At 73.2% G+C, this 56,305-nt stretch carries 47 protein-coding genes and 1 pseudogene (1 of these 48 running past the window's edge); 28 read left to right on the forward strand and 20 right to left on the reverse strand.

What is annotated here, in order from left to right:
• Window positions 1-117: 117 nt before the first annotated feature.
• From fxsBH to fxsT, 4 genes are read left to right on the forward strand one after another with little or no spacing between them, the layout of a single operon-like run.
• A complete protein-coding gene (gene fxsBH / locus ACGF3I_RS16280; protein WP_393132393.1) occupies window positions 118-2,298 on the forward strand; it encodes a radical SAM/SPASM protein FxsBH, inactivated beta-hydroxylase extension form in 2,181 nt (726 codons plus the stop codon).
• Window positions 2,279-3,193, forward strand: coding sequence for an aminoglycoside N(3)-acetyltransferase (locus ACGF3I_RS16285; RefSeq protein ID WP_393132395.1), 915 nt, complete (start codon window positions 2,279-2,281; stop codon window positions 3,191-3,193). Before fxsBH ends, ACGF3I_RS16285 begins: the two co-directional genes overlap by 20 nt.
• A 30-nt stretch (window positions 3,194-3,223) precedes the next feature.
• Entirely contained in the window at window positions 3,224-4,537 is a 1,314-nt protein-coding gene (locus ACGF3I_RS16290; RefSeq protein ID WP_393132396.1) for a TIR-like protein FxsC, read from the forward strand.
• Window positions 4,521-8,444 (forward strand): FxSxx-COOH system tetratricopeptide repeat protein, encoded by a 3,924-nt coding sequence (gene fxsT, locus ACGF3I_RS16295; RefSeq protein ID WP_393132398.1) that lies wholly within the window; start codon window positions 4,521-4,523, stop codon window positions 8,442-8,444. Before ACGF3I_RS16290 ends, fxsT begins: the two co-directional genes overlap by 17 nt.
• Window positions 8,445-8,537: 93 nt before the next feature.
• Here fxsT and ACGF3I_RS16300 read toward each other — a convergent pair whose 3' ends face one another.
• The gene (locus ACGF3I_RS16300; RefSeq protein WP_393132400.1) at window positions 8,538-9,404 is read right to left on the reverse strand and encodes an alpha/beta fold hydrolase; all 867 of its coding nucleotides are present in this window, start codon (window positions 9,402-9,404) and stop codon (window positions 8,538-8,540) included.
• 159 nt (window positions 9,405-9,563) lie between these two features.
• Here ACGF3I_RS16300 and ACGF3I_RS16305 point away from each other — a divergent pair, with 159 nt between their 5' ends.
• Together ACGF3I_RS16305 and adhE are read left to right on the forward strand one after the other, a co-directional pair.
• Window positions 9,564-10,436: a slipin family protein gene (locus ACGF3I_RS16305; protein ID WP_393132402.1), complete on the forward strand. Its 873-nt coding sequence runs from the start codon at window positions 9,564-9,566 to the stop codon at window positions 10,434-10,436.
• Between the two features lie 215 nt (window positions 10,437-10,651).
• The gene (adhE, locus tag ACGF3I_RS16310) at window positions 10,652-13,255 is read left to right on the forward strand and encodes a bifunctional acetaldehyde-CoA/alcohol dehydrogenase (protein WP_393132404.1); all 2,604 of its coding nucleotides are present in this window, start codon (window positions 10,652-10,654) and stop codon (window positions 13,253-13,255) included.
• Between the two features lie 54 nt (window positions 13,256-13,309).
• Here adhE and ACGF3I_RS16315 read toward each other — a convergent pair whose 3' ends face one another.
• Window positions 13,310-14,338: a DUF3533 domain-containing protein gene (locus ACGF3I_RS16315; RefSeq protein WP_393132406.1), complete on the reverse strand. Its 1,029-nt coding sequence runs from the start codon at window positions 14,336-14,338 to the stop codon at window positions 13,310-13,312.
• A gap of 160 nt (window positions 14,339-14,498) precedes the next feature.
• On the opposite strand from ACGF3I_RS16315, the gene ACGF3I_RS16320 reads away from it, so the two are divergent.
• The 3 genes from ACGF3I_RS16320 (at window position 14,499) to ACGF3I_RS16330 (ending at window position 19,871) form a co-directional block, all read left to right on the forward strand.
• Entirely contained in the window at window positions 14,499-15,287 is a 789-nt protein-coding gene (locus tag ACGF3I_RS16320) for a VOC family protein (RefSeq protein WP_393132408.1), read from the forward strand.
• 121 nt (window positions 15,288-15,408) lie between these two features.
• Window positions 15,409-18,906, forward strand: a complete 3,498-nt coding sequence (locus ACGF3I_RS16325; RefSeq protein ID WP_393132410.1) for a DNA polymerase III subunit alpha — start codon at window positions 15,409-15,411, stop codon at window positions 18,904-18,906.
• Window positions 18,903-19,871 (forward strand): hypothetical protein, encoded by a 969-nt coding sequence (locus ACGF3I_RS16330; RefSeq protein ID WP_393132412.1) that lies wholly within the window; start codon window positions 18,903-18,905, stop codon window positions 19,869-19,871. Before ACGF3I_RS16325 ends, ACGF3I_RS16330 begins: the two co-directional genes overlap by 4 nt.
• A gap of 22 nt (window positions 19,872-19,893) precedes the next feature.
• Here ACGF3I_RS16330 and ACGF3I_RS16335 read toward each other — a convergent pair whose 3' ends face one another.
• Entirely contained in the window at window positions 19,894-20,559 is a 666-nt protein-coding gene (locus ACGF3I_RS16335) for a hypothetical protein (protein WP_393132413.1), read from the reverse strand.
• A gap of 288 nt (window positions 20,560-20,847) precedes the next feature.
• Between ACGF3I_RS16335 and ACGF3I_RS16340 the strand changes: the two genes are divergently transcribed.
• Window positions 20,848-21,708: an esterase/lipase family protein gene (locus ACGF3I_RS16340; protein ID WP_393132415.1), complete on the forward strand. Its 861-nt coding sequence runs from the start codon at window positions 20,848-20,850 to the stop codon at window positions 21,706-21,708.
• A 76-nt stretch (window positions 21,709-21,784) separates the two neighbouring features.
• On the opposite strand, the gene ACGF3I_RS16345 is transcribed toward ACGF3I_RS16340, so the two are convergent.
• Window positions 21,785-22,840, reverse strand: a complete 1,056-nt coding sequence (locus ACGF3I_RS16345) for a lytic polysaccharide monooxygenase (RefSeq protein ID WP_393132417.1) — start codon at window positions 22,838-22,840, stop codon at window positions 21,785-21,787.
• A 202-nt stretch (window positions 22,841-23,042) separates the two neighbouring features.
• Here ACGF3I_RS16345 and ACGF3I_RS16350 point away from each other — a divergent pair, with 202 nt between their 5' ends.
• Both ACGF3I_RS16350 and ACGF3I_RS16355 read left to right on the forward strand, forming a co-directional pair.
• Entirely contained in the window at window positions 23,043-23,519 is a 477-nt protein-coding gene (locus tag ACGF3I_RS16350) for a GNAT family N-acetyltransferase (protein ID WP_393132419.1), read from the forward strand.
• 77 nt (window positions 23,520-23,596) lie between these two features.
• Window positions 23,597-24,175, forward strand: a pseudogene (locus ACGF3I_RS16355) (class I SAM-dependent methyltransferase); the annotation flags it as partial.
• A 17-nt stretch (window positions 24,176-24,192) separates the two neighbouring features.
• Here the strand turns inward: ACGF3I_RS16355 and ACGF3I_RS16360 are convergent.
• Window positions 24,193-24,693, reverse strand: coding sequence for a DUF402 domain-containing protein (locus ACGF3I_RS16360; protein WP_393132421.1), 501 nt, complete (start codon window positions 24,691-24,693; stop codon window positions 24,193-24,195).
• Window positions 24,694-24,864: 171 nt separating this feature from the next.
• Between ACGF3I_RS16360 and ACGF3I_RS16365 the strand changes: the two genes are divergently transcribed.
• Window positions 24,865-25,239 carry a GntR family transcriptional regulator gene (locus tag ACGF3I_RS16365; protein WP_393132423.1) on the forward strand — a complete coding sequence of 125 codons (375 nt, stop codon included), beginning with the start codon at window positions 24,865-24,867 and terminating at the stop codon, window positions 25,237-25,239.
• A 9-nt stretch (window positions 25,240-25,248) separates the two neighbouring features.
• Here the strand turns inward: ACGF3I_RS16365 and ACGF3I_RS16370 are convergent, their stop codons facing one another.
• Entirely contained in the window at window positions 25,249-26,343 is a 1,095-nt protein-coding gene (locus ACGF3I_RS16370; protein ID WP_393132425.1) for a DUF5925 domain-containing protein, read from the reverse strand.
• Window positions 26,344-26,471: 128 nt separating this feature from the next.
• Here ACGF3I_RS16370 and ACGF3I_RS16375 point away from each other — a divergent pair, with 128 nt between their 5' ends.
• Window positions 26,472-27,860, forward strand: a complete 1,389-nt coding sequence (locus ACGF3I_RS16375; RefSeq protein WP_393132427.1) for a xylan 1,4-beta-xylosidase — start codon at window positions 26,472-26,474, stop codon at window positions 27,858-27,860.
• A 60-nt stretch (window positions 27,861-27,920) separates the two neighbouring features.
• On the opposite strand, the gene ACGF3I_RS16380 is transcribed toward ACGF3I_RS16375, so the two are convergent.
• The 4 genes from ACGF3I_RS16380 to ACGF3I_RS16395 form a co-directional block, all read right to left on the reverse strand.
• Window positions 27,921-28,730, reverse strand: a complete 810-nt coding sequence (locus tag ACGF3I_RS16380) for a polysaccharide deacetylase family protein (protein ID WP_393132429.1) — start codon at window positions 28,728-28,730, stop codon at window positions 27,921-27,923.
• A complete protein-coding gene (locus ACGF3I_RS16385) occupies window positions 28,727-29,887 on the reverse strand; it encodes a glycosyltransferase (RefSeq protein WP_393132431.1) in 1,161 nt (386 codons plus the stop codon). Before ACGF3I_RS16385 ends, ACGF3I_RS16380 begins: the two co-directional genes overlap by 4 nt.
• On the reverse strand, window positions 29,884-30,702 hold the full coding sequence (locus ACGF3I_RS16390; RefSeq protein WP_393132433.1) for a glycosyltransferase family 2 protein: 819 nt from the start codon (window positions 30,700-30,702) through the stop codon (window positions 29,884-29,886). The genes ACGF3I_RS16385 and ACGF3I_RS16390 overlap by 4 nt, the downstream gene beginning before the upstream one ends.
• 372 nt (window positions 30,703-31,074) lie before the next feature.
• Entirely contained in the window at window positions 31,075-31,491 is a 417-nt protein-coding gene (locus tag ACGF3I_RS16395; RefSeq protein ID WP_393132435.1) for a hypothetical protein, read from the reverse strand.
• Window positions 31,492-31,761: 270 nt separating this feature from the next.
• Here ACGF3I_RS16395 and ACGF3I_RS16400 point away from each other — a divergent pair, with 270 nt between their 5' ends.
• Window positions 31,762-32,571 carry an SGNH/GDSL hydrolase family protein gene (locus ACGF3I_RS16400; protein ID WP_393132437.1) on the forward strand — a complete coding sequence of 270 codons (810 nt, stop codon included), beginning with the start codon at window positions 31,762-31,764 and terminating at the stop codon, window positions 32,569-32,571.
• Between the two features lie 319 nt (window positions 32,572-32,890).
• Complete coding sequence (locus ACGF3I_RS16405; RefSeq protein ID WP_393132439.1) at window positions 32,891-33,154, forward strand: hypothetical protein; 264 nt, start codon at window positions 32,891-32,893, stop codon at window positions 33,152-33,154.
• A gap of 28 nt (window positions 33,155-33,182) precedes the next feature.
• On the opposite strand, the gene ACGF3I_RS16410 is transcribed toward ACGF3I_RS16405, so the two are convergent.
• The 3 genes from ACGF3I_RS16410 to ACGF3I_RS16420 form a co-directional block, all read right to left on the reverse strand.
• On the reverse strand, window positions 33,183-33,350 hold the full coding sequence (locus ACGF3I_RS16410) for a hypothetical protein (RefSeq protein ID WP_393132441.1): 168 nt from the start codon (window positions 33,348-33,350) through the stop codon (window positions 33,183-33,185).
• 142 nt (window positions 33,351-33,492) lie between these two features.
• Window positions 33,493-34,275 (reverse strand): ABC transporter permease, encoded by a 783-nt coding sequence (locus tag ACGF3I_RS16415; protein WP_393132443.1) that lies wholly within the window; start codon window positions 34,273-34,275, stop codon window positions 33,493-33,495.
• Window positions 34,272-35,243 (reverse strand): ATP-binding cassette domain-containing protein, encoded by a 972-nt coding sequence (locus ACGF3I_RS16420; protein WP_393132445.1) that lies wholly within the window; start codon window positions 35,241-35,243, stop codon window positions 34,272-34,274. The genes ACGF3I_RS16415 and ACGF3I_RS16420 overlap by 4 nt, the downstream gene beginning before the upstream one ends.
• 64 nt (window positions 35,244-35,307) lie before the next feature.
• Between ACGF3I_RS16420 and ACGF3I_RS16425 the strand changes: the two genes are divergently transcribed.
• Entirely contained in the window at window positions 35,308-36,015 is a 708-nt protein-coding gene (locus ACGF3I_RS16425) for a TetR/AcrR family transcriptional regulator (protein ID WP_393132447.1), read from the forward strand.
• A gap of 126 nt (window positions 36,016-36,141) precedes the next feature.
• Window positions 36,142-36,675, forward strand: a complete 534-nt coding sequence (locus ACGF3I_RS16430; RefSeq protein WP_393132449.1) for a GNAT family N-acetyltransferase — start codon at window positions 36,142-36,144, stop codon at window positions 36,673-36,675.
• Window positions 36,676-36,697: 22 nt separating this feature from the next.
• Here ACGF3I_RS16430 and ACGF3I_RS16435 read toward each other — a convergent pair whose 3' ends face one another.
• From ACGF3I_RS16435 to hmgA, 3 genes are all read right to left on the reverse strand, one after another.
• Window positions 36,698-37,942, reverse strand: coding sequence for a type ISP restriction/modification enzyme (locus tag ACGF3I_RS16435; RefSeq protein WP_393132451.1), 1,245 nt, complete (start codon window positions 37,940-37,942; stop codon window positions 36,698-36,700).
• A gap of 90 nt (window positions 37,943-38,032) precedes the next feature.
• Window positions 38,033-38,785 carry a GntR family transcriptional regulator gene (locus ACGF3I_RS16440; protein ID WP_393132453.1) on the reverse strand — a complete coding sequence of 251 codons (753 nt, stop codon included), beginning with the start codon at window positions 38,783-38,785 and terminating at the stop codon, window positions 38,033-38,035.
• A 23-nt stretch (window positions 38,786-38,808) separates the two neighbouring features.
• Window positions 38,809-40,134, reverse strand: a complete 1,326-nt coding sequence (gene hmgA / locus ACGF3I_RS16445; protein WP_393132455.1) for a homogentisate 1,2-dioxygenase — start codon at window positions 40,132-40,134, stop codon at window positions 38,809-38,811.
• Between the two features lie 102 nt (window positions 40,135-40,236).
• Here hmgA and ACGF3I_RS16450 point away from each other — a divergent pair, with 102 nt between their 5' ends.
• The 5 genes from ACGF3I_RS16450 (at window position 40,237) to ACGF3I_RS16470 (ending at window position 47,334) form a co-directional block, all read left to right on the forward strand.
• Complete coding sequence (locus tag ACGF3I_RS16450) at window positions 40,237-40,857, forward strand: TetR family transcriptional regulator (protein ID WP_393132457.1); 621 nt, start codon at window positions 40,237-40,239, stop codon at window positions 40,855-40,857.
• Between the two features lie 78 nt (window positions 40,858-40,935).
• On the forward strand, window positions 40,936-43,161 hold the full coding sequence (locus ACGF3I_RS16455; RefSeq protein WP_393132459.1) for a molybdopterin oxidoreductase family protein: 2,226 nt from the start codon (window positions 40,936-40,938) through the stop codon (window positions 43,159-43,161).
• A gap of 122 nt (window positions 43,162-43,283) precedes the next feature.
• Window positions 43,284-44,696 (forward strand): CitMHS family transporter, encoded by a 1,413-nt coding sequence (locus ACGF3I_RS16460; protein ID WP_393132461.1) that lies wholly within the window; start codon window positions 43,284-43,286, stop codon window positions 44,694-44,696.
• Between the two features lie 88 nt (window positions 44,697-44,784).
• Window positions 44,785-46,179, forward strand: a complete 1,395-nt coding sequence (locus ACGF3I_RS16465) for an aldehyde dehydrogenase family protein (RefSeq protein ID WP_393132463.1) — start codon at window positions 44,785-44,787, stop codon at window positions 46,177-46,179.
• 75 nt (window positions 46,180-46,254) lie between these two features.
• The gene (locus ACGF3I_RS16470; RefSeq protein WP_393132465.1) at window positions 46,255-47,334 is read left to right on the forward strand and encodes a Zn-dependent alcohol dehydrogenase; all 1,080 of its coding nucleotides are present in this window, start codon (window positions 46,255-46,257) and stop codon (window positions 47,332-47,334) included.
• An 84-nt stretch (window positions 47,335-47,418) separates the two neighbouring features.
• Here the strand turns inward: ACGF3I_RS16470 and ACGF3I_RS16475 are convergent, their stop codons facing one another.
• Window positions 47,419-48,390 (reverse strand): DMT family transporter, encoded by a 972-nt coding sequence (locus tag ACGF3I_RS16475; protein ID WP_393132467.1) that lies wholly within the window; start codon window positions 48,388-48,390, stop codon window positions 47,419-47,421.
• 104 nt (window positions 48,391-48,494) lie between these two features.
• A complete protein-coding gene (locus ACGF3I_RS16480) occupies window positions 48,495-49,145 on the reverse strand; it encodes a TetR/AcrR family transcriptional regulator (protein WP_393132770.1) in 651 nt (216 codons plus the stop codon).
• Between the two features lie 57 nt (window positions 49,146-49,202).
• Between ACGF3I_RS16480 and ACGF3I_RS16485 the strand changes: the two genes are divergently transcribed.
• The 3 genes from ACGF3I_RS16485 to ACGF3I_RS16495 all read left to right on the forward strand — a co-directional run bounded on the left by ACGF3I_RS16485 (window position 49,203) and on the right by ACGF3I_RS16495 (window position 51,439).
• Complete coding sequence (locus ACGF3I_RS16485; protein WP_393132469.1) at window positions 49,203-50,354, forward strand: acyl-CoA dehydrogenase family protein; 1,152 nt, start codon at window positions 49,203-49,205, stop codon at window positions 50,352-50,354.
• An 87-nt stretch (window positions 50,355-50,441) separates the two neighbouring features.
• Entirely contained in the window at window positions 50,442-50,729 is a 288-nt protein-coding gene (locus ACGF3I_RS16490; protein WP_393132471.1) for a YiaA/YiaB family inner membrane protein, read from the forward strand.
• A 71-nt stretch (window positions 50,730-50,800) separates the two neighbouring features.
• Window positions 50,801-51,439 (forward strand): TetR/AcrR family transcriptional regulator, encoded by a 639-nt coding sequence (locus tag ACGF3I_RS16495; RefSeq protein WP_393132473.1) that lies wholly within the window; start codon window positions 50,801-50,803, stop codon window positions 51,437-51,439.
• A 99-nt stretch (window positions 51,440-51,538) separates the two neighbouring features.
• Here ACGF3I_RS16495 and ACGF3I_RS16500 read toward each other — a convergent pair whose 3' ends face one another.
• A complete protein-coding gene (locus tag ACGF3I_RS16500; RefSeq protein WP_393132475.1) occupies window positions 51,539-52,000 on the reverse strand; it encodes a MaoC family dehydratase in 462 nt (153 codons plus the stop codon).
• Window positions 52,001-52,176: 176 nt separating this feature from the next.
• Here ACGF3I_RS16500 and soxR point away from each other — a divergent pair, with 176 nt between their 5' ends.
• Complete coding sequence (gene soxR / locus ACGF3I_RS16505) at window positions 52,177-52,638, forward strand: redox-sensitive transcriptional activator SoxR (RefSeq protein WP_393132477.1); 462 nt, start codon at window positions 52,177-52,179, stop codon at window positions 52,636-52,638.
• 109 nt (window positions 52,639-52,747) lie between these two features.
• Here soxR and ACGF3I_RS16510 read toward each other — a convergent pair whose 3' ends face one another.
• Window positions 52,748-53,359, reverse strand: coding sequence for a hypothetical protein (locus ACGF3I_RS16510; protein ID WP_393132479.1), 612 nt, complete (start codon window positions 53,357-53,359; stop codon window positions 52,748-52,750).
• Between the two features lie 466 nt (window positions 53,360-53,825).
• Here ACGF3I_RS16510 and ACGF3I_RS16515 point away from each other — a divergent pair, with 466 nt between their 5' ends.
• Window positions 53,826-56,305, forward strand: partial view of a penicillin acylase family protein gene (locus ACGF3I_RS16515; protein ID WP_393132481.1) — the 5' portion only. 355 nt of this gene lie beyond the right edge of the window; 2,480 of the gene's 2,835 nt are visible here — the first part of the coding sequence; its start codon is at window positions 53,826-53,828; its stop codon lies off the right edge, out of view.

Raw genomic sequence — 56,305 nt, forward strand, 5'->3', positions numbered from 1 at the left:
CGCCGGGTGCGCCCGGCGGGGCACGGGTGAGGGGTGGGCCGCGCGGGGCCCTTCGGGCAGGCGTGGCAGAACTCCCGTTCCGGGCGCCCCCATTCCCGTTCTCGCTAAACTGGAGGAATGACAGGACCCCTGGTCCCATTCCGCGAGATCGTCCTGAAAGTGCACAGCAGATGCGATCTCGCCTGTGATCACTGCTATGTGTACGAAGCCGCAGACCAGACCTGGCGCGACCAGCCCCGGGCGATCTCGGACCAGGTCATTTCCCGTACCGCGCGGCGGCTTGCCGAGCACGCCGGAAAACACCGGCTCCCCTCGGTGACGGTGATCCTGCACGGCGGCGAGCCCCTGCTGGCCGGCCCCGCCCGGCTGCGCCGGGTCTGCGAAGAGCTGACCGCCGCGCTCGCCCCGGTCACCGATCTCGATCTGCGCGTCCACACCAACGGGGTGCTCCTCGGACCGCGCTACCTCGACCTGTTCGAGGAGTTCGGTGTGCGGGTCGGCATCTCGCTCGACGGCGACCGCGCCGCCAACGACCGCCACCGGCGCTTCGCGGACGGCCGCAGCAGCCACCCCCAGGTCCTGGCCGCCGTCGCCCTGCTCCAACAGCCGCGCTACCGGCCGCTGTTCCTCGGTCTGCTGTGCACCGTCGACCTCGCCAACGACCCGGTCGCCGTGCACGACGCCCTCACCGCCCTCGACCCGCCGCGCATCGACTACCTGCTGCCGCACGCCACCTGGCAGACCCCGCCCCCGCGGCCCGGCGGCGCGGCCACGCCCTACGCCGACTGGCTGCTCGCCGTCTTCGACCGCTGGGACGCGCAGGGCCGTACCGTCCCCGTGCGGCTCTTCGAGTCGGTGCTCTCCACCCTCGGCGGCGGACCGAGCCTCACCGAGTCCCTCGGCCTGGCGCCCGCCGACATCGTGGTGGTGGAGACCGACGGTTCCCTGGAACAGGTCGACTCCCTGAAGTCGGCCTACGAGGGCGCGGCCGGCACCGGATTCTCCGTGTTCCGGGACGACTTCGACGCGGTCGCCGCCCACCCCGGCGTACGGGCCCGCCAGAGCGGCCTCGACGGCGTGGGCGACCAGTGCCGCGGCTGCCCCGTCGTCCGCTCCTGCGGAGGCGGCCACTACACCCACCGCTACCGGGCGGGCCACGGCTTCGCCAACCCGTCGGTCTACTGCCCCGACCTGCTGGCCCTGATCCACGGCATCGAAGCCCGCACCCCGGCCCCCGACCTTCCCGACCTCGCCCAACTCAGCAGCTCCGCAAGGGACTTGAACCGCCTGCTGCTCGTCCGGCTGCACACCGCGCTCGGCGGCCGGGCCGGCCCGCGCTGGGCGCGGATCTGGGAGCTCACCACCGCTCTGGACGGCGCCGGGCTCGACACGGCCCTGTCCGGCCCGTACGCCCGCACCTGGCTGCTCGACACCCTGGAGGCGCTGGAGGCGGGCCGGCCGGACGCGGTGGCGCGGGCCGCGCGCCTCGCCGCGTACACCGTCACCGCCGCCGTGCGCGACGGGGCCGAGCTGACCCTGCCCGTCCCCTGGTCGGACGGCAGGCTCCAGCTGCCGGCCCTGGGCGAGCTGCGACTGCCGGGCCCCCGCGCCGCGGGCGTGGCCGAAGTAGCCGTCGCCGAGGGGGCGTTCACCGTGCGGGCCGCCGGCGCCGAGCACCGCGTCGCCCACCCCGCCCTGCCCGGGCCCACCTGGCGCCCCCTCGGCCGGGCGGGCGGCCTCGCCCTGGACGACCTCGACCCGTACCGCGACTGCTTCGGCGTTCCGCTCGCGCCCGCGCTCGGTGCCCACGAGGCGGCCCGGTGGGGGAGCCGGGTGGCGGCGGCGCTGGCCCGCCTCGGCCCCGCCCTCGTGCCCGGCGCCCTCACCACCGTGACCCCGCTGGCGGGCGACGGCCCCGCGGTGGTCGGGCGGCACGGGTTCGGCGCGCTCGGCCTGCCGCTGGGCCTGGTCGGCGACGCGCTGGAGGCGGCCCTGGTGCGCGGCGGGCGCGCGGCCCGACTGCGCGCCCTCCTCGACGTCGAGGACCTGTACGCCATGGACGGCGCCTGGCAACATCCTTCGCCCTGGGGGCCGTTGCCGGTCTCCCGGCTGCTCTCCGAGACCTGCGAGGGCATCGCGCTCGCCTCCTTCGACCGGGATCCGGGGGCGCTGCCGGGGCTCGGCCGGGCCCTGGACGCCCTGGAGCGGGCGCCCGAACTCACCGTCACGGGACGGCGTCTGGTCCAGAGCCTGCGCCAGGAGTGGGAAGAGGTACCGCGTGCCGGAGCACATCGCTGAGCCGCACATCGTGCCGGGGCACATCGCCGAGCCGCACCGCGTGCCCGAGCACACCGCCGAGCCGCCGGGCGAACCGGCCGGGGCGACGCCCGCCGAGGAGGGAGCGGCCGAGGAGACACCCGCCGGGGGAGAGCCGGGCCGGGCGGAGGTGGCCGCCCAGTTGCGCGCCCTCGGGGTGCGCGAGGGCGGGGCCCTGCTCGTGCATGCCTCGCTGCGCGGCAGCGGGCCGCGCAGCGCCGTGCTCCTCGACGCCCTGCGCACCGCGCTCGGGCCCGCGGGGACCCTGGTGGTCCCCGCGTTCACCCCGGAGAACTCCGACACCTCACCGGCCCATCTGGCCCTGCTGCGCGAGGCCCCCGACCCGGCGGCGTTCCTGGCCGCCATGCCGCCCTTCGACCCGGCGCACACCCCCTCGCCGGGCACCGGCCGCCTCGCCGAACGCGTCAGGACCGCGCCCGGCGCCGTCCGCAGCGACCACCCCCAGACCTCCTTCGCGGCGCTCGGCGCGCGGGCCGCCGAGTTCATGGCGGGCCACGCCCGCGACTGCCACTTCGGACCCGAGTCCCCGGTGGCCAAACTCGTCGCGGCCGACGCACAGGTCCTGCTCGTCAACGTCGGCTTCGCGGTCTGCTCCGCCTTCCACCACGCCGAGTACCTGGTGCCCGGCCACCCCAGGCGGCGCTACCGGGCGGTGGTCAGGGACGAGGGGGGCGCGGCACGCTGGTTCACGTACGAGGACGCCGTGCTCGACGACGGCGACTTCGCCCGCCTCGGCGCCGACTTCCCGCCGGAGCACCTGCGCGCCGGCCCCCTCGGCCGCGGTGCGGCCCTGCTGTTCCCGATCCGCGCGGCCGTCGGGCACGCGGTCGACTGGATGGTCCGCAACCGGCCCTGACCGGTCGCCCGCGAAAGGCGGTGAGCGCGTGTGAACGACGGGCCGTACTTCTTCCTCAGCCACGCCCCCGCAGTCCGCGGCGCGGGCGGCGGACCCGACCCGGACATGTGGGTGGCCCGGCTCTTCGACGACCTGTGCCACGACGTGGCCGCGCTGACCGCGCTGCCCGCGGGCGCGCGCTGCGGCTTCATGGACCGCGGGCCGCGCCCCGGCGCCGGCTGGTCCGACGAGCTGCGCGACAGCCTCGCCTCCTGCCAGGTGTTCGTGCCGCTGTTCTCGCCCCGCTACTTCGCGAGCGAGCTGTGCGGCAAGCAGTGGTACGCCTTCGCCCAGCGCGCCATCCACCACCGCGCGGCCACCGGCCGGCCCGCCGAGGCCATCGTGCCCGCCCTGTGGGTCCCCGTACCGGAACGCCAACTGCCGCACGCGGCGGCGCAGTTGGCGCTCGGCGCGGACGGGCCGGGGGAGCGGTACGCCACGGACGGACTCTACGGCCTCATCAAACTCCGGCTGCTCGCCGACGAGTACCGCCGGGCCGTCCACCACCTCGCCCGGCACATCGTCGGCGCCGCCCGCGCCACCCGCCTGGGCCCCGGACGCCCGCCCGACCACCGCACCCTGCCCAGCGCGTTCGGCGCCGCCCCCGGCCCCCGGCCGCTGCGGGTCACCGTCGCCGCCCCCACCCGCGACGCGCTGCCCGAGGGCCGCGACGGCGCCTACTACGGCGCGAGCCCGCTCGACTGGAACCCCTACCACCCGGACACCCGGCGCCCGCTGGCCCTGGTCGCCGAGGACATCGCCGGTTCGCTCAACTACCGGCCCACCCTCGCCTCCTTCGACGAGGAGCACCCCCCGGGCGGCCCGGCGGATTCCGTGCCGCGCCCCGAGATCCTGCTCGTCGACCGCTGGGCGCTCCAGGACGAGGACCGCCGCGCCCGCCTCGCGGCCCTGGACGCCGCCGACCGGCCCTGGATCAGCGTGGTCGTGCCGTGGAACCGCGACGATCCGCAGAGCAGTGCCGCGACCCGGGAGCTCACCGCCCGCGCGGAGGCTACGCTGCCGTTCAGAACGAGCCACGGACGGCCCGCCTGCCGGGCCGCGGCCCAGGGCGTGGAATCCCTCGACGCCTTCGAGGAACTGCTGCCGCAGGTGGTCGAGGCGGCAGCCCAGCAATATCTGAGACACGCTCCGGCCCATCCCCCAACGGGCCGCGCGACCGGCGGCCGGCCGCGTCTGACCGGCCCGATGGGCCCGACACCCGGCCCGTACCACCGCACCGCACCACCGCGCCCCGCGCCCGACGGGGCACCCGATGGGGAGGACACGGATGACAGCCAGCCGTGACGGACGTGTCGTCACGTTCTACTCGTACAAGGGCGGCACCGGGCGGACCATGGCCCTGGCCAACACCGCCCTCATCCTCGCCGCGAACGGCAAGCGGGTCCTCGCGGTGGACTGGGACCTGGAGGCTCCCGGACTGCACCGCTTCTTCCACCCCTTCCTCGACCCCGCGACCCTCGGCGCCACCACCGGCGTCATCGACCTGATCACCGACTTCGCCTGGGCCGCCACCAGCCCCGAGGAGCGCGACGCGGACTGGCACGTGGGCTATGCCCGCCTCCAGCCGCACGCCGTCTCCCTCATGCCGGAGAACCTCGGCTGGCGCTTCCCCGACGGCGGCACCCTCGACTTCGTGTCGGCGGGCCTGCAGAACCGCGACTACTCCGCGACGGTCTCCGGCTTCGACTGGGACAACTTCTACGACCGGCTCGGCGGCGGCCTCTTCTTCGACGCCCTCAAGGCCGACATGAAGGCGCACTACGACTACGTCCTGATCGACAGCCGCACGGGCCTGAGCGACGTCGCCGACATCTGCACCGTCCACCTCCCCGACGTCCTGGTCGACTGCTTCACCCTCAGCGACCAGTCCATCGACGGCGCGGCCTCCGTCGCCCGCCAGATCACCGAGCGCTACGGCACCCGCAACATCCGGGTACTGCCGGTGCCGATGCGGATCGACGAGGGCGAGAAGGAGAAGGCGGACGCCGGACGGGCCCTGGCCCGGCTCAAGTTCGACGGCTTCCCCGCCGGGCTCGCGGGCGACCGGCTCGCCCAGTACTGGGGCTCGGTGGAGATCCCCTACCGCCCGTACTACGCCTACGAGGAGTCGCTCGCCGCCTTCGGCGACGAGGCCGGGCTCTCCAACTCGCTGCTCTCCGCCTTCGAACGGCTCACCTCGGTGATCACCGCGGGCGAGGTCACCTCGATGCCGGGCGTCGGCGACGAGGCCAGGCTGCGCATCAAGGAGGCATTCACCCGCCGCCGCCCCACCCTGCCCGTCGACGTGCACCTCTCGTACGCCGCCGAGAACCGCATGTGGGCCGACTGGATCGAGGCGGTGCTCGGCCGGGCCGGCTTCCGGGTGCTGCCGCGCGACGTCCTGGACCCGGCGCCCGCCCGCCCCGAGCCCGCCGCCGACAGCAGCCGCACCGTGGTGCTGCTGTCGGCCGCCTACCTCAAGTCGGCCCGGGCGATGGACATCTGGCAGCGCGCCGCCGCCGCCGACCCGAGCGGGCTGCGCCGCACCATGCTCTCGGTCCGGGTCGACGACGTCCGCCTGCCGGGCGCCTACCTGGACCGCAACCCGGTGGACCTGTTCCGGCTCGACGAGGCGCACGCCGCGGACGCCCTGCTGCGCGCCCTCGACCGGCCGGGCCAGGGCGGCGGCCAGAGCGAGGGCCCGCGCTTCCCCGGCACCGTGCCGCGGATCTGGAACGCGCCGCCGCGCAACCCCGAGTTCACCGGACGCTCGCAGGCCCTTGAGCGGATGCGCGACCAGCTCGGCAGCGGGCTCGCCGTCGTCCTGCCGCAGCCCCAGACCCTCTACGGGCTCGGGGGCGTCGGCAAGACCCAGGTCGCGCTCGAATACGCGCACCGCTTCATGGCGGACTACGACCTGGTCTGGTGGATCAACTGCGCCCGCACCAGCGACGTGGCCGCGGGCCTCGCCGAACTCGGCGGCCTGCTCGGCGGCCAGGGCGGCGACGACATCGGGCTCGCCTGCCGCGAGGCCATCGACCTGCTGCGGCGCGGCGTGCCCACCGACCGCTGGCTGCTCGTCTTCGACAACGCCGACGACCCCGAGCAGCTGAGACGGTTCATCCCGTCCGGCGGCCCCGGCCACACCCTGGTGACCTCGCGCAACCAGGCCTGGTCGCAGTACGGGGGCGCGCTGGCCGTCGACGTGTTCCGGCGCGACGAGTCCGTCGAGCACCTCAGGCGCCGGGCGCCCGGCCTGTCCGCCGACGAGGCCGACCAGGTCGCGGGCGCGCTCGGCGACCTGCCGCTGGCCGTCGAACAGGCCGCCGCCTGGATCGCCGAGACCGCGACCCCGGTCGCCGACTACCTGGACCAACTGGCGGGCCAGACCGCCCGGGTGCTCTCGCTCAACCAGCCCGTCGGCTACCCCGAACCGGTCGCCGCCACCTGGAACGTCTCCATCGAACTCCTCAAGCGGCGGTCACCGGCGGCGGTGCGCCTGCTCCAGCTGTGCGCCTTCTTCGCACCCGAGCCGATCTGGGCGGGCCTGCTCTACGGCAAGGAGATGATCGACGCGCTCAAGGCGTACGACCCCTCCCTCCAGGAGAAGCTGGTGCTCGGCCGGATCATCCGCGAGATCGGCCGGTTCGCGCTCGCCAAGGTGGACCCGGTCGAGGGCACCATCCAGGTGCACCGCCTCGTCCAGGCCGTGGTCCGCTCGCAGCTGACCGAACAGGAGCGCCACGAGGCGCAGCACACCGTCCACCGGATCCTGGCCGGCGCCCGCCCCGACGCCGAGGAGCCGATCGACGACCCGGACACCTGGCCGCGGTTCGCCGGCATCTGGCCGCACCTCGGCCCCTCCGAGGCGCCGCTGTGCACCGAGCCCGAGCCGCGCCGGCTGCTCATCGACCGGATGCGCTACCTGTGGAAGCGCGGTGAGTTCGGCGCGGCCGCGGCGCTCGGCGAGGAGCTGCGCGTGCTGTGGCGCGAGCAGCTGGGCTGCGACGACATCCAGTACCTGTACCTGCGCTTCCACATCTCCAACGTCCACCGCTCGCAAGGGCGTTACCTGGAGGCGCTCGAACTGGACGAGGAGACCCTCGCCCGCCAGCGCGAGACGCTCGGCGCCACGCATCCGCACACCTACATGACCACCAGCGCGCTGGCGATGGACCTGGGGGAGCTCGGCCGGTACGCGCAGGCCGTCGAGCTGGCGACCGAGGCCTACGAGGGGTTCCGGACGATCTTCGACGAGTCCCACCCCAGGACGCTCGCCGCGGCCAACAACCTGGCGCTCGCCCGCCGCATGACGGGCTGGTACGCCGGGGCCAGGGAGCTCGACCAGGACGTGTACGACCGGCGCACCGAGGTGCTCGGACCGGAACACCCCTACACCCTGTCCTCGGCGATGTGCCTGGCCCGCGACCTGCGCGAGATCGGCCGCTACGAGGACTCGGTGGCCCTGCTCTCCCGCACGTACGCGATCTTCAAGGACCGGCTCGGGGTCTCCTTCCCGGGCACGCTCGTCGCCGCCAAGAGCCTGTCGGTGGCGCTGCGCAGGAGCGGCCGCTTCGAGGACGCCCGGCGCCTGACCCTGTCGGCCCGCGCCCGCTACCGGGCCAAGTACACCTCGGTCAACCCGGACTCGCTGGCCTGCGAACTCAACGTGGCCGCCGACCTGTTCGCGGCGGGCGAGCACACGGCGGCCCGCGACACCGCCCAGGACGCCGTCGCGGAGTACGGCAAGAACCCCGGCCCCGGCCATCCCTACACCCTGGCCGCGCTGAACAACCTCGGCGTCTACCAGTGGGGCTGCGGGGAGTTCGAGGCCGCCGAGGCGGTGCTGGCCGGCGTGATCCCGGCCATGGGCGAGGCCCTGGGCCCCGGGCATCCGCACAGCCTGTTCGCCGCGGTCAACCTCGGCAATGTGAAGGCGGCCCGGGGCGAGCTGCACGACGCCCTGGACCTGGAGCGGGCGGCGGTCGCGGGCCTGGCCAAGGCGCTGGGCCGCCACCACCCCGAACGCCTCGCGTGCTCGGCGAACCTGGCCCTGACGCTGGACGCCCTCGGGCGCCGCGAGGAGGCGTACCGGCTGCGCTCGGAGGCGGTCCTGGAACTGTCCCGGCTGCTCGGCGAGGACCATGTCCTGGTCCGTTCGGTGCGTGAACTGCGGCGCGTGCACCGGGACTTGGAGCCGCTCGCGGTCTGAGGCGGCCCGGTCCGGGCGGCGTGGTGCGAGGTGGCGCGGTGCGGGGTGGCGCAGGGGCGGCGGTGCGGGCCCCGGCCCGCGCCGCCGCGGCCCTCACTCCTCGACGAGCCAGCGCAGCACCCCGGGCAGCGCGTGCAGGGCGTCGAAGTGCGCGGCGGCCGGTTCCAGGACGGCCCGCACGCCCGGGATGCGCCCGGCGAGCCAGTGGTAGTGGCCGACGGGCGAGAACACGTCCTGCTCGCCGTGCCACAGCAGTACGTCACCGGTGATGGCGGCCGGGTCGAAGTCCCACGGGTGGCAGAAGGCGAGCGCGTCGTCGATCCAGCCGTACGCCGAAGTCCGCAGCGCCTCCTGGTAGTTGCGCAGCAGCATCGAGCGGACCCCGGCGTCCTTGACCACCAGACGGTCGGCCTCGGTGAGCTCCTTGCGCAGGTCGTCCAGGAGCCGCACCGGGTTCTCGCGGATGCGCGCCGAGCGCGCGACGAAGCGTGCGGCCAGCTCCTCCGGGTCGGCCACCCCCGTGGTGTAGGCGAGCACGTTGGAGGCGGCCATGCCCTCGAACCAGTCGAGGCCCTCGGCGTCCGGGGGCGCGAGCGTGACCAGGGCGGCGGCCCGGGTGACCCGGCCGGGCAGCAGCGCGGCACAGGCCAGGGCGTGCGGGGCGCCGCCGGAGCGGCCCACGACCGCGAAGCGCCCGAAGCCGTAGTGGTCCGCTATCGCCTCCACGTCCCGCGCGGCATCGGCGACCCGCCGGCCCGCCAGGCGGTCGGATCCGCCGTAGCCGGGCCGGTCGTAGGCGATGACCTGGATCCTGCGGTGGTAGAGCACCATGGCGCGCGGCGCGGGGCCGAGCCGGCTGCCGGGGGTGCCGTGCAGCAGGAACACCGGGCTGCCCGACGGGTCGCCGAACTGTTCCACCGCGAGCATCCGGCCGTCGGCCGCGCGCACCCTGTCCCGCACCGTGGCCCCCTCACCGGTCAGGGAACTGACCGCGCTCCAGCCCGTCCGTCCGGCCGCAGCCTACTCGCGGCCCGACGAGTGGCGGCGGGGGTCTCCCTCTGGAGGGGCCGCGGAGTTACCGTCGAGGTACACGTCCGATCCGGACCCTTGGGGGCCGTCATGGTCGAGGCACTGGTGGCGGCGGGGATCGCCGCCGGATCCGCCGGCGTCGTCTACGTTCTGGCGGCGGCGCGGGTGGTCAAGCAGTACGAGCGCGGGGTGGTGTTCCGGCTCGGCCGCCTGAGGGACTCGGTGCGCGAGCCGGGCCTGACGATGATCCTTCCCTTCGTCGACCGGCTGCGGAAGGTGAACATGCAGATCGTGACGATGCCGGTGCCCGCGCAGGACGGCATCACGCGGGACAACGTCACGGTCCGGGTGGACGCGGTGATCTACTTCAAGGTGATCGACCCGGCGGACGCGGTCATCCAGGTCGAGGACTACCAGTTCGCGGTCTCGCAGATGGCGCAGACCTCACTGCGCTCGATCATCGGCAAGAGCGATCTGGACGACCTGCTGTCGAACCGCGAGAAGCTCAACCAGGGCCTTGAGCTGATGATCGACAGTCCGGCCATCGGGTGGGGCGTGCAGATCGACCGCGTCGAGATCAAGGACGTGTCACTGCCGGAGACGATGAAGCGCTCGATGGCCCGCCAGGCCGAGGCCGACCGCGAGCGCCGGGCCCGGGTCATCAACGCCGACGCCGAGCTCCAGGCGTCCCGCAAGCTGGCCGAGGCGGCGGGGGTGATGTCCGAGCAGCCGGCCGCGCTCCAGCTGAGGCTGCTCCAGACGGTGGTGGCGGTGGCCGCCGAGAAGAACTCGACGCTGGTCCTGCCGTTCCCGGTGGAACTCCTGCGCTTCCTGGAGCGTGCGCAGCCCTCGCCGGGGGCGGCGGAGGCCCCTCCCGCGCAGGTCACTCCTGCGCAGACCCCTCCCGCATCGGCCCCGGCCGCACAGACCCCGGATGCGCAGCTCCCTCCGGAAAACTTGTGAAAGTTTTCACAAGTGCGCAGGGGTATTAAGTCCTCCTGGGTTCATGCAGGTCAGAGGCGCTATTCAGAGTGACGCCCGGTCACCTGTCGGGACGTTCGGCCTGCGGGAAAGGGGCTTTGTCGGGTCCACGGGCGCGATGCGCGGATGTCGAATGGAGACATCGGAACGGCATCGCGAAACGCGCAGTGCCCGTGCTCGACGGAAGGAGTTCCGCCATGGAGGCCACAAACGCCGAGGCCATGGTCGACACCCTCGTACGGGGCGCCCTGGAGGCGCTCGACCGGTTCGGGTCGTTCACCCAGGAGCAGGTCGACCACATCGTCCGGAAGGCCTCCCTCGCGGCCCTGGGCGAGCACGGGGAACTGGCCCGGCTCGCCGTCGAGGAGACCGGGCGCGGCCTGTTCGAGGACAAGGCCGTCAAGAACCTCTTCGCCTGCGAACACGTCGTCAACTCCCTGCGCGGCCTGAAGACCGCGGGCGTCATCGCCCGCGACGAGCTGAACGGCATCACCGAGATCGCCGAGCCGGTCGGCGTCGTCTGCGCGATGACCCCGGTCACCAACCCGACCTCGACGACGGTCTTCAAGGCGCTGATCGCCCTGAAGACCCGCAACCCGATCGTCTTCGCCTTCCACCCCTCGGCGCAGAACTGCTCGGCCGCCGCCGCCCGGGTGGTGCGCGACGCCGCGATCGAGGCCGGGGCGCCCGAGGGCTGTGTGCAGTGGATCGAGAGCCCGTCGATGGAGGCCACCCGCCTCCTGATGCACCACGAGGGCGTCTCCACCATCCTCGCCACCGGCGGCAACGCGATGGTCAGGGCCGCCTACTCGTGCGGCAAGCCCGCCCTCGGCGTCGGCGCGGGCAACGTCCCCGCCTATGTCACCCGCAGCGCCCGGCTCGGCCGTGCCGTGCACGACATCGTGCTCTCCAAGTCCTTCGACCACGGCATGATCTGCGCCTCCGAGCAGGCCGTCGTCCTCGACGACGCGGTGTACGAGCGGGGCCTCGCCGAGTTCGAGCGGCTCGGCGCGTACGTCCTGAGCGCGGCCGAGAAGACCAAGCTGGAGGAGTTCGTCTTCGGCACCACCGCCTTCGCGAGCACCTGCGCGGGCGCCCGGCTGAACGCCGACGTGGTCGGCCGGTCCGCGCGGTGGATCGCCGAACAGGCCGGCTTCGAGGTGCCCGAGGACACCTCGGTGCTGATCGCCGAGTGCGCGGAGGTCGGCGAGGGCGAGCCGCTCACCCGCGAGAAGCTGTCCCCGGTGCTCGCCGCGCTCAGGGCCCGCTCCACCGAAAACGGGCTCCAACTCTGCGCCGCCATGGTCGAGTTCGACGGCCTCGGCCACAGCGCGGCCATCCACACCGAGGACGAGGAGCTCGCCGAGGAGTTCGGCCGGCGCGTCAAGGCGGTCCGCGTGATCGTGAACGCGCCGTCCACCTTCGGCGGCATCGGCGACGTCTACAACGCCTTCCTGCCCTCCCTGACCCTCGGCTGCGGCTCCTACGGACACAACTCGGTGTCCGGCAACGTCTCGGCGGTCAACCTGCTCAACATCAAGCGGATCGGACGGCGCAACACCAACATGCAGTGGTTCAAGGTCCCGCCGAAGATCTACTTCGAGCGCAACTCCCTGCGCCACCTGGGGGAGATGGACGGCCTGGAGCGGGTCAGCCTCGTCACCGACAGGACGATGGGCAGGCTCGGCTTCGTCCAGAAGGTCACCGCCATCCTCCAGGCCCGCTCCCACCCGGTCGCCCTCCAGGTCATCGACGACGTCGAGCCCAACCCGGAGCTGGCCACGGTCAGGGCCGGAGCCGCGCTGATGCGCGACTTCCGGCCGGACACGATCATCGCGCTCGGCGGCGGCTCGGCCATGGACGCGGCCAAGATCATGTGGCTGATGTACGAGCACCCCGAGGTCGAGTTCGCGGACACGAAGGAGAAGTTCTTCGACATCCGCAAGCGCGCCTACACCTTCCCCGCGCTCGGCGGGAAGGCCCGGCTGGTCGCGGTCCCGACCACCTCGGGAACGGGCAGCGAGGTGACCCCGTTCGCGGTCATCTCCGATCCGGAGGCCGCCCGGAAGTACGCGCTCGCCGACTACGCGCTGACCCCGCACGTCGCGATCGTCGACCCGGTGCTCCCGCTGCACCTGCCGCCCACCGTGACCGCCGACTCCGGCTTCGACGCCCTGACCCACGCCACCGAGGCGTACGTCTCGGTCTACGCCAACGACTACACCGACGGGCTCTGCCTCCAGGCCATCCGGCTGATCTTCGAGAACCTGGAGAGCTGTGTGGTGAACGGGGCGGCCGACCCGGAGGCCCGCGAGAAGATGCACAACGCCTCCACGGTGGCGGGCATGGCCTTCGCCAACGCCTTCCTCGGCCTGGTGCACGCCATGGCCCACACCCTCGGCAACACCTTCCACGTGGCCCACGGGCGCGCCAACGCGCTGCTCCTGCCGCATGTGATCCGGCACAACGGCACGGTCACCGGCAAGGCGACCCCGTGGCCGAAGGCCGAGGTCTACCGGGCCCCTGAGCGCTTCCAGGAGATCGCGAGGACGCTGGGCCTGCCGGCCGCCACCCCCGAGGAGGGCGTCGAGTCCTACGCGCGGGCCGTCGAGGACCTGCGCGCCCGGTGCGGCATCCCGGCCTCCTTCCAGGAGGAGGGCGTGGACGAGGCCGCCTTCACCGAGGCGCTGCCCGTCCAGGCGATGAACGCCTACGCCGACCAGTGCGCCCCCGCCAACCCGCGGATGCCGATGATCGACGACCTGAAGGCGCTCATGACGCGGGCGTACTACGGCGGGTAGCCCGCCGGGCCCCGGGCCGCCCCGTTCGGGCCGGCCCGCGGCGGCGGGCAACGCTCACACGCCGACCGGCCGCTCGGCGCGGTCGCGGTCGTGGTCGCGCTTGAGCCCGGCCAGGACGAGCGTGATGACGGCGCCGGCCACCGCCCAGACCGAGAGCACCAGGAGCGGACCGGTGACCGCCTCGCCCCTGAAGTACGCGATGGACCGGGCCGTCCACGTGCCGGCGCCGGGCGGCAGACCGGGGCCGATGGTCCGCCAGAACGGCGGCAGCAGCGGATACGGGTAGGCGCCGCCCGCGCTCGGGTTGCCGAGCACGACGATGACCAGGATCGCCAGGCCGATGCCGACGACACCGGCCAGCCCCTGGAAGGCCAGGGTGGTGGCCCCGACCGCGAACACCACCAGCGCCCCGAGCCCGGCGAGGCCGAGGTAGCTGCCGGGCAGCGCGTCGAGCACCGGCCCGATGATGAGCGAGCCGAGCAGCCCCGCCGCGACGGAGTACACCGCGAGCACCGCGAGCCGGATCAGCGCGCGATGGGTGTTGGCGGGCCGGGCGCCCGCGCTGATCGCCAGGATCGCGGCACAGAGATAGCCGCCCACGCACCAGCCGACGACGAGGTAGAACGCGGACAGCGTGCGGGAGTCGCCCGCGGCCGCGGGGGCGACGTCGACCACCTGCACGGTGCGCTGCTGCGCCTTCTCGGCCGCGGTCGCGATCTCCTCCACCGCCTGCGCGAGCGAGGCGCCGCCGCCGCTCGCCACGAGCAGCCGGTCGGTGGTGCCGCGCGGGTCGACGATCAGCGCCCCGTCGATGCTGCGGTCGCGCAGCTGCCGGGTGGCGTCGGCCGCGTCCTTGGCCGTCGTCACGTCCAGCGGATCGCCGGGCAGTGAGCCGAGGCGCTGGGTGAGCTCTCCGCTGATCTGCGCGGGCGCGACCACGGCGAAGGAGATGTCCTTCGGCTTCGGGTGGTGGAAGGCGCCGGCGTAGGACGCGATGAAGGCGACCATCAGCCCCAGTACGCCGATGACCAGCAGGGCGGCCCGCACGGTGACGGCGTTCTTCACCTCGTCGACGAAAGTCATGCCCCCACGCTCTGCCGGGCGGTCCCTTCACGCAGTCGGTGCGGGGCCGAATGGCGGACATGACGTGTCCGGCTGTCGGGGCGGGGCGCGCGCTGCCACGCTGGGAGCAGGCCCGGCGGCGTCGCCCCGGGCGGCAGACGCACGCGACGGGAGCACCTCCATGCTGACCTCCACACAGGTACCGGGCGGCCTGACCTGGCTCGACCTCGGCACCCCCGACATCGACGCGGCCGCCGCCTTCTACGGCGGCCTGTTCGGCTGGCACTTCCGGTCGGCGGGGCCCGAGGCCGGGGGCTACGGCTTCTTCCAGCAGGACGGCAGGACCGTGGCCGCCGCCGGCCCGCTGACCGAGGAGGGCGCGCGCTCGGCCTGGACGGTGTACTTCCGCACGGTGGACGCCGACGCCACCGCCAAGGCGGTCGAGCAGGCGGGCGGCACCGTGCGCGTCCCGCCGTCGGACGTCTTCACCGCGGGCCGGATGGCCGGCTTCACCGACCCGGCGGGCGCCGAGTTCGCGGTGTGGCAGCCCCGGGACACCGATGGGCTCGAACGCGTCAACGACCCCGGCAGCGTCAGCTGGATCGAGCTGTACACCACCGACGCCGAGGCGGCGAAGGCGTTCTACCGGACCGTTCTGTCGTGGGAGACCCGTGACATGCCCATGGGAGGCGGCGTCGAGTACACCATCGCCGGGCCCGCCGGCGGCGGCGAGCGGACCATGCACGGCGGCATCATGCAGCTGCCGCAGGGGCACCAGGACGCGGGCTCCACCTCCGAATGGCACCCCTACATCGAGGTCGAGGACTGCGACGCCGCTGCCGCCACCGCCCAGGGGCTCGGCGCGACCCTGATCATCGCGCCCATGGACACCCCGGGAGCGGGCCGGATCGCGATGCTGCTCGACCCGTTCGGCGCCCCGTTCGCGGTGATCACCAGCGATCCGTCCTGAGCCCTCGCACCTCTGCCGGGGACCGTCCGACAGGTATTCGAACAGGTGTGTCGCACGTGCGTTCGAACTGGTCTATGGTGGAAGGGAGGGGGAGGTGAGAACGGATCGGTAGGAGGTGCGGATGCCCGGGTTCACGCATCTGCACACCGTTTCGGGCCACTCCCTGCGCTACGGGGCCTCCCACCCGGAACGGCTGGCCGAGCGCGCCGCCGACCGCGGCATGGACGCCCTCGCCCTGACCGACCGGGACACCCTCGCGGGCACGGTCCGCTTCGCCAAGGCCTGCGCCAAGGCGGGGATCCGCCCGCTGTTCGGAGCCGAACTCGCGGTGCCCGAACACCTCGTGGGCACCCGCGCCGCCCGCACCCACACCCCGCGCACCCCCGTGCGCGGCGGCGCCTTCGTCGACGAGTCCGCGCCCCGGGTCACCTTCCTGGCCCGCGACGGTGCCGCCGGCTGGGCCGAGCTCTGCCGCCTGGTCGGCGCCGCGCACACCGCCGCCGGCCGCCCGCTCCTGTCCCAGGGCGACCTGCCCGCCCAGGGGCTCACCGTGCTGCTCGGCCCGGCTTCCGAGATCGGCCGCGCGCTGAGCGCGGGCCGCCCCGACCGGGCCGCCCGCCTGCTCGCGCCCTGGCGGGAGATCTACGGTGACGCGCTGCGCCTCGAAGCCGTCCACCACGGGCTCCGGGGGACCGGGCCCGGATCGCTGCGGCTCGCCGCGCGCACCGTCGGCTTCGCCGCCGAACAGGGCGTCCGCGCGGTCCTCACCAACGCCGCGCGCTACGCCGACCCCGGACAGGGGCCGGTCGCCGACGTGCTGGACGCCGCGCGGCGCCTGGAGCCGGTGCGTCCGCCGTTCGACAGCGGCGAGCGCTGGCTCAAGGACGCGGACGCCATGTTCAAGATCGCCGAACGGGTCGCCGAGGCGGCCGGCTGGCGGCGCGACGTCGCCCACCGCCTCCTGGCCATGACCGAGGAGACCGCCGCCGAGTGCCTCGTCGACCCCCAGGACGACCTCGGCATCAAGACCTTCGCCCACTTCCCCGAGCCGCACCTGGTCGGCGCGGCCGACCGCACCCCGCAGCGCGTCCTCGCCTCGCGGGCCGCCGCCGGCATGGTGCTGCGCGGCTACGGCGGCCGGCGCGCGTACTGGGAGCGGATGCACCACGAGCTGGACATCATCGCGCACTGGGGATTCGCCTCGTACTTCCTCACCGTCGCCCAAGTCGTGGACGACGTACGGGAGATGGGCATCCGGGTCGCGGCGCGCGGCTCCGGCGCGGGCTCGCTCGTCAACCACCTCCTCGGCATCGCCCACGCCGACCCCGTCGAGAACGGGCTCCTGATGGAGCGCTTCCTGTCCAAGCAGCGGCCGGTGCTGCCCGACATCGACATCGACGTGGAGTCCGCCCGCCGGCTCGACGTCTACCGCGCGATCATCGACCGCTTCGGCACCGAGCGGGTGGCCGCCGTGGCCATGCCCGAGACCTACCGGGTGCGGCACGCCATCCGGGACGTGGGCGCCGCCCTGTCCATGGACCCGGCGGTGATCGACAAGATCGCCAAGTCCTTCCCCCACATCCGGGCCCGCGACGCCCGCACCGCCCTGAAGGAACTGCCCGAACTGCGGTCCCTGGCAGGGGAGATGGACAAGTACGGCAAGCTCTGGGAACTCGTCGAGGCGCTGGACGCCCTGCCGCGCGGCATCGCCATGCACCCCTGCGGCGTGCTCCTCTCGGACGCCTCACTGCTGCGCCGCACCCCCGTGGTGCCCACCAGCGGCGAGATCCCGCTGGGCCCCGGGGAGCGGGGGAGCGCCCCCTTCCCCATGTCCCAGTTCGACAAGGAGGACGTGGAGGACCTCGGCCTGCTCAAGCTGGACGTCCTCGGCGTGCGGATGCAGTCCGCGATGGCCCACGCGGTCGCCGAGATCGGCCGGGCCACCGGCGAGGAACTCGACCTCGACGACCCGGCGCAGGTCCCGCCGGGCGACCCGAAGACCTACCGGCTCATCAAGTCCACCGAGACGCTGGGCTGCTTCCAGATCGAGTCGCCGGGCCAGCGCGATCTGGTCGGACGGCTCCAGCCGTCGACCTTCCACGACCTGGTCGTCGACATCTCGCTGTTCCGGCCGGGCCCGGTCGCGGCCGACATGGTGCGCCCCTTCATCGAGGCCCGGCACGGCCGGGCCCCGGCCCGCTTCCCGCACCCCGACCTGGCCGACGCGCTGCGCGACACCTACGGGGTGGTCGTCTTCCACGAGCAGATCATCGAGATGGTGAACGTCATGACCGGCTGCGGCCGGGGCGAGGCCGACCGGGTGCGCCGCGGGCTCTCCGACCCGCAGGTGCAGGCCCGCATCAAGGTCTGGTTCGCCCAGCGCGCCGAGGAGCGCGGCTACGCGCCCGAGGTGGTCGCCCGCACCTGGGAGATCGTCGAGGCCTTCGGGTCGTACGGCTTCTGCAAGGCGCACGCCGTCGCGTTCGCCGTGCCCACCTACCAGTCGGCCTGGCTCAAGGCGCACCACCCGGCCGCCTTCTACGCCGGGCTGCTCACCCACGATCCCGGGATGTACCCCAAGCGCCTGCTGCTCGCGGACGCCCGCCGGCGCGGGGTGCCGATCCTGCCGGTGGACGTGAACCGGTCCTCGGCCGCCCATGCAATCGAACTGGTGTCCGGTACCTGGGGGGTGCGGCTCGCGCTCTGCGACGTCCACGGCATCAGCGAGGCCGAGAGCGCCCGCATCGAGGCCGGCCGGCCCTATGCGTCCCTGCGCGACTTCTGGCAACGGGCCAGGCCCAGCCGCCCGGTCGCCGAACGCCTCGCCCGGATCGGCGCGCTCGACGCGTTCGGCGCCAACCGGCGCGACCTGCTGCTCCACCTGTCCGAACTCCACGGCGCCCGCCGCGCTCCGGGCGGTCAACTCCCGCTGGACGGCGGCGCGTTGACGGCCGGCGCCGGGCTGCCCGACCTGGACGAGGCGGAGCGGCTCAGCGCCGAGCTCGGCGTCCTCGGCATGGACACCTCCCGCCATCTGATGCAGGACCACACCGCCTTCCTGAACGAGCTCGGCGTCGTCTCCGCCAAGCGGCTGCGCGACGCCGAGCACGGGCAGACCGTCCTGGTGGCGGGCGCCAAGGCCGCCACCCAGACCCCGCCGATCCGCTCCGGCAGGCGGGTCGTCTTCAGCACCCTGGACGACGGCACCGGCCTGGTCGACCTGGCCTTCTTCGACGACAGCCACGACGCCTGCGCCTACACCGTCTTCCACTCCTGGCTCCTGCTCGTACGGGGCGTGGTGCAGCGGCGCGGCCCCCGCAGCCTCAGCGTGGTGGGAGCCCGCGCCTGGGACCTCGCCGAACTCGTCGAGCTGCGCCGCGCCGGCGGCCTCGACGCGGTCTCGGCCCGCCTCGCGGCGCCGCCCGAGCCCCCCGCCCCCGCCGACGCGGAGCGGGCCACCCCCGACGCGCCCGCACCGCCCGGCCCCGCCGGCGCCGAGCGTCGCATCCACCTGTCCACCGGCTACGAACTGAACCCCTGGGCCGACCTGCGACCGGCAGGTGAACAGGCCGCCACCGGGCGGAAGTTGTGGCATTCGAGCCCGGGGAGCGCCGGATGATCCTCTGCGCACGCTTCGACCTCACGGACGCGGGTGCCGCGCTTCCCGCGCTGACCGCCCTGGCCGAAGGGCTCACCCCGGTCGTCCAGGCGCTGCCGCCCGACGGCCTCCTCGCCGACCTCGGCGGCGCCGAGAAGTACTTCGGCCAGGACGCCGGTCAGCTCGCCGCCGTCCTGCGCGTCCGCGCCCTCGCCCACCTCGGCCTGGACTGCGCCATCGGGCTCGCCCCCAACCCGATGCTGGCCAGGATGGCCGCGCGGGACGCCCGGGCCGGCACGACCCGCACGGTGCGCCCCGAGGAGGTGGACCGCTTCCTCGCCGCGCTGCCGGTCCGCGCCCTCGACGGCGTCGGCCGCACCACCGCCCGCGGCCTGTGCGCGTACGGACTCGACACCGCGGGCCGCCTCGCCGCGGCTCCCTCCGGCACCGTCCAGCGGATCCTCGGCGCCCGGCAGGGCCGCGAACTCCAGGAGCGGGCCCGCGGCATCGACCGCACCCCGGTGGTCCCGAACGCCTCCGCCCGCTCCCTCGGGGCCGAACGCTCCTTCCCCCGCGACGAGTTGGACCCGGTGCACCACCGCAGGGCCCTGCTGTCCCTGGCCGAGGAGCTGGGCGTCCGGCTGCGCGGCGCCGACCAGGTGTGCCGCTCCCTCGCCCTCACCGTCCGCTATGCCGACCGGTCCACCACCACCCGTACCCGCACCCTGCGCGAGCCCTCGGCCCACTCGCCCGCCCTCACGGACCTGGCCTACGCCCTGCACGCCGCGCTCGGCCTGCAACGGGCCAGGGTCCGCGGCATCTCGCTGCGGGCCGAGGGGCTCATGGACGCCGAACACGCCGCCCACCAGCTGACGTTCGCCCCCGAGGACGAACGGGCCCGCCGCATCGAGGCGGTGGCCGACCGGGCCCGCGCCAAGTTCGGCCCCCGGGCCGTCGTCCCCGGCTCCCTGTCGGACGCGGCCTGACCGCGGGGCCCCGGGGCCGGCGTCAGGAGGCCAGCCGCTTCCTGACGTCCGCCGCCCCGGGGCCGGCGTCACCGGCCGGAACCTTCCACCGGGTCTCCTCGCCGGTGGCGTCCGTGTATACGAGCGTGCCGCCCGCCCCGGCCTGCGCCGGTGTCAGGTCGAAGACCTCGGAGCGCAGCTGGGACGTCCCGGGCTCGATCCGGCCGGCCCCGTCGTACCCGGCCACCGAGACCTGGTGCGCGGCGCCGTTGCCCTCGGCGACGCTCTGCCCGTCGGGGCAGAGCCAACGCCAGCCCCCCTTGGCCCCGTTGGCGCCGGCGGGCTCCTCGTCGGCCGCGTTCGACGTCAGCGAGGCGTCCTTGGTGGTGATGACGGCGAAGGTGCCGAACCGCGACACCGTTGACTTCGCCGTGCGGGCGTGGACGACGGTGGTCGGGGTGATCTCCAGGATGCCGACGAGCCCGGCCCCGACGGTGCGCGACGGCGTGCCGAGCGGCTGCGCGGCCGGTCCGGCCCCGCTCCCCGGGGCGGCCGAGCCGCTCCCCGGCGTGGCGGTGGAGGCGGGCGCCGTGGCGGACGGTCGGGCGGTGCCGCCCCCGCCCGGGCCGCAGGCGGTCAGGGCGAGGCAGGCGGTGGCGGCGACGGCGACGGCGACGGCGACGGCGGAGCTGAGCGGATTCTTGCGCATGGTTCCCCCCAAGGCGATGGCACTCGCCGTGAACGTACCGCGACGAAGGGGGCACTCGGCGTGAAGTGACAGGACTGGGACGAACGGCCGCCGTGCCGGGGCACCGTGCGCACTCCCGTGCTTGCTCCAGGAGTTTTTACTGACGCGTAACTTCACTCCTCGGCTACCCGTGCGTAATTTGGCGTGAGCACGCCCCGTACACACCCAGTACGGCACCCCTCACTTGTGGTCCGGGCCGCAGGGCGAATCCCCCATCGCAACTCCCTTGAGCCGCAAGGAGATCACCCGATGCTGCCCTGGAAACGTGTGCTCAGACCCCTGTCCGCGCTGCTGCTCGCCGCGGCGGCCGCGCTCGCCCCGGCCACCGCCGCGCACGCCCGGTCCGCGCCGAGCAGCGGCTGGAACGACTACACCTGCAAGCCCTCCGCCGCCCACCCCCGCCCCGTCGTCCTGGTGCACGGCACCTTCGGCAACGGCACCGACAACTGGCTGGCCCTCGCGCCGTACCTGGCCGACCGCGGGTACTGCGTCTTCTCCCTCGACTACGGCCAACTCCCCGGCGTCCCCCTCTTCGACGGCCTCGGCCCCATCGACAAGTCGGCGGCCCAGCTCGCCGCCTTCACCGACAAGGTCCTCGCCGCGACCGGCGCCTCCAAGGCCGACCTGGTCGGACACTCGCAGGGCGGCATGATGCCGCGCTGGTACCTGAAGTTCCTCGGCGGCGCCGCCAAGGTCAACGCGCTCGTCGGCATCGCCCCCGACAACCACGGCACCACCCTCGACGGGCTGACCCGGCTCCTGCCGTACTTCCCCGGCGCCCAGGACCTGCTCACGCTCGCCACCCCCGGCCTCGCCGACCAGATCGCCGGATCGCCCTTCATCACCAGGCTGAACCAGGGCGGCGACACCGTCCCCGGCGTGCACTACACCGTCATCGCGTCCCAGTACGACGAGGTGGTCACCCCCTACCGCTCGCAGTTCCTCGACGGCCCCGACGTGCACAACGTCCTCATCCAGGACAAGTGCGCGCTCGACCTCTCCGAGCACGTGGCGATCGGTCTCACCGACCGCGTCGCCTACCACGAGGTGGCCAACGCGCTGGACCCGGCGCACGCCACCCCCACCACCTGCGCCTCCGTCATCGGCTGACCCGGCCGAGGCGGCCCATGAGCAAGTGCCCCCTCCCGGCAGCCGGGAGGGGGCACTTTGCTCGTGCGGCGTACGGTCAGCGGCCGTGCCGTCCGGCCGTCGCGGCCTTGCGGCGCAGGGTGGAGAACAGCGCCACCGCGCCGAGGGCGATCGCCCCGGCGCCGCCGATCGCGAGGTACGGGGTGGTGCTGTCGCCCCCGGTCTCCGCGAGGTTCTGCGTGCCGCCCGCGGCGCCGCTCGTGCCGACCGGGGTGGCCGCCGCGTCGCCGTTCGGGCGCGGTTCGTTGCCGGCGGGCTCGTCCTGCGCCGCCGGGGCGGCGTCCGGCCGGGTGCCCGGGGTCGCGGCGCCGCCGTGGTGGTGCTGGACCGTCGACTTGGCGGCGCCGTCCGCGATCTCCTGCTCGGTGGGCGCGGACGCCGCCGGCGCGGGCGCGCCGCCCGCCGAGCCGCTGCCACTGTCCTTGCCGAACACCACGTCGGAGCAGGTGTAGAACGCCTCGGGGCTGTCCGAGCGCTGCCAGATCGAGTAGATGAGGTGGCGCCCCGAGCGGGCCGGGATCTTCCCCTCGAAGACGTAGTCGCCGCCCTGCATCGGCGGGTCGGTCACCTTGAGGAACGGCGTCGCCTCCAGGTCGGACCACTTGAGCGGCTTCGACGGGTCGTAGCCGTCCTTGGTGACGTACAGCTCGAACGAGCCCTTGTGCGGAGCCGTCCCCTTGTAGCGGAAGGTGTGGGAGCCCGCGGTGAGCCGGGTGGCCGGCCAGTCCGCGCGCGGCAGGTCGAGGCCCTTGTACTTGGCGTTGCCGCCGCTGCACAGCTCGCCGTCCGGGATGATCTCCTTCGACCTGCCCGCCGCGTTCGCCATGTTCACCGCGTTCCAGTCGTAGAAGGCCTGCGCGCCGCTCGCCGCGACGGCCGCCTTGCACGCCGCGGACTTCGGGCTCTCGGGACCCTCCGCGTAACAGGCCGAGACCCGGCTCACCGGATCCGTCATGGAACCGTGGGCCGCGGCCGGCCCGGCCGCGAGACCCGTCAGGGCCAGCGGCACGAAGCCGACGGCGGCCACGACGGCGGCCCTGCGCCGACGGGGTCCCCGGTGCTCGAACGCGGTGGAGAGCGGGGGGAAGGTCATCGTGGGGTACTCCTTCGGTGGTGCACGGGCGTGGGGCGTGGGGGTTCATGACCGCCGGATATCCCGTCCGGCGCTCCTGACGCTAGCCCCCGAAAACCGTGAAATCCCCTGCTGGGAGCGGGTGATGGCGATCTTTATGGTGCGGTTAAGGACGTACTCAGAAGCGATTAAGAACGGCCCCCGCGCGACGTACCGTGTCCCCATGAACGAGGAGATCCGGCTCGCGGACGCCGACGACGTACCGCGCGTGCGCGAGGTGACCGACGCCGCCTACCGGCCCTACATCGAGCGCATCGGCGTGGTGCCCGTCCCGATGGAGGCCGACCACGCGGCCGATGTCGCGGCGGGGCACGTCTTCGTCGCCGGTGACCCCGTCGTCGGGGTGCTCGTCCTCGTCGCCGGGAGCGACCACCTCTTCCTCGACTCCATCGCCGTTCACCCGGACGTCCGGGGCACGGGCCTCGGCGGACGCCTGCTGCGTTTCGTGGACGAGCACGCCCGCTCGCTCGGCCTGCCCGAAGTGCGGCTCTACACCAACGCGTTGATGTGGGAGAACCAGCGGATCTATCCGCGGTACGGATACGAGCTGGTCGAACGGCGCGTGGACGGCCCCTACGACCGCCTGCACTACCGCAAGGTGCTCGCGCCGCCCGCCGGGCGAGCCCCGGGCCTGACCTGAGCGCCGGGCCTGACCTGGGCCCCGGGCCTGACCTGAGCGCCGGGCCGGTTGTCAGTGCTGCCTGGCACGATCGGGGCATGGACGACGACACCACCATCGACTGGGACGCCCAGGCCGACACCTTCGACCAGGACGCCGACCACGGGCTGCTCGACCCGGTGGTGCGCGCGGCCTGGGACGAGTACCTCGCGCGCTGGCTTCCCGCGCGGGCCGGCGATGTGCTCGACCTGGGCTGCGGCACCGGAAGCCTCTCGCTGCTCGCCGCCGGGCGGGGCCACCGCGTCACGGCGGTCGACCTGTCGCCCCGGATGGCCGAGCGCGCCCGCGCCAAGCTGGCCGGCACCGGCGCCGAGGTGCTGCTGGGGGACGCGGCGCGCCCGCCCGTCGGGGGCCGCGCCTTCGACGTGATCCTGGCCCGCCATGTGGTGTGGGCCCTGCCCGACCCCGAGTCGGCGCTGCGCCACTGGTGGTCGCTGCTGCGCCCCGGCGGCCGGCTGGTCCTGGTCGAGGGGGTGTGGGGCGAGGCCGGCATACCGGCGGCCCGCCTCGCCGCGGCCCTCGCCGCGCTGCCCGCCGAGCCGCGCTACCAGCGGCTGTCGGGGGACGCCCGGTTGTGGGGGCGCGAGGTGGACGACGAGCGGTACGTGATCGTCGCCACGGGTGCCACGGGTGCCTAGTCGGTCAAGGCGGTGAACCGGCCGGTCTTCGCGCGGAGTTCGAGCTCGTCCAGTGCCGCCACGGCGCGGGCGGCCGCCCCGGGGTCGCTCTCGATGAGCCCGCTCTGCGCGAACTCGTCCTCGTCCAGGCGCAGTACGGCGGCGCCGTCCGCCGACACCCAGAGGTCGAGGTCCAGGTCCTCGGAGATCAGCTCGCCCTGTCCGAGGACCGCGGGCCGGGCGATGTCGCAGTACCAGCCCTTGAGCGCCCCGTCCCCGGCGCGGACCTCCTTCACCGCGTACCAGCGGTCGCGCCAGTAGTGCTCGGTGAACACGTCGCCGGGCTCGAACCGCACGAAGCCGAAGTCACGCACGCCCTCGCCCGCCCAAGGGGCGCGCACGGTCAGCCGGACCCCGTCGTCCGACACCACCGACGCCGGGTACCGCAGCTTCGTACGCCCGGCCTTGACCAGGACGATCTCGATAAGGGTGCCGGCCCCGGCCGAGCTCGCGGGCATGACGTACCTCCGTGGTCCTCGTGGCGGGCCGCGCCCGGGCCGCCGCGATCATGGGCATCGGACGCGCACGCTACGCGGGGCCCCGGGGGCGCCGCCTCCCGATTTCGGGGCGCGCACCCGGACGCCTCCCCGGTGTTCCCGGTGGGCGGCGGCGCGGGGGAGAATCGGCGGGTGACCCTCAAGATCGTGATCGACCAGGGCGCGGCCACCGCGCCGTACGAGCAACTGCGTGCCCAGATCGCCGACCGGGCCCGTTCCGGCAAGCTGCCGGTGGGCCACAAACTGCCGACCGTCCGCGGGCTCGCCGAGGAGCTCGGGCTCGCCGCGAACACGGTGGCCAAGGCCTATCGCGCCCTTGAGGCGGACGGCGTCATCGAGACCCGGGGCCGCAACGGGACGTTCGTCGCCGCCGCGGGCGACGCCTCCGAACGGCTGGCCGCGGCCGCGGCGGCCACCTACGCCGGGGAGGTCCACCGCCTGGGCCTCGGCCGTGACGCCGCCCGCGCCGCGATCGAGGACGCGCTCCGGGCGGCGTACGGCCGGTAGCGGTCCGCCCTACAGGTACAGCCCGGCGTCGGCCCCCGGCCGCTGGTCCGGGACCGAGGCCGGTGAGGTGCCGCGGCGCAGCGCGTACAGCTCGGCCAGGGTCGCCCCGTCGTGGCCCACGCCCTCCTCGGCGCCGAGCCAGCCGACCGCCTCCGTCCGGGTCAGCGGGCCGACCTCGATCCGGGCCAGACAGCGGCCGGGGCGGACCACCGCGGGGTGCAGGCGCTCCAGGTCCTCGTTGGTCGTGACGCCCACCAGGACGTTGCGGCCCTGGCCGAGCAGCCCGTCGGTCAGGTTGAGCAGCCGCGACAGCGCCTGGCCCGCGGTGTGCTTGGCCTCGCCGCGGATCAGCTCGTCGCAGTCCTCCAACAGGAGCAGCCGCCAGCGGCCCTTGGCGTTGCCGTCGTCCTCGCCGATCGCGATGTCCATCAGATAGCCGACGTCGTTGAAGAGCCGCTCCGGGTCGAGCACGCAGTCGACCTGGCACCAGTCGCGCCACGACCGCGCCAGCGTGCGCAGCGCCGAGGTCTTCCCGGTGCCCGGCGGGCCGTGGAGCAGCAGCAGCCGGCCCGCGATGTCGTCCGGGGTCACCTTCATGAGGCGGTCCATGGCATCGGCCACCGGCGCCGTGTAGTTGGGCCGCACCTCGTCCCACGTCCCCGCCGCGATCTGGCGCGTGGTGCGGTGCGGGCCGCGGCGCGGCGACACGTACCAGAACCCCATCGTGACGTTCTCGGGCTGGGGTTCGGGCTCGTCCTCCGCGCCGTCGGTGGCCTGCTTCAGCACCTGCTCGGCCAGCTCCTCGGTGGTGGCGGTGACCGTCACGTCGGCGCCGCGGTTCCAGCGCGAGACGAGCAGCGTCCAGCCCGGGCCCTCGGCGAGCGTCGCGCTGCGGTCGTCGTCGCGGGCGGCGCGCAGCACCTTCGCGGCGGGCGGCAGCAGGGTGAGGCCCTTCTTGACGCGGTCGATGGAGGAGCTGTGCGAGAACGGCTGCTCGCCCGTGGCGAAGCGGCCGAGGAAGAGCGCGTCGACGACGTCGGACGGCGAGTCGCTGTCGTCCATGGTCAGCCGGATCGGCAGCGAGGCCTCTGGGGTTGCGGACATGCGCCCATGATCCGGCACCACGTCCGCACGCGCACGTGTTTTGTCCCGTCGGGGGACCGGGGGGCGTTCCGGCGTTGTTACGGGAAAAGCGGGCGGAACGTCAACTACCGCCCATACGCTGGCTGTTGATGGAACGTCACCGAGGAGTCGCCGTCCGGCACCAGGGGTCACCGGTCACCCGGCCCCGGCGCCGTTCCGCCCGGGCCCTGGCCGCGGCCGTCCTGGTCACGCTCGCCCTGCTCCTCGCCGTCGGCTGCACCGGCGGCCACGACGGCGAGGCGGGCCCCGGCCCGACCGGCCCCAGCAACACCGACCCCGCCCTCGGCTGGGGCTTCACCCACACCCAGTACAGCGCGGACTCCGGCGCCGACGCGGCCGTGACGCGCGCCCGGGCCCTGCTCTCGGCGCAGGGCCTGCCGCAGGACCAGGCGATCATGGGCTGGGGCGCGGGCAACCCCGAACCCTCGCCCGGTCACTACGACTTCTCCGACCTAGACCGCCGCGTGGGCTACATCCGCTCCACGGGCGCCACCCCCGTCATCACCCTGTGCTGCGCGCCGGACTGGATGAAGGGCGGCCGGGCCGGGGCGGGCAGCACGGACTGGAGCGTACGGTCCCTGGAGACGGCCCCCCTGCCCGCCCACTACCAGGACTTCGCGGACCTCGCCGCCAAGGTGGCCCGGCGCTACCCCGACGTGCGGCACTTCATCGTGTGGAACGAGTTCAAGGGGTTCTACGACGACAGCGCCCAGCGCTGGAACTACGAGGGCTACACCCGGCTCTACAACGCGGTGTACACGGCGCTGAAGAAGGTGCGCGAGGACAACCTCGTCGGCGGCCCCTATCTGGCCATGGACAGCTACGGCCCCCAGGACCAGTCCTTCGCCTCCGCGCTCAAAGGCCCCTGGGGCTCGGTGGACCAGCGGGTGCTCGACGCCTTCACGTACTGGAACGAGCACCGCAGGGGCGCCGACTTCGTGGTGGTCGACGGCGCCAGTTTCACCCGCACCGACGAGCTGCTCCCCGACGCCTTCGCCGCGACGGACAAGTTCACCGCGGTCAGCACATGGCTGCGCGAGCGGGCCGGTCTGCCGCTGTGGTGGGCCGAGTACTACGTGGAGCCCCAGGGGTCCGGCTGGAGCGAGCAGCGGCGCGTGGCCACCCAGGCCGCGGGCATGATGGCGCTCGCGCGCGGCGGCGTCGGCACCGCCCTGTACTGGAGCCCCGAGGAGAAGAGCGGCCCCTGCCCCGGCTGTCTGTGGTCACCGACCCAACACGGCGACGGCGGCCGGGAGTTGCCCATGTACACGCTGATCGCGCGGTTCGCCCGGGCGTTCCCGCCCGGCACCCGCTTCACCGATGTCGACATCGCCGCCGCCGACGTGGCGGACGTCCGCGTGCTGGCGAACGCCAAGAACGTTCTCGTCGTCAACACCCTCGACCGTGCCGTCGACGCGACGGTGGACGGCAGGACCCTGTCCATGGACGCCTACGAGGTGCGCTGGCTCACCCGTTGACATGAGGCGCACCCCCTGACGAGAAGGGGGCCGTCGGCCCGGCCGGCGGCCGGGCCGCTCTCAGTCGCCGGTCAGGGCGCGGTTCGCCCGCCGGGCCGCGCGGAGCACCGCATAGCCCTTGGTCAGGACGCGGTCGGCGGCGAAGGCGCGCCGGATCTCGCGCCCGCCGCCCGCGACGAGCCGCTCGAAGGCGTCCAGGTCCGTGCCGCGCCGGACCGTCACCCGCTCCAGGGCGTAGGGGCCCTGACGCCGCTCGGCGAGCCCGTTGCCCACGGCGAGCGCCTGGGCGAAGCCCGCCGAGCGCACCGTGCGCCGCACCCGGCGGCTGGAGTAGCCGTAGGGGTAGGCGAACGAGAGGGGGCGGGCGCCGAGCTCGTCGGCGATGATCTCCCGACAGCGCAGGGTCTCGAACCAGAGCCGCTCGTCGCCGAGTTGGTCGAGCTGCTGATGGCTGTGGCTGTGGCCGCCGATCTCGGTCCCGGCCGCCGCGAGCGCGCGCACCTGGTCCCAGTCCAGCATCGTGTCCAGGGCGCCGCCCCCGTCGTGCGCGCCGCGCAGCCAGCCCGTCGACACGAAGAGCGTGGAGACGAAGCCGTACGTGGCGAGCACCGGCAGGGCGTGCCGGTGCACCCCCTCGTAACCGTCGTCGAAGGTGATCAGGACGGGGCGGCGGGGCAGCGCGCCCGCGGTGCGCCAGGCGTGCGCCAGCTGGGCGGTGGTGATGGGCGTGCACCCCAGCTCGCTCAGCAGCTCCATCTGGTCGGCGAACGCGTCCGGCGAGACGGACAGCGCGAACGCCGCCTTCGCGGGGCTGTGCGCCACCGAGTGGTACATCAGGACGGGTACGGGTCCCGTGCGGGCCGCTGTCATGCCGCCTCGCCCTCCTCGGCCCGCTCGGGGTGTCCGGCCTTCCCGGCCGGCTCGGCGGACGCGGACTCACCGGCCGGCTCCGGGCCCGCGGGCGCTCCCGCAGGTTCCGGGGACGCGGGCGTCCCGGCAGGCTCCGAGGGTGCGGGCCCCGCGTCCGGGCGCGGGGTGCGGACGCGCTCGATGGGTGCCACCGTGAAGCCGCCCCCGCTCCGCGCCGCCCGCGCCGCGCCCACCAGGTAGCCGCCGGCCGCGAGCGCCACCCCCGCCACGATCGCACCCGCCCGGCCGGCGCCGCCGGCCCGGCCGAGCACCGCGTCCCGTACCCCGCGCGCCACCCCGGCCGGAAGCACCCGGGTGGTGTAGCGCCGCTCGGACTCAAGTCCCTTGTCCGCGCCGACACTTCGGGCCACCAGAGCCTTGGAGAGCCCTTCGGCGTACGCCCGGGTGCGGAAGTAGCCGAAGCGCTCCCGGGCGGCCGGCACCCGGTGGTGGATGACCGCACGGTCGTCGATGAGCAGCACGGACCCGGGCAGCGCGCGGCTGAGCCGGATGCACAGCTCCGTCTCCTCGCAGCCCAGCGGCCGTTTGTCGCCGTCGCGGCCGATGCCGGTGGCGAAGCCGCCCGCCGCGTCGAAGGCGCTCCTGCGGAAGGAGGCGTTGCCGCCGAGGACGTTGCGCACTTCGACGCGGCCCGGAGGCAGCCCCCGGTAGGTGCAGCCCACGATCCAGTCGAACTCCTCGGGAAACCATCCGGGCCTGCGTCCCGAGGACCAGACGGGCAGGGTGCGGCCCCCGACGGCCATCACGCGCGGGTCGTCGTAGCCCTGCGCGAAGTGCCGCAGCCAGTCCCGCTCGGCCACGGCGTCGTCGTCGAGGAACGCCACGAACTCGCCCCTGGCGACCGCGATGGCGGTGTTGCGGCCGGCCGAGAGGCCACGGGGGCCCGCGTTGGCGAGCACCCGCACCTCCCCGCTCGGGGCGTACCGTCCGAACTCCCGGCCGAGCCGCTCCCTGAGCCGCTCGTTGTGGTCGACCACGAGCAGCGTCTCCAGGGCGGGCAGCGACTGCGCGCGCACCGAGGAGACCGCCGCCAGGATGTCCTCCCAGCGGTCCTCGGTGTACACGCAGATCACCACGGAGAAGTGACGGTGCGTCAAGAAACCTCTCCCCGCCTGGCGTTGAGGAAGACGGCCTGCCGGCGCCGGTGTGCCCGGGGCACCGCCTTCTCCCGCAGGATCACCTTGAGCACCCGGATGCCGTCGCGCACCGCGCTGAGGTTGGAGACGCCGTGGATGCGGTTGTACTCGTAACTGGGGACCTCCTGGACGCGCAGGCCCGCCTTCACGATCCGGATGTTGATCAGCGTCTCTATCTCGAACCCGGAGCAGTCGAGCACGATCTTGTCCAGGCAGTGCTTCCAGAAGGCGTTGTAGCCGTAGCAGAGATCGGTGTAGCGCGCGCCGAACTTGCGGTTGACGATGCCGCACAGCACGGCGTTGCCGAGCCTGCGGATCGGGGTCATGTCGTCGGTGCCGCCGCCGTTGGCGAAGCGGGAGCCCTTGGCGAAGTCCGCGCCGCCGACCAGGGCCGAGACATAGCTGACGATCTCCTCGCCGTCCGCGGATCCGTCCGCGTCGACCATGACGATGATGTCCCCGGTGCAGGCCGCGAAGCCGCTGATCAGTGCGTCGCCCTTGCCCTTGCCGACCTGCTTGACGACCTTGACGTCGGGCCGCAGTTCGCGGGCGACCCGCACCGTGTCGTCGGTGGAATTCCCGTCGACCAGGACGACTTCGTGGATCCAGTCCGGAAGTGTCTTGAAGACGTAGGGAAGATTCTCGGCCTCATTCATCGCCGGGATGACGACGCTCACCGGCGGTGCAATGGCGAGGTTTTCCGAAACCGGCCGATAAGCGGCGGATATTCGGTCGTGAGCACCGGACGCCGTGTGGCCGGCCGTCGAATCCGCCATTGATTGATCTTGGCCCGGAACGGCCGGGCGCACGGAAGGAGTCATGAGGTATTGCGGTCCCTCTCGTCCGGTGGACCGCCCGCCCCCGGGTGGTCCTGATTGGGTGTCCGGTTACGAAAGGGGGGTTCTCACCCGGTCATGACGGCATGGCGCACCGCACCCCGTCGGGTGAGCTGGCTTGCTGGCCGCGCGGTCCGTGGTCCGGTCGGCGCAAGGCGAAAACCGGGCACGGTACCCCCCTACCGCGCCCCGCGGCGGTATCCATCGCGACGCGTAGGCCCTCCCCAGGACGCCGTGCGTGATGGACCGTTGCGGGTGGATGTAAGACGGTATTGATGTGGGCGACTGTAGGGCAAGACCCCGTCCGGGACCTTACGTTTCCGTGATGTCCACCGGATTTCCACGGCCGGCCCCCGGGCGAATCACCCCCGTTCCGAGCAGGAAGAGGAGAAAGCTGATCGCGCCCACCGCGGTGACGCCGTTGCGGGCCGACCAGAGGTGAAGAGCCGCCATGCTTTCGGCGGTCGCCAGGTCGATGAGGACTGCTCCTGACAGCGACGCCACGATGCGCGTGAGCGGTTCCAGCCGGCGCAGGGAGAATGCGGCCGCCTCCGCGGGCGCGGCCACCAAGGAGAAGAGCGCGAGCGGCGCGCGCAGCGGAGAGTCCAGGCCGGCGAACGCCAGGGCGCCGCCCGCGGCGGAGGCGGCGAGCACCGCTCCGGCGAGAACGGGCAGCGCGTCGTCGGCGATGGGCGTGCGCGCCGCCGATCTGTCCCTGATGGTCTGCATTGGCGACGGTTCCCCCCGATGCGCCGGATGCGAGGCTTCAATGTGGCGCAGTCCGGACAGGTCCGTCAAGACGCCAACGCGCCGACGGTGAACGGCACTTGGCGCGCCGTCGGCGGAGTGTGGCGCTCCGGTGAAGGATTACTCGCGAGTTGCTGATGGATCCTCAGATAGGCGGAGATGTCCGCCGGTTGTTCTTGGCATGGACACTTCCCGCGGCCCGTGGGGGCTGGTACCACTGCCGTGGCGGAAAACCCGCTACAAGGAGGTTCCATGAAACTGTCCCGAATCGCGGCTTATGCATGGGCGCTCGTACTGGCCGTCCCGCTGTCCCTCACCGGGGCCGGCGTGGCCGCCGCGGCAACCCAGGCGGCCGGATCCCACTACGTGGCCCTCGGCGACTCGTACTCCTCCGGTGTCGGCTCCGGGAGCTACGACAGTTCGAGCGGCAGCTGCAAGCGCTCCACGAAGGCCTACCCGGCCCTGTGGGCGGCGGCCCATTCACCCGTCTCGTTCAACTTCACCGCGTGCTCCGGCGCTCGTACGGGTGATGTCACGTCGAGCCAGCTCGGCCCGCTCAGCTCCACGACCGACCTCGTCTCGATCACCATCGGAGGCAACGACGCCGGCTTCTCGGACGTCATGACCACCTGCGTCCTGTACTCGGAGTCCACCTGCGTCAACAAGGTTGCCGCCGCGCGGAGTTACGTCGATTCGACGCTGCCCGGACTGCTCGACTCGGTGTACTCGGCGATCAGATCCAAGGCGCCCAACGCGCACGTCGTGGTCATCGGCTACCCGCACTTCTACAAGATCGGCGGCAGCTGCATCGCCGGTCTGAGCGAGACGTCACGCTCGGCGATCAACGGCGCCGCCGACGAGCTCAACTCGGTGACCGCCAAGCGCGCCGCCGACCACGGCTTCAGCTTCGCCGATGTCGTGGGGGGCTTCACCAACCACGAGATCTGCTCCTCCAGCCCGTGGCTGAACAGCGTGGTGTGGACCAACATCGGCGAGTCCTACCACCCGACCGCCGCCGGCCAGTCGGGCGCCTACCTGCCCGCCTTCACGCGCGCGGCCTGAAACCGCCCGGCCGAGGGGGAGGCTCCGTCCGCCGGGGCCTCCTTCTCGCTCGTCACCGTTGGGCCAGGTGCCGACCGGTGCCGACCGGTGCCGCCCAGTGAACGGCATGGCCCGGCGCGTAGGAACACGGCTCGCGACTGTGCGTGACGAGCCATCAGCAAGGTGTCCAACTCGCCCTGGAATCAGGTGTATTCGGGGCATCACCGTCAACCCGCCGCCCCGGAAAGGTGAATCCTGCCACCGGATTCACGCGTGTGACGCCGGGGCGATAGGGTTAACCTGCCCGGGGCCGGGTGCCCTCGTACGGGTGGGGAGTGACATGGAACAGATAACAGTGCGCGGCAGGGCACGAGTGCCTGCCATCACCTGCGGGAGCAGCGCGACCAGTTCGCGGCTCGACCGCCACCTCTCGGTGCTCGGCGGCCCTGCCGTCCCGCAGCGCGAGGCGGCCGAGGCGACGTTGCTGATGCGTGAGCTGACCTCGCGTGACCTTGCGCACACCCGCAGGAGCAGGAGCGCTCGCGTCTCGCTCTTCGCACCGCTGCGGCGGCTGCGCCGCTCGCTCTTCGGCAGCCGCGGCTGAACCCACCCCCGAGACCCGGCGCACGCGTTCAGGCGATCACGCCGTCCCGGCGCACCTCTGCCACCTGCTCGTCCGTCATTCCCAGGGCACGCAGCGTCGCGCAGGTGTGCTCGCCGAGCGCGGGCACCGCACCCTTGCACGCCTCCTGACTGCCGCCCAGATCGATGGGCGGCAGTAGCGCCCGCAGTGGCCCCACCGGTGACTCCACCTCCCGCCGGCGCCCGCGCGCCACGAGCTGCGGATGCGCGGCCCGATCCGCGACCGTGTGAGCCAGGCACGGGCGATGCCATAGCCGTACCTGTCGCGGACCGGCCGCCCTTGTCACCTCGCGGCGCCGTTCAGCGCCCGTTGTGCGCGTAGCGCCGCACCGCGAGCGGTACGAAGAGCGCGAGGAGCGCGCCGCACCAGAGGAGCGAGCCGGCCACCGGATGGGCCACCGGCCAGGCCGCGCCGGCGGCGGGCGAGCCCTGGCCGCACAGCTCGCGCACGGCCGAGGCCACGGCGCTGATCGGGTTCCACTCGGCGAGGGTGCGCAGCCAGGAGGGGAGCCGGTCGGTGGGGATGTAGGCGTTGGAGAGCAGCGGCAGCATGAACGTGGCCGAGCCCAGCTGTCCCGCGGCCTCCTCGCTGCGGGTGAGCAGGCCCAGGTAGGAGCCGATCCAGGTGGTCGTCAGGCGCAGCAGCATCACGAGGGCGAAGGCGCCGAGCGCGGCGAGCGGCCCCGCGTCGATCCGCCAGCCGACCGCGAGCCCCACGAGCATCAGCGGCACCATGCCGAGCGCGGTGGTGAGCAGATCGGCGGCGCTCTGGCCGACCGGTACGGCGGCCCGGCTCATCGGCAGGGTGCGCAGCCGGTCCATCACCCCGCGGTGGGAGTCCTGGGCGGCCTGGAACATCCCGGTCATCAGGCCGTTGGCCGCCGTCGCCACCAGCAGGCCCGGCACCAGATAGGCCCGGTACTCCCGGCCCGGCACGGCGAGCGCGCTGCCGAAGACGTAGCCGAAGAACAGCAGCATCGAGACGGGCATGCTCTGGGTGAGGATCAGCACGCCCGGCGCGTGCTTGAGGCGCTGGAGCTGGCGGCCCAGCATGGCGGTGCTGTCGAGGGCGAGCGAGGTCATGTCACGAGCTCCTTGCGGGAGTTGGCGGGGTCGGGGGCGTCGGTGAGGCGCAGGAACACCTCGTCGAGGGTGGGCGGGCGCAGGCTCACGTCGAGGATGGCGACCCCGGCCCCGTCCAGGGCGCGCACGATGCGGGGCAGGGTGAGCGTCGGGTCCATCGACAGGGCGCTCACCGTGCGGGTCGCGGCGTCGAGCCGGGGCTCGGCGCCGGTGAGCTGGTCGAGCACGGCGGCGGCCTGGTGCAGCGCGTCGCCGCTCGCGACGGCGACCTCGGCGCGGGCGCCGATCCGGGCCTTGAGGTCGGCGGGGGTGCCGGTCACGGCGGCACGGCCCCGGTCGATCAGCACGATGTGGTCGGCGAGCCGGTCGGCCTCCTCCAGGTACTGGGTGGTGAGCAGCACCGTGGTGCCCCGCGCGGTCAGCGCGCGGACCGCGGCCCAGATCTCACCCCGGCTCGCCGGGTCCAGACCGGTGGTCGGCTCGTCGAGGAACAGCACCCGGGGGTGGGTCACCAGGCTCGCCGCGAGGTCGAGGCGGCGCCGCATGCCACCGGAGTAGGTGCCCGCCGCCCGGTCGGCCGCCTCCGCGAGCCCGAAGCGTTCCAGCAGGTCGCCGGCGCGCTCGCGGGCCGCCGCGCCGCGCATTCCGTGCAGCCGGGCGAACAGGCGCAGGTTCTGCCGCCCGGTCAGCTCCACGTCCACGGAGGTGGACTGGCCGGTCACGCCGATCGCGCGGCGCACCGCGTCCTGCTCGCGCACCACGTCGTGCCCGGCGACCCGGGCCGAGCCCGCGTCCGGCGCGAGCAGCGTCGTCAGCAGGCGTACGGCCGTCGTCTTGCCCGCGCCGTTGGGCCCGAGCACCCCGCAGACCGTTCCCTCCGGCACCGCGAGGTCGAGCCCGCGCAGTGCCCGCACAGCGCCGAAGCGCTTCTCCAGACCTTCACTAAGTACAGCGTACGTAGTTGCCATGCGGCCCACCATAGCGCACTACGTACGACGTACGTAACTACGATGGAGGCCGAGGTGATGATCCATGGCAGGGCGACCTGCTGAACCAGAAGTGATCTGGGCGCGCCCCGAGCGCGCCGGACGCGGCCCACGGCCCGCTTTCAGTCGTGCCGACATCGCGGCCGCCGCCGTGCGGATCGCGGACGCGGACGGCATCGACGCGGTGACGATGCGCCGCGTCGCCGCCGAGCTGAACTGCGGAACGATGTCGCTGTACAACTACGTGCCGCGCAAGGAGGACCTGTACGAGCTGATGGTGGACGCGGTCAGCGCCGAGTACGAGTTCGGCGGTCCGAGCGGGGACTGGCGCGCCGACATGCTGGGGCTCGCCCACCAGACCCGGGCGCTGATGCACCGCCACCCCTGGATGCCGCGCCTGATGTCCCCGGTGTACGGCTTCAGCCCCAACGCCCTGCGCTATCTGGAGCACTGCATGACGTGCCTGGATCCGCTGGAGACGCCGTACGGCACCAAGATGGAGCTGATCGCCTCCGTCAACGGCGTCGTCACCACCTACGTCGCCAACGAGATCGCGACCGCCGAGCGGACCCGCTCGCTGCCCTGGTCCCCGGAGCAGGAGCAGGGCGTGCGGATCGCCTACCTCTTCAGCCAGGTCGCCACCGGCCGCTATCCCCGGCTGGCCGCGGCCTTCGCCGAGGACTCCGGCCCCATCGACCTGGACGCGGTCTTCGACCGTGCCCTGGCCAGGACGCTCGACGGGTTCGCCCCGTAGGGCATGTCCTTCGGATCCTGCCGGGGTCGCGGGGGCCGGCAAGATCCGAAAGGCGGGGCCCGGGCGCGCGGCCCGGGCGCGGGGGCCGATTTCCGGCTCGGCGCCCGGGCCGGGCAGGATGGCCCCATGACCGAGATCCGCACCCCCCGCCTGCTGCTGCGCCGCTGGACCGACGACGACCTCGCCCCCATGGCGGACATCAACGCCGATCCGGAGGTCATGCGCTGGATCGGCGACGGCTCGGTGCGCGACCTGGAGCGGACCGCCGCCGACATCGAGCGCTGGGAGGAGGAGTGGGACGACGAGGGCTTCGGGCTCTTCGCCGTCGAGCTCCTCGGCTCCGGCGAGCTGATCGGCTTCACCGGTCTGTCCGTGCCGTACTTCCTGCCCGAGGCCGAGCACGAGGTGGAGATCGGCTGGCGGCTCGGCCGGCCGTTCTGGGGCCAGGGCTACGCCTCCGAAGCCGCCCACGCCTCGCTGGAGTTCGCGCTCCAGGACCGGGGTCTCGAACGGGTCATCAGCATCTCGCGGGTGGGCAACGACGCCTCCGAGAACGTGATGCGCAAGCTCGGCATGAAGCTGGAGCGCGAGACGGTCCACCCCGCGTTCGGGCACGCGCTCAACATCCACGCCATCGATCTGACGGAGTATCAGGCCTGAGGCCGAGGCGGCCGGTTCCTCGTCAGATCAGGGCGAACTGGCCGCCGGGCCCCTCCTCGTGGTGGTCCAGCACGGACGCGGGGCGCCGCGCCGCGTCCGGCACGGGCAGCACCCCGGCGGCGCGCAGCTGCTCGCGGGTCAGCGGCCGGCCGAGAGAATCCGCCAACTCGGCCTGGCGCGGGCGCAGTTCACCCAGCAGGGCCAGCACCGTGATCAGTTCGAGCAGATCGGACGTGCGCTCCTGGGGCCAGTCGCGCGGGCCGAGCGCGGCCAGCGTGCCCGCCCCGGCGGCCCCGGTGCGCCGCTGGAACCACAGGTCGAGCACGCGCACCCCGCCCACCCGGAACTCCCAGGCCTCGGCCGGCACCGGAGAGATCCGGCCCTCCTCGCCCACCCGCAGGGTCTCCTCGCCGGCGTCGTAGTGCAGCTCGCCCGGCCCCGCGCCGATCGGTGCCCGCACGTAGGGCCGCCGCCCGCCCGGCAGCCGGTGCTTCTCGCCGCCGTGCGCGCCGCGCGTCATCAGGGCGCACATCCGGTGCCCCAGCGCGACGCCGTCGGCCCAGAGCCGGGGATCGTCCGGTAGCGGCACCACGCACCCCGCCGCGCTCGGGCGGGCGCTCGCCACGGCCCAGGCCAGCACATCGGCGGGCGCAACCGCGCACCCGTACGTCCCCGAGAGGAACGGGAGCAGACCCGGGGCGAGGTTCGGTTCGAGGGCGCCGGGGCGGCGGAACAGGGGACGGATGCGGCCCGGGCGCCCGGCGGGGGAGCGGCCGTCGGGCAGCAGCGCCGAGACGGTCAGCGCGGGCCCCGCCTGGGCCGGACCCTCGCCCTTCGTACGGGCTCGGGGTGCGGCGGCCGGCATGTCGCCCGGCTCGACCGCGAAGAGCTGGTGCCCGTCGGCCACCCGCCACAGCTCCGGCCGGGCGGCGTCGAGCAGGCGCTGGTCCGGTATCAGCCACTGCTCGTCGAAGGGCCCGCACTGGACGCGCACGGGTGGCGGGCACGCCCCCCGCTCCTGCGCGAGGGGGCCGGTGCGCGCGGCCCTGCCGGGCAGCGCGGCGGCGGGCGAGCGCAGTGTGCGGGCCCGGCTCGGCTCGAACAGCCGCTCCCGCTCGGCCCCTTCGGCGCGGATCAGCGCGTCCCAGCGCGTGCGCAGCGTCCGCTCGTCCGGCGCCACCACCCAGTCGCGGCCCAGCCGCAGCGCGGCCACCGACCAGGGCATCAGGTCGTCGAGGAGAGGCACGTCATCGCTCACAGCCAGCATGCTAGTGAGAACAGCCGGTGTCCTTCGACCGCCCGCCCCCGGCCCGCCCCCGGCCGTCACCGTGCCCCGGCCACCGGCCCGTCCGGAGCCTCAGCGCGCCTCGACGGTCACCGAGAACGAGAAGCGGTCGCCGCGGTAATGGATGCGGGCGACGTCCACGACACGGCCCGCGCCGTCGTACGTGATGCCGGTGTAGTGCAGGATCGGCGAGAGCAGCGGCACCTGGAGGAGCTCGGCGGTGACCGGGTCGGCGAGCCGGGCCTCCACGGTGTCCGTGATGCGGGCGATGTCCACGCCGACCGCGTCCCGCAGCACCTTCGTCATCGGCCAGCGCGTGAGGTCGGCGAGGTCGATCGCGGCGGCCACCTCCGGACGCACCGCGTTGTGGGCCCAGTTGGTGGGCTCGCCGCTCTTCTCGTCGCAGCGCAGCCGGCGGTAGGTGACGACCTCGGCGCAGCCGGGGAAGTGCTCGACCAGATCACCGGGCACCCGCTCCGGTCCGTGGTCCAGGATCGTGGTGCGCTCGCCCGACTGCTGGGCCACGATCGCGTCGATCGAGCCGAGCAGCCGGACGGGCGAGGCCCGGCGGGCGGCCGGCTCGATGAACGTGCCGCGCCGCCGGTGCCTGCTGATCAGGCCCTCCTCCTCCAGCTCCTTGAGCGCCTGGCGCATCGTCAGCACGCTGACCCCGTAGTGCGTCGCGAGCTGCTCCTCGGTGGGCAGGCGCAGCGAGGCGTCGGGGGAGCGGCCCAGTATCGAGGCGCGCAGCGACTGGGAGACCTGGTACCAGAGCGGCAGCTTCCGGTTCAGGACCAGGGAGTCGGGTGCGAAGGAGGAGGTCACAGGGATTCCGTATCAGGTGGTGCTCAGGAGCGGAAGTGGCGCTGGAGACCCTGCCACACCTCGTCGTAGCCCCGCTGGAGGTGTCCGGCCGTCGCCGCCTGCTCGGTGGCGGTCACCGGCCAGCGCGTCTCGAACATGAAGGCCAGGCCGTCGTCGATCTTCTGCGGCTTCAGCTCGGCGGCGCTCGCCCGGTCGAAGGTCTCGCGGTCGGGGCCGTGCGCCGACATCATGTTGTGCAGCGAACCGCCGCCGGGTACGAAGCCCTCCGCCTTCGCGTCGTAGGCGCCCTCGATCAGGCCCATGTACTCGCTCATCACGTTGCGGTGGAAGTACGGCGGGCGGAACGTGTCCTCGCCGACCAGCCAGCGCGGCGCGAACACCACGAAGTCGACGCCGGCCAGGCCCGGGGTGTCGGACGGCGAGGTGAGCACGGTGAAGATCGACGGGTCGGGGTGGTCGTAGCTGATGGTGCCGATCACATTGAAGGTGCGCAGGTCATAGACGTACGGGGTGTGGCTGCCGTGCCAGGCGACCACGTCGAGCGGGGAGTGGTCGTAGGTCGCGGTCCAGAGGTTGCCGCAGAACTTGTTGACGACCTCGACCGGGCCCTCCACGTCCTCGTGTGCGGCGAGCGGGGCCCGGAAGTCCCGCGCGTTGGCGAGGCCGTTGGCGCCGATCGGGCCGAGCTCGGGCAGCTCGAAGGGGCGGCCGTAGTTCTCGCAGACGTAGCCGCGGGCGCTCGCGTCCAGGAGCTCGACGCGGAAGCGGACCCCGCGGGGGATCAGGGCCACCTCGCCGGGGCGGGCCGCGAGCAGCCCGAGTTCGGTGCGCAGCAGCAGCCCGCCGTGCTCGGGGACGATCAGGAGCTCGCCGTCCGCGTCGCTGAACACCCGTGATTCCATCGGGGCGTTGGCGTGGTAGAGGTGCACGGCCATGCCGGTGCGCTGCGCCGCGTCGCCGTTGCCGCCGAGCGTCCACAGGCCGGCCAGCCAGTCGGTGCCCGCCGGGGGCTCGGGCAGCGGGTTCCAGCGCAGCCGGTTGGGGTCGGGGACGGTCTCGGTGAAGGGCGCCGTGCGCACATGGCCGTTGTCGGTGCGGGTGAACGGCGGGTGGGCGGCCGATGGCCGGATCCGGTACAGCCAGGAGCGGCGGTTGCCCGCGCGCGGCTCGGTGAAGGCCGAGCCGCTCAGCTGCTCCGCGTACAGGCCGAGCGGAGCGCGCTGCGGCGCGTTGCGGCCGTGCGGAAGAGCGCCGGGAACCGCCTCCGAGCTGTGCTCATTGCCGAATCCATGGGAGTAACCGAGGCCCTCCGCGATCTTCCTGGCCTGCTCGCCGCTGGGTGTCGTCATCGTGCGCTCTCCTGCTCCCGTGCCGGAATCCTATGCTCAACCGTAGGATTACGATGCGGTCGCGTCAACGGGAAAACCGGCCGGGCGGGAGATGATGGGCGGGTGTCTCCTGCTCCTGATCTCCACGCCAACCTCCGCCGGGCACCCGTGCAGCAGCGCAGTGCCGAGCGGCTCTCCCGGATACTCGACGCCTGTGCCGAACTCCTCGACGAGACCGGCTACGAGGACCTGTCCACGCGGGCCGTCGCCCAGCGGGCGGGCGTGCCCATCGGCTCGGTCTACCGCTTCTTCGGCAACAAGCGCGCCATGGCCGAGGCGCTCGCCGCGCGCAACCTCGACCGGTACGCCGGCATGATCAACGCCCGGCTCGAAACGATCGAGGCGGCCGACTGGCGCGCCGCCGTGGACGCGGTCCTGGACGAGTACCTCGTCCTCAAGCAGACCGTCCCCGGCTTCAACCTGGTCGACTTCGGCGGCCCCCAGCCGGTGCCCGACCCGGACACCGACTCCAACCACCTGCTGGCCGACCGGCTCGCCCAGCTGCTGCCCGCCCAGTTCGGCCGCACCCTGGACGCCGAGCTGCACCGGGTCATCCTGGTCGCCGTCGAGGCGGCGGACGCCACCTTGCGCCTGGCTTTCCGCACCGACCCGCAGGGCGACCCCGGCATCGTCGCGGAGACCCGTCAGCTGCTGCACGCCTACCTCGCCCGCACCCTGGACTGACCCGGGCGAGGGCCTCCCGTACATGCCTACCGGTCGGTATGCTCCAGGGGCCCGCGCGCCGTCGCCCTGGGAGGACGTATGTCCCGCACCGCCCTGCGTATCTGCCCGCTCTGCGAAGCCACCTGCGGGCTGAGCCTGACGCTCGACGGGAGCCGGGTCACCGGCGCCCGCGGGGATGCGGACGACGTGTTCAGCAAGGGGTTCATCTGCCCCAAGGGCGCCTCCTTCGGGGAGATCGACGGCGACCCCGACCGGCTCACCGCCCCGCTCGTGCGGCGCGGGGGCGAACTGGTGGAGGCCACCTGGGACGAGGCGTTCGACCTGGTGGCCGCGAGGCTGCGCCCCATCGTGGAGCAGCACGGGCCGAACGCGGTCGGCGTGGTCCTCGGCAACCCCAACGTCCACACCATGGCCGGCGCGCTCTATCCGCCCGCGCTGCTCGGCGCGCTGCGCACCCGCAACCTCTTCACCGCCAGCACCCTCGACCAGATGCCCAAGCACGTCTCCAGCGGGCTGCTGTTCGGCGACCCCTTCGCCATCCCGGTGCCCGACCTCGACCGCACCGGCCATCTGCTGCTGCTCGGCGCCAACCCGCTGGAGTCCAACGGCAGTCTGTGCACCGCCCCCGACTTCCCCGGCAGGCTGCGGGCGCTGCGCAGGCGCGGCGGCACCCTCACCGTGGTCGACCCGCGCCGCACCCGCACCGCCGCACTCGCCGACCGGTACGTGGCGATCCGGCCCGGCACCGACGCCCTGCTGCTCGCCGCGCTCGCCCAGGTCCTCTTCGCGGAGCGGCTCACCGCACCCGGCCCCCTTGCGGAAAAGCTCGACGGCCTGGACCAAGTGGCCGCTGCGATACGGGAGTTCACGCCCGAGAAGGTCGGTCCGCTGTGCGACGTGGCGCCCGACGACATCCGGGCCATGGCCCGCGAGCTCGCCGCCGCCCCCACCGCCGCCGTCTACGGCCGGATCGGCAGCTGCACCGTCGAGCACGGCACCCTGGCCAGCTGGCTCGTCGACGTCCTCAACACCGTGACCGGCAACCTCGACCGGCCGGGCGGCGCGCTCTTCCCGCTGTCCGCCACCGACCGGGCACCCCGCCCGCCGGGCCCCGGCAAGGGCTTCGCGCTCGGGCGCTGGCACAGCCGGGTCGGCGCGCACCCCGAGGTGAAGTCCGAACTGCCGCTCGCCGCCCTCGCCGAGGAGATCGAGACCCCGGGCGATGGCCGCATCCGGGCGCTGATCACCTCGGCCGCCAACCCCGTCCTGTCCGCCCCCGACGGGGACCGGCTCGACCGGGCGCTGGCCGGGCTCGACTTCATGGTCAGCGTCGACCCGTACCTCAACGAGACCGCGCTGCACGCCGACGTCGTGCTCCCCCCGCCGCCGCCCGCGCAGAGCGCCCACTTCGACTTCGCCTTCAACGGCTTCGCCGTCCGCAACCAGGTGCGCTACACCCGGCCCGCCGTGCCGCTCGCCGAGGGGCGCATGGACGAGTGCGAGATCCACGCCCGCCTGGTACTCGCCGTGAGCGGGCTGCACGGCGCCGACCCGGACGCCGTGGACGCGATGGTCATCGAGCGCACCCTGGCCAAGGCGGTCACCGATCCGCACGCTCCCGTGCACGGCCAGGACCCCGAGGTCCTCGCCGCCCGGCTCACCGGGCAGAACGGCCCGGAGCGCCGGCTGGACCTCATGCTCAGGCTCGGCCCCTACGGCGACGGCTTCGGCGCCGATCCGGACGGCCTCACCCTGGACCGCGTGCTCGCCCACCCCCACGGCATCGACCTCGGTCCGCTGCGACCGCGCCTGGAGCAGGTGCTCAGGACCCGCAGCGGGCGGATCGAGCTGTTCCCCGCCCCCATCGCCGCCGACCTGCCGCGGCTGCGCGCCGCCCTGGCCGAACGGCCCGCCTCCCTCGTCCTGGTCGGCCGTCGCCATCTGCGCTCCAACAACAGCTGGCTGCACAACATCCCCGCCCTGAACGGCGGTTCCAACCGCTGCACCCTCCAGATCCACCCCGAGGACGCGGCCAGGCTCGGGCTCGCGGACGGCGCGGGGGTGCGGATCACGGCGGACGGGGGCACGGTCGAGGCACCCGTGGAGATCACCGACAGCGTGCGCGAGGGCGTGGTCAGTCTGCCGCACGGCTGGGGCCACACCCGTCCCGGCAGCCGTCTTGCGGTGGCCGCCGCGAGCCCCGGCGTCAACGTCAATCAGCTCCTGGACGGCTCCCGGCTCGACCCGCTCTCGGGCACCGCGGTGCTCAACGGTTTCCCCGTCGCGCTCGCACCACTGCCGTGACCTGGACTTTTGCTCGTATTGCTCGCGTGTCAACGTCTTGTTAAGGAGGAAAACGGCGACCTAACGTCATCCGCACCGCCAGCGGCTGGTGGGAGTTCAAGGGTGAACGTGAGGTGTCCCGCATGCTGACCATCCTCGGCTTCGGCATGATCGCGACCTTTCTGGTCCTGATCATGCTGAAGAAGATGTCGCCCATCGCGGCGCTGGTCCTGATTCCCGCCCTCTTCTGCGTCTTCGTCGGCAAGGGGGCCCATCTCGGCGACTACGTCATCAAGGGCGTCGGCTCGCTCGCGCCGACGGCCGCGATGCTGATGTTCGCGATCATCTACTTCGGCGTGATGATCGACGTGGGCCTCTTCGACCCCGTCGTCCGCGGCATCCTGCGTTTTTGCCGGGCCGACCCGATGCGGGTGGTCGTCGGCACCGCCGTGCTCGCCGCGATCGTCTCGCTCGACGGCGACGGCTCCACCACCTTCATGATCACGGTGTCGGCGATGTACCCGCTGTACAAGCGGCTGGGCATGAGCCTCGTCGTGATGACGGGCGTGGCCGCCATGGCCAACGGCGTGATGAACACGCTCCCCTGGGGCGGCCCCACCGCGCGCGCCGCGACCGCCCTGAAGGTGGACGCCTCCGACATCTTCGTCCCGATGATCCCCGCGCTCGCCGTCGGCCTGGTCGCCGTGTTCGTCCTCGCCTACGTACTCGGCCTGCGCGAGCGCAAGCGGGTGGGGCACCTCTGCCTGGAGGAGGTCCTGGAGCCGCGGGCCGAGACGGTGCTCGTGGCCGCCGGCGGCGCCGGGGACCCGGACGGGGCCGACGGAGCGGCCCGCACCGCGACGGGCGGCGACACCGATCTGCCCCGCGGCACCGACCTGCCCGGCGGGGACGGTTTCCAGGGGCTCGACGCCGCGCGCGCGACCCTGCGGCCCCGGCTGTACTGGTTCAACGCGCTGCTCACCGTCGCCCTGCTCACTTCCATGATCATGGAGTGGCTGCCGATCCCGGTGCTCTTCCTGATCGGCGCCGCCCTCGCGCTCACCGTGAACTTCCCGCACATCCCGGACCAGAAGGCCCGCATCGCGGCCCACGCCGACAATGTCGTCAACGTCTCCGGCATGGTCTTCGCCGCGGCGGTCTTCACCGGCGTCCTCAACGGCACCGGCATGGTCAAGCACATGGCGGACTGGCTGGTCGGCGTGGTGCCGGACAGCATGGGCTCGCAGATGGGCCTGGTGACGGGTCTGCTCAGCCTGCCGCTCACCTACTTCATGTCGAACGACGGCTTCTACTTCGGCGTCGTGCCGGTGCTCGCCGAGGCGGGCGCCGCCCACGGGGTCTCCCCGCTGGAGATCGCCCGCGCCTCCCTCGCCGGGCAGGCCCTCCACATGTCGAGCCCGCTGGTTCCGGCCGTGTACGTCCTGGTCGGCATGGCCAAGGTGGAGTTCGGCGACCACACCCGGTTCACCGTGAAGTGGGCGGCCCTGACCTGTCTGGTGGTGCTCGCGTCGGGCATCCTGTTCGGCATCATCTGAGCCAGGCCCGCCGGGCACCCCTGGCGCCGAAAAACTAACGGCGCTAGTTTGAGCGCGGACGACGCCTGCTCCGCCCGGGAGGAATGTGATGAAGGCCCACGACGGCATGTACATCGACGGTGAATGGCGGGCCGCCGCGGGCCGCGAGACCATCGCGGTCCACAACCCCGCCGACGAACAGGTGCTGGGTCACGTCCCGGCAGGCACGGCCGAGGACGTCGACACGGCGGTGCGCGCCGCCCGGGCCGCCCTTCCCGGCTGGGCCGCGACCTCGCCCGCCGAGCGCGCCGCCCGGCTCGCCGCGCTGCGCGACCGTCTGATCGCCCGCAAGGACGAGATCGCCGAGACCATCAGCGCCGAGCTGGGCGCCCCGCTCCCCTTCGCGCAGGCCGTGCAGACGGGCCTGCCGATCGCCATCGCCGGCTCGTACGCGGAGCTGGCCGGCACGTACGCCTTCGAGGAGCGGATCGGCAACTCCACGGTCTACCAGGAGCCGGTCGGCGTCGTCGGCGCGATCACGCCCTGGAACTATCCGCTGCACCAGATCGTCAACAAGGTGGCGCCCGCCCTCGCCGCGGGCTGCACGGTCGTCCTCAAGCCCGCCGAGGACACGCCCCTGACCGCGCAGCTCTTCGCCGAGGCGGTGCACGAAAGCGGTCTGCCCGCCGGGGTGTTCAACCTGGTCACCGGCCTCGGCCCGGTCGCCGGCCAGGCGCTCGCCGAGCACGACGGGGTCGACCTCGTCTCGTTCACCGGCTCCACGGCGGTCGGCCGGCAGATCGGCGCCACGGCCGGAGCCGCCGTCAAGCGCGTCGCCCTGGAACTCGGCGGCAAGTCCGCCAATGTGATCCTGCCGTCCGCCGACCTCGCCAAGGCGGTCAACGTCAATGTCGCCAACGTCATGAGCAACTCCGGCCAGACGTGCAGCGCCTGGACGCGGATGCTGGTCCACACCGACCGCTACGACGAGGCCGTGGAGCTGGCCTCGGCCGCCGCCGCCAAGTACACGGTGGGCGACCGCGTCGGCCCGCTCGTCAACGCCAAGCAGCTCGCGCGGGTGCGCGGCTACATCGAGAAGGGCGTCGAAGAGGGCGCCCGCATCGTCGCGGGCGGTCCCGAAGCACCCCTGGAGCAGGGCCACTACGTGAAGCCCACCGTGTTCGCGGACGTGACGCCCGAGATGACCATCGCGCAGGAGGAGATCTTCGGCCCGGTCGTCTCCATCATCCGGTACGAGGACGAGGACGACGCCCTGCGCATCGCCAACGGCACCGTGTACGGCCTGGCCGGCGGGGTCTGGGCGGGCGACGACGCCGAGGCGGTCGCGTTCGCGCGCCGGATGGACACCGGCCAGGTCGACATCAACGGCGGACGCTTCAACCCCCTTGCTCCGTTCGGCGGTTACAAGCAGTCGGGGGTGGGCCGCGAACTGGGCGTCCATGGTCTGACCGAGTACCTCCAGACCAAGTCGCTCCAGTTCTGAGACCCCTTTTCCGTCCCCCCTTGCGTCCGCCGCCCGTCCCCTTCCGCCTCCGAACGCGCAGGAGTCACGCCCACCATGGTTCGCGCCGCCGTACTGCCCGCCGTCGGCTCTCCGCTGGAGATCACCGACATCGACCTGCCCGCGCCGGGCCCCGGCCAGGTGCGGGTCCGCCTGGCCGCCGCCGGGGTCTGCCACTCCGACCTCTCGCTCACCAACGGGACCATGCGGGTGCCGGTCCCGGCCGTCCTCGGCCACGAGGGCGCGGGCACCGTCGTCGCCGTCGGCGAGGGCGTCACCTCCGTGGCGCCCGGCGCCGAGGTGGTGCTCAACTGGGCTCCGTCCTGCGGGAGTTGCCATCCCTGCTCGCTCGGCGAGGTGTGGCTCTGCGTCAACGCCCTGAACGGCGCGGCCTCGGTGTACGCCCGCACCGCCGACGGCACCGACCTGCACCCCGGGCTGAACGTGGCGGCGTTCGCCGAGGAGACCGTCGTCGCCGAGAACTGCCTCGTCCCGCTCCCCGAGGGCATCCCGCTCACCGAGGCCGCGCTGCTCGGCTGCGCGGTCCTCACCGGGTACGGGGCGATCCATCACTCGGCGAAGGTGCGGCCCGGTGAGACGGTCGCGGTGTTCGGCGCGGGCGGGGTGGGACTGGCCACGCTCCAGGCGGCCCGGATCGCGGGCGCGGAGCGGATCATCGCCGTCGACCTCTCCCCGGAGAAGGAGGGGCTGGCCCGTGAGGCGGGCGCCACGGACTTCGTCGTCTCCTCGCCCACCACGGCCAAGGAGATCCGCGCGCTCACCGGCGGCCAGGGCACGGACGTGGCCGTGGAGTGCGTCGGCCGCGCCGCCACCATCCGCACCGCCTGGGAGTCGACCCGGCGCGGCGGGCGCACCACGGTGGTGGGCATCGGCGGCAAGGACCAGCAGGTCACCTTCAACGCCCTGGAGATCTTCCACTGGGGCCGCACCCTGGCCGGCTGCGTCTACGGCAACTGCGACCCGGCGACCGACCTCCCGGTCCTGGCCGACCACATCCGCGCGGGCCGCCTGAACCTGAAGGCCCTGGTGTCCGAACACATCACCCTGTCCGACATCCCGGCAGCCTTCGACACCATGCTGTCCGGCAGGGGAGGCCGAGCCCTGGTCCTCTTCTGACCGGCCCCGGCCCCGCAAGGGGCGCGGGGAACTGCGCGCCCGGCCGGCCACGGCCCGCGGCTGACAACGGGCATGCGGGAGCGCTCAGTTGACCCGCTCCCCGGCGCTGCCCTCGGGGCCGACCTCCCCGGGGGCCGAAGGGGCCAGGGGGGCCGAGGGCGCCCGCCGGGGCCGGGAGCGGGAGACGGCGACCCCCGCGAGGCACAGCGCCCCACCCCCCAGCGTCAGCGCCGCAGGCACCTCCCCCAGCACCGTCCAGGACATCAGGACGACCAGCGCCGGCACCACGTACGTCGTCGCGCCCATGCGGCTCGCCGAGGTGCGGGCCAGCGCGTACGCCCACGTCGTGAAGGCGAGCGCGGTCGGGAACACGCCCAGGTAGATCATGTTCAGGGTGGAGGAGAGGGGCGCCGACGCCGCGTCGGAGAGGAGCTGCCCGCTGAAGGGCAGGCAGACCAGCGTGCCCACCAGGCAGGCGAAGAAGGTGACTTGGAGCGGGCTGCCGTGCCGGAGCGCCGGCTTCTGGAGCACCACCCCCGCCGCGTACGTGGCCGCCGCGACCAGGCAGAGCGCCACCCCCAGCACCGAGGTGTGCCCCCGGCCCGACATCGAGAGCCCCACCGTGACCGCGCCCGCGAAGGACACCGCCATGCCGGCGACCAGGCGCGGCGGCAGCGCCTCGCCGAGGAACCGGGCGGCGAGCAGAGCCATCAGGACGGGCCCGATGTTCACGATCATCGCCGCGGTACCGGCGTCGACCTGCTGCTCGCCCCAGTTCAGGGCCACCATGTAGCAGGCGAACCACAGCACCCCGGAGGCCACGATGCCGGGCCGGGCGGCGCGCGGCGGCAGCCCCTCGCGGCGTATGAGCACGATGAGGCCGAGCACGAGCGTCCCGGACAGCAGCCGGCCGAGCGCGAGCGCGCCGGGGGAGTAGGCGGCGCCCGCGCTGCGGATCGACACGAAGGCCGAGGCCCACAGCACGACGGAGACCGCCGCCGCGGCCAGGGCGAGGCGGGCGGAGCGCCGCTCGGGCGAGAGGTTGGTCGAGGTCATGCCAGGACCCTAGGCGCAGGAGCGCTTGGATCCGGCCAGATTTTTCACGGGCCGCCGTCCGGTGGGTGAACTCCCTTGCGAGGAGGCCCACTTGGACCCGGTGCTCAGTCCGCCAGCGCCGCGTACTGGACCGAGAGGCCGTCGAGCAGTGCGGTGAGGCCCGTCTCGAAGGCGCCCTCGTCGATCTGCTCCTGCCGCTCGGCGAGGAGGTGGGCCTGGCCCAGGTGCGGGTAGTCGGCCGGGTCGTAGGCGGCCTGGTCGTCCACGAAGCCCCTGGCGAACGACCCGAGCGCGGAGCCCATGATGAAGTACCGCATCAGCGCGCCGATCCGGGTCGCCTGCGCCGCCGGCCAGCCCGCCGCGACCATGGCGCCGAACACCGCGTCCGCGAGCCGCAGCCCGGCCGGGCGGCGCCCGGGCCCCTGGGCGAGGACGGGGACGATGTTGGGATGGCGGGTGAGGACCGAGCGGTAGGCGAGCGCCCAGTCGTGCAGGGAGGTGCGCCAGTCGCGCCCGTCGTCCGCGTCGAACATCGACAGGTCGACCTGGGCGGACGTGGCGTCCGCGACGGCCTCCAGGATCTCGTCCTTGGTGCGGAAGTGGTTGTACAGCGAGGGCCCGCTGACCCCGAGCTCGGCGGCGAGCCGCCGGGTCGACACGGCCGCGAGGCCTTCCGCGTCCACGAGCGCGCTCGCCGCCGCCACGATGCGGTCGGTGCTCAGGAGGGGCTTGCGCGGTCGGGCCATGCGGCACATAGTAGGGCCTGCCAACCAAAAACTAGCAGTGGTAATTAAATCTGGGGTGCAGCCACGATGAACCTGGAGCTGAGCGAGGAACAGACGGCGGTGCGGCGGCTCGCCGCGGAGTTCGTCGAGCGCGAGATCGCCCCGCACGTCATCGCGTGGGACCGCGCGGAGAGCGTCGACCGCTCGATCGTGAAGAAGCTGGGCGCGCTCGGCTTCCTCGGGCTCACCATCGACGAGGAGTACGGCGGCTCCGGCGGCGACCACCTCGCCTACTGCCTGGTCACCGAGGAACTGGGCCGCGGCGACTCCTCGGTCCGCGGCATCGTCTCCGTCTCGCTCGGCCTGGTCGCCAAGACGATCGCGTCCTGGGGCGGCGAGGAGCACCGGCGCACCTGGCTGCCGAGGCTCACCTCGGGCGAAGCCCTCGGCTGCTTCGGCCTCACCGAGCCGGGCACCGGCTCCGACGCGGGAAGCCTCGCCACCAGGGCGGTGCGCGACGGCGACACGTACGTCATCAACGGCAGCAAGATGTTCATCACCAACGGCACCTGGGCCGATGTGGTGCTGCTCTTCGCCCGCACCAACGACACCCCGGGCCACCGCGGCGTCTCCGCCTTCCTGGTCCCCACCGACACCCCGGGCCTGACCCGCCGCGCCATCCACGGCAAGCTCGGCCTGCGCGGCCAGGCCACCGCCGAACTGGTCCTGGAGGACGTCCGGGTGCCGGCGGGCGCGCTGCTCGGGCCCGAGGGCAAGGGCTTCTCCATCGCGATGTCGGCGCTCGCCAAGGGGCGGATGTCGGTCGCGGCCGGCTGTGTGGGCATCGCGCAGGCCGCGCTGGACGCGGCGGTGACGTACGCGGGCGAGCGCGAGCAGTTCGGCAGGCCGATCGCCCACTACCAGCTCGTTCAGGAGCTGATCAGCGACATCTCGGTGGACGTGGACGCGGCCCGGCTGCTGACCTGGCGCGTCGCCGACCTCGTCGACCGGGGCCAGGAGTTCGCGACGGCCGCCTCCAAGGCGAAGCTGTTCGCCTCCGAGGCGGCGGTGCGCGCCGCCAACAACGCCCTCCAGGTCTTCGGCGGCTACGGCTACATCGACGAGTACCCGGTCGGCAAGCTGCTGCGGGACGCCCGCGTGATGACGCTGTACGAGGGCACGAGCCAGATCCAGAAGCTCATCATCGGCCGCGCGGAGACCGGGGTCTCGGCCTTCTGACCGGAGGTGCCGGGCGAGTCCGGCTGAGTACGTCCTGAGTACGGGAGCGGATGTGGCGGGCGCCACGTCCGCTCCATGCTGTGCGCCATGAGTGAGACACCGGTCAAGCAGCAGAACACCACGGCCTATTACGGCCAGGCCGTCGCCGCCTTCGTGATCGCCCTCGCCGCCACCGCGATCGGCATCCTCCGCCTCCAGGCGGACGCCTGGGTGCGCGCCTTCCTCGCCATGGCGGTCCTCTACCTGGTGACGTCCGCCTTCACCCTGGCCAAGGTGATCAGGGACCGGCAGGAGGCCGGCCAGATCGTCAGCCGGGTCGACCAGGCCCGTCTGGAGAAGCTCCTGGCCGAGCACGATCCCTTCCAGAAGCTCTAAGCGCTTGCTCACCTCGGGGTATGGTGTTCGTCCCGCTGAACGAAAGCGCTGACGAACGGAAGGGGCGAGCGATGGGTACGGCTGACGTGACCGAGGGGATGGCCGGCGGCGAGGAGAAGCCGTGGGGCGAGGTCACCCCCGAGGCCGCCAGGCGGCTGCTCGTCGCCGCCGTCGAGGCGTTCGCCGAGCGCGGCTACCACGCCACCACCACCCGGGACATCGCGGGCCGGGCCGGCATGAGCCCGGCCGCGCTCTACATCCACTACAAGACCAAGGAAGAGCTGCTCCACCGGATCAGCCGGATCGGCCACGACAAGGCCCTGGAGATCCTCGAATCCGCCGCCCAGGGGCAGGGGGGCGCGGCCGACCGGCTCTCCGACGCCGTGCGCTCCTTCGTCCGCTGGCACGCGGGCCACCACATGACGGCCCGCGTGGTCCAGTACGAACTCGACGCCCTCGGCGCCGAGCACCGCACCGAGATCGTGGAACTGCGCCGGCGCAGCGACGCCGCAGTGCGCCGCATCCTCAACGAGGGCGTGGCCGCGGGGGAGTTCGACGTGCCGGACGTGCCGGGCACCACGCTCGCCGTCCTGTCGCTCTGCATCGACGTGGCCCGCTGGTTCAACACCGAGGGCCGCCGCACGCCCGACGAGGTCGGCGCGCTCTACGCCGACCTCGTGCTGCGCATGGTGGGGGCCGCGCAGAAGTAGCGTCCCCCGGGCGCTCGCGAGGGGCGCGGGCGGGCTCGGCGGACCGGCTGGGCGGGCGGACGGGCTCCCGGGGCGGACGGGGTCGCCGGGCGGGCCGGCTCAGAAGAAGTAGCGCGAGACCGACTCCGCCACGCACACCGGCTTGTCGCCGCCCTCGCGCTCGACGGTGACCTTCGCGGTCACCTGGACACCGCCGCCCGCCTCGACCACCTCCGTCAGCACCGCGGTGGCGCGCAGCCGAGAGCCGACCGGCACGGGGGAGGGGAAACGGACCTTGTTCGTCCCGTAGTTGATCCCCATTTTCATGCCCTCGACGCGCAGCACCTGCGGCACCAGGGACGGCAGCAGCGACAGGGTCAGATAGCCGTGCGCGATCGTCGTGCCGAACGGCCCGGCCGCCGCCCGCGCGGGGTCCACGTGGATCCACTGGTGGTCGCCGGTGGCGTCGGCGAACAGGTCGATCCGCTTCTGGTCGACCTCCAGCCAGTCGCTGTACCCGAGCTGCTCGCCCACCCCGGCCGTCAGCTCCTGTGCGGACGTGAAGATCCTCGGCTCCGTCATGTCCCTCGTCCCTGCCTCTCGCGACGCTTCCGCCATGCTGTCTAAGCGCTTGCTCAGCCCGCCCAGCATGGTGGGGCCCGCCGGTCCTGTCAACGACGCACGGGACGGGTGGGGTGCCCGCGCGAAAGGGGGCGGGGCGCGGCGGGGGCGGGCCGGGGCCCATTAGGGTTCGAGGGGTGCCGCAGATTCCAGAGAAGATCCACGAGCTCACGGTCGGGCAGCTCTCCGCGCGCAGCGGGGCCGCCGTCTCCGCCCTGCACTTCTACGAGTCCAAGGGCCTGATCGTCAGCCGCAGGACCTCGGGCAACCAGCGCCGCTACGAGCGGGACACCCTGCGCCGGGTCGCCTTCGTCCGGGCCGCGCAGCGCGTCGGCATCCCGCTGGCCACGATCCGGGACGCCCTGGCGGAACTCCCCGAGGAGCGCACGCCCACCAAGGAGGACTGGGCCCGGCTGTCCGAGAACTGGCGGGCCGAACTCGACCGGCGCATAGCCCAGTTGGGCCGTCTGCGCGACCACCTCTCGGACTGCATCGGCTGCGGCTGCCTCTCCCTGGACAACTGTGTCCTGTCCAACCCGGACGACGTCTTCGGCACCACGCAGATCGGCTCCCGGCTGCTCGCCGAGCGCAAGGTCTGAGCCCGCCCGTGCCGGGCGCGGGGCGCACGCCGGCCGCCCGGGCCGCGCCGGCCGGGGGCATGATGGAGACAGGGCAGGGCGGGGGAGAGTCGGCTCGCCCCCGCGCCGCTCACGCCACCGATGCCAGTTCCCCGCGCCGCGCCGCCTTGGCGCGGATCAGTGCCTCCGTGGTCAGTACCGGCTGCGGCACCAGGATCCCGCAGCCCGAGCAGACGGGCCCGAACCACGGCTCGTGGGACAGCTCCTGGTTCCACACCAGCCGGCTCTCCCCGCACACCGGGCACAGCGCGCCCGGCTCCGCCCGCAACGCCGCGATCATGCGGCCGAGCACCTCGGCCAGCGGTTCCTCGGGATGCGTCGTCGGGTCGTCGCACCAGGCCACGCCGAAACCGCCCCAGGTGCGCCGGTGCCAGTCGTCGAACGAGCCGGGACGCCGCAGGCCCGCGTGCTTCTCACGCTTCCTGCGGGCCGCGAACTCGACCTCGTAGGCGAGCCAGACGGTCCTGGCCGCCTCCAGTTCCTCCAGCGCGGCCACCAGCCGCGCCGGATCGGGGGCCCGGTCCTCGGGCCCGATGCGATGCCTGCGGCACAAGTGGTCCCAGGTCGCCCGGTGCCCATAGGGGGCGAACCGCTCCAGACACTTGCGCAGCGAATAGCGCCGCAACGCGAGATCGCTCCTCGCATCACGCACTTGTCTTGCCAGACTGCGGAATCCAGCCATGGCCCTGCCACCTCCGTCGCTCGTACTTCGGCGTCGAGGAATGGACGTACCGGACGGCGATCCGGCTCCATCGAATTTCCGATGAAGTCCATTACGGGGGATTCGCCTACCCTGTCCCAAGGGTTGGAATCCGATTCTCAGCAAGTCCTCAGAACGTGGCCCATAACCACCGGTGACCCCGCCGACCTGCAAGAACGCCCGAAGTGCCAGGTGGGGGGCGCGCCGTGGGAGCGCGGAGGCCGGCGCCGCCCACCGTGGTCCGGCGTATCAGGAATACCTTCAACGCATCTGAGCACTCGGGGTACTTGGGCCTCACCGGCACCTCGCGAGGGCTGGTGCCCCAGCGCGATCCGGGGAGCGGATCGGGCGGGCGTGTGGGGATTCGGAGAAGGTGACGCATGTTCACCTTACGAGAGGTCGTACCCCCCAGTAGCCTCCCGCGCATCGGCCCCCACTAGGAGCGCGCATGCGACGACGCACCGCAAGGCTCACAACACCCGCACCCCTCACCGGACTTCGGCGCGCGACGGGTGGTGTGCGCGGCAGAGCCGCCGCCTGCGCCGCCACCGTCATCGCCCTGTCCGCCGCCCTGCTCGGCCCGGCCATACCCGCCGGCGCCGCCGAGCCCGCCGACGGCGACCACTGCCAGGGGCAGTGCTCCGACATCCTGCCGCCCGGCGCCAACGGCAATGCCACCCTCGTCGAGATCCTCGGCAACAAGCTGTTCGGAACGCACCCCGCCCACAGCGACGACGAACTCGGCAAGTACGACGCCCTGGTGGCGGGCCAGTCCTCGCTCACCGACGACAAGCTCAACGCCTTCTTCAACGACGCCTCGTTCGGGGTGCCCGGCGGGCAGGCGCAGTCGACCACGTCGCCGCGCCCCGACGTGACCATCACCCGCGACAAGGCGACGGGCGTCCCGCACATCAAGGGCAGCACGCGCTACGGAACCGAGTACGGCGCCGGGTACGCGGCCGGGCAGGACCGGCTCTGGCTGATGGACCTCTTCCGGCACATCGGACGCGGCGAGCTCACCTCGTTCGCGGGCGGCGCGCTCGCCAACCAGGGTCTGGAGCAGGAGTTCTGGCCGCAGGCCCCGTACACCGAGGCCGATCTCCAGGCCCAGGTCGACCGCATCCGCACCGCCAACGGCGCCCGCGGCGAGCAGGCCATGGCCGACGCGCAGGCCTATGTGGACGGCATCAACGCCTACGCCAAGCAGTCCAAGGACGGCCGCTACTTCCCCGGCGAGTACGTCCTCACCGGCAAGATCGACTCCATTACGAACGTGGGGGAGATCCAGCCCTTCAAGCTCACCGACCTGATCGCGCTGGCCTCGGTGGTCGGCGGGCTCTTCGGCGGCGGCGGGGGCGGCGAGGTGCAGGCCGCGCTCTCGCTCCAGGCCGCACAGGCCAAGTACGGCGTCGCCGAGGGCACCAAGGTCTGGGAGTCCTTCCGCGAGCGCAACGACCCCGAGGCCACCCTCACCGTCCACGACGGCACCAGCTTCCCGTACGCGGGCAAGCCCGCCAACGCCCGGGGCGCCGCACTGCCCGACCCCGGCTCGGTCGTCCCCGAGCAGCTCGTCTACGACCGCACCGGCTCGGCCGGCACCGGCGCCAAGGCGGACGTGAAGGTGCCGCCGAAGCTGAAGCCCCTCAAGGGCATGTACGACAACGGAGCGCTGCCCGGCATCGACCTCGGCGGCCCGCGCGGCATGTCCAACGCGCTGGTGGTGTCCGGCTCGCACACCGCGAGCGGCAACCCGGTGGCCGTCTTCGGGCCCCAGACCGGCTACTTCGCACCGCAGTTGCTGATGCTCCAGGAGATCCAGGGCCCGGGCATCAGTGCCCGCGGCGCCTCCTTCGCCGGCGTCGGCATGTACGTACAGCTCGGGCGCGGCCAGGACTACGCCTGGTCGGCGACCTCGGCGGGCCAGGACATCACCGACACCTACGCCGTCGAGCTGTGCCAGGACGCCACCCACTACGTGTACCGCGGCGCGTGCACCGCGATGGAGAAGCTGGAGAAGACCAACTCCTGGAAGCCGACCGTCGCCGACACCACCGCGGCCGGCTCCTACCGGATGCAGGTGTGGCGCACCAACTACGGCATCGTCACGGCCCGGGCCACCGTGGGCGGCAAGCCCGTCGCGTACACCTCGCTGCGCTCCACCTACCGGCACGACGCCGATTCGATCATCGGCTTCCAGATGATGAACGACCCCACCTTCGTCAAGGACGCCGCGTCCTTCCAGGAGGCGGCCCAGTCCGTCGACTACACCTTCAACTGGTTCTACGCCGACTCGCGCACCGCCGCCTACTACAACAGCGGCCTGAACCCCGTACGCAACCCCGACGTGGACCCGTCGCTGCCGGTCAGGGCCGAACAGGCCTATGAATGGCAGGGGTTCGACCCCGCCGCGAACACGGCGTCCTACACCCCGCCCGCCCAGCACCCGCAGTCCGTCGGCCAGGACTACTACGTGTCCTGGAACAACAAGCAGGCCAAGGACTACTCCACGGCCGGCTTCGGCGACGGCTCGGTGCACCGGGTCGACCTCCTCGACGGCCGGGTCAAGGCCCTGGTCGCCCAGGGCGGCGTCACCCGTTCCTCGCTGACCCGGGCCATGGCCCAGGCCGCCGTCACCGACCTGCGCGGCGAGGACGTCCTGCCCGAGCTGCTCAAGGTGCTGCGCAGCGCGCCCGTCACCGACCCCCAACTGGCCACCGCCGTCCAGCAGTTGGAGGCGTGGCAGGGGGACGGGACGCAGCGCCGCGAGAGCGCGCAGGGCTCGCACACCTACACCCACCCCGACGCGGTGCGGCTGATGGACGCCTGGTGGCCGTTGCTGGTCGAGGCCGAGTTCCGGCCCGGGCTCGGCGACCCGCTCTACAGTGCGCTCACCGCGAACCTCGGCATCGACGAATCGCCCTCGGCCGG

Source organism: Streptomyces sp. NPDC048111 (assembly GCF_043202815.1).
In the GTDB taxonomy this organism is placed as follows: domain Bacteria; phylum Actinomycetota; class Actinomycetes; order Streptomycetales; family Streptomycetaceae; genus Streptomyces.

What these genes read in the sequence shown, in the direction of transcription:
- ACGF3I_RS16400 (WP_393132437.1), top strand. Translation starts at nt 31,762, where the DNA reads ATGAAACTGTCCCGAATCGCGGCTTATGCATGGGCGCTCGTACTGGCC.
- ACGF3I_RS16335 (WP_393132413.1), bottom strand. Translation starts at nt 20,559, where the DNA reads ATGCGCAAGAATCCGCTCAGCTCCGCCGTCGCCGTCGCCGTCGCCGTC.
- ACGF3I_RS16500 (WP_393132475.1), bottom strand. Translation starts at nt 52,000, where the DNA reads ATGACGGAGCCGAGGATCTTCACGTCCGCACAGGAGCTGACGGCCGGG.
- ACGF3I_RS16510 (WP_393132479.1), bottom strand. Translation starts at nt 53,359, where the DNA reads ATGGCTGGATTCCGCAGTCTGGCAAGACAAGTGCGTGATGCGAGGAGC.
- ACGF3I_RS16480 (WP_393132770.1), bottom strand. Translation starts at nt 49,145, where the DNA reads ATGTGCCGCATGGCCCGACCGCGCAAGCCCCTCCTGAGCACCGACCGC.
- ACGF3I_RS16320 (WP_393132408.1), top strand. Translation starts at nt 14,499, where the DNA reads ATGCTGACCTCCACACAGGTACCGGGCGGCCTGACCTGGCTCGACCTC.
- fxsBH (WP_393132393.1), top strand. Translation starts at nt 118, where the DNA reads ATGACAGGACCCCTGGTCCCATTCCGCGAGATCGTCCTGAAAGTGCAC.
- ACGF3I_RS16420 (WP_393132445.1), bottom strand. Translation starts at nt 35,243, where the DNA reads ATGGCAACTACGTACGCTGTACTTAGTGAAGGTCTGGAGAAGCGCTTC.
- ACGF3I_RS16315 (WP_393132406.1), bottom strand. Translation starts at nt 14,338, where the DNA reads ATGACTTTCGTCGACGAGGTGAAGAACGCCGTCACCGTGCGGGCCGCC.
- ACGF3I_RS16325 (WP_393132410.1), top strand. Translation starts at nt 15,409, where the DNA reads ATGCCCGGGTTCACGCATCTGCACACCGTTTCGGGCCACTCCCTGCGC.
- ACGF3I_RS16465 (WP_393132463.1), top strand. Translation starts at nt 44,785, where the DNA reads ATGAAGGCCCACGACGGCATGTACATCGACGGTGAATGGCGGGCCGCC.
- ACGF3I_RS16330 (WP_393132412.1), top strand. Translation starts at nt 18,903, where the DNA reads ATGATCCTCTGCGCACGCTTCGACCTCACGGACGCGGGTGCCGCGCTT.
- ACGF3I_RS16305 (WP_393132402.1), top strand. Translation starts at nt 9,564, where the DNA reads ATGGTCGAGGCACTGGTGGCGGCGGGGATCGCCGCCGGATCCGCCGGC.
- ACGF3I_RS16340 (WP_393132415.1), top strand. Translation starts at nt 20,848, where the DNA reads ATGCTGCCCTGGAAACGTGTGCTCAGACCCCTGTCCGCGCTGCTGCTC.
- ACGF3I_RS16380 (WP_393132429.1), bottom strand. Translation starts at nt 28,730, where the DNA reads ATGACAGCGGCCCGCACGGGACCCGTACCCGTCCTGATGTACCACTCG.
- ACGF3I_RS16370 (WP_393132425.1), bottom strand. Translation starts at nt 26,343, where the DNA reads ATGTCCGCAACCCCAGAGGCCTCGCTGCCGATCCGGCTGACCATGGAC.
- ACGF3I_RS16435 (WP_393132451.1), bottom strand. Translation starts at nt 37,942, where the DNA reads ATGCTGGCTGTGAGCGATGACGTGCCTCTCCTCGACGACCTGATGCCC.
- ACGF3I_RS16475 (WP_393132467.1), bottom strand. Translation starts at nt 48,390, where the DNA reads ATGACCTCGACCAACCTCTCGCCCGAGCGGCGCTCCGCCCGCCTCGCC.
- hmgA (WP_393132455.1), bottom strand. Translation starts at nt 40,134, where the DNA reads ATGACGACACCCAGCGGCGAGCAGGCCAGGAAGATCGCGGAGGGCCTC.
- ACGF3I_RS16490 (WP_393132471.1), top strand. Translation starts at nt 50,442, where the DNA reads ATGAGTGAGACACCGGTCAAGCAGCAGAACACCACGGCCTATTACGGC.
- ACGF3I_RS16485 (WP_393132469.1), top strand. Translation starts at nt 49,203, where the DNA reads ATGAACCTGGAGCTGAGCGAGGAACAGACGGCGGTGCGGCGGCTCGCC.
- ACGF3I_RS16350 (WP_393132419.1), top strand. Translation starts at nt 23,043, where the DNA reads ATGAACGAGGAGATCCGGCTCGCGGACGCCGACGACGTACCGCGCGTG.
- ACGF3I_RS16430 (WP_393132449.1), top strand. Translation starts at nt 36,142, where the DNA reads ATGACCGAGATCCGCACCCCCCGCCTGCTGCTGCGCCGCTGGACCGAC.
- ACGF3I_RS16395 (WP_393132435.1), bottom strand. Translation starts at nt 31,491, where the DNA reads ATGCAGACCATCAGGGACAGATCGGCGGCGCGCACGCCCATCGCCGAC.
- fxsT (WP_393132398.1), top strand. Translation starts at nt 4,521, where the DNA reads ATGACAGCCAGCCGTGACGGACGTGTCGTCACGTTCTACTCGTACAAG.
- ACGF3I_RS16345 (WP_393132417.1), bottom strand. Translation starts at nt 22,840, where the DNA reads ATGACCTTCCCCCCGCTCTCCACCGCGTTCGAGCACCGGGGACCCCGT.
- ACGF3I_RS16470 (WP_393132465.1), top strand. Translation starts at nt 46,255, where the DNA reads ATGGTTCGCGCCGCCGTACTGCCCGCCGTCGGCTCTCCGCTGGAGATC.
- ACGF3I_RS16455 (WP_393132459.1), top strand. Translation starts at nt 40,936, where the DNA reads ATGTCCCGCACCGCCCTGCGTATCTGCCCGCTCTGCGAAGCCACCTGC.
- ACGF3I_RS16495 (WP_393132473.1), top strand. Translation starts at nt 50,801, where the DNA reads ATGGGTACGGCTGACGTGACCGAGGGGATGGCCGGCGGCGAGGAGAAG.
- adhE (WP_393132404.1), top strand. Translation starts at nt 10,652, where the DNA reads ATGGAGGCCACAAACGCCGAGGCCATGGTCGACACCCTCGTACGGGGC.
- ACGF3I_RS16375 (WP_393132427.1), top strand. Translation starts at nt 26,472, where the DNA reads ATGGAACGTCACCGAGGAGTCGCCGTCCGGCACCAGGGGTCACCGGTC.
- ACGF3I_RS16405 (WP_393132439.1), top strand. Translation starts at nt 32,891, where the DNA reads ATGGAACAGATAACAGTGCGCGGCAGGGCACGAGTGCCTGCCATCACC.
- ACGF3I_RS16415 (WP_393132443.1), bottom strand. Translation starts at nt 34,275, where the DNA reads ATGACCTCGCTCGCCCTCGACAGCACCGCCATGCTGGGCCGCCAGCTC.
- ACGF3I_RS16425 (WP_393132447.1), top strand. Translation starts at nt 35,308, where the DNA reads ATGGCAGGGCGACCTGCTGAACCAGAAGTGATCTGGGCGCGCCCCGAG.
- ACGF3I_RS16390 (WP_393132433.1), bottom strand. Translation starts at nt 30,702, where the DNA reads ATGGCGGATTCGACGGCCGGCCACACGGCGTCCGGTGCTCACGACCGA.
- ACGF3I_RS16360 (WP_393132421.1), bottom strand. Translation starts at nt 24,693, where the DNA reads ATGCCCGCGAGCTCGGCCGGGGCCGGCACCCTTATCGAGATCGTCCTG.
- ACGF3I_RS16460 (WP_393132461.1), top strand. Translation starts at nt 43,284, where the DNA reads ATGCTGACCATCCTCGGCTTCGGCATGATCGCGACCTTTCTGGTCCTG.